Genomic DNA, 55,587 nt, shown 5'->3' on the forward strand with positions numbered 1-55,587 from the left:
ACGAGCGAGGCGCTCCTTGCCCACCAGCGCCATCACGGCGTCGGCGATGCCAAGGGACTGACCCGTACCGGCGCTCTGAATTACTCGGCGGCCATCCGCGCGTCGGTATACGTCAAAGCGCGGTCGATACGGGCGAGGACCCGCTCCTTGCCCACCAGCGCCATCACGGCATCGATGGCGGGGGAGAGATTACCCCAGACCGGTGACGGCAATGTGCGACGGCAAGCTTACTCGGCGGCCATGCGCGCTTCGATATACGCCAGGGCGCGATCGATACGGGCGAGGACACGCTCCTTGCCCACCAGCGCCATCACGGCATCGATGGCAGGAGACTGGCCCAGACCGGTGACGGCCACACGCAGCGGCATGCCGACTTTGCCCATGCCCTGACCCAGCTCGGCAGCGGTCGCTTCAATCAGCTCGTGCAGCGCTTCGGTAGTCCAGCTATCCAGGGCAGCCAGCTTGGTTTTGGCCAGAGCCAGCGGCTCGGCAGCCACGCCGCGCAGGTGCTTCTTGGCTGCGGCTTCGTCGATGGCTTCGTACTCTTCGAACAGATAGCGGCTCTGGGCAGCCATCTCGACCAGGGTGTTGCAGCGCTCGGCCAGCAGGGTGACCACGTCGGCCAGCGCCGGGCCATTGCTGGTGTCGATCTGCTGGTGTTCCATGTGCCATGCCAGATGCTTGGCAACATAAGTCGGATCCAGGCTGCGCATGTAGTGGTTGTTCAGCCACAGCAGCTTGTCGGTGTTGAAGGCGGAGGCAGACTTGGAGATGGCATCCAGGCTGAACAGCTTGATCATCTCGTCGAGGCTGAAGATCTCCTGATCCCCGTGGGACCAGCCCAGACGCACCAGATAGTTCAGCAGCGCTTCCGGCAGATAGCCGTCATCGCGGTACTGCATCACGGAGACTGCACCGTGGCGCTTGGAGAGCTTGGCGCCGTCGTCACCCAGGATCATGGAGACGTGGGCAAACTCCGGTACCGGCGCGTTCAGGGCCTTGTAGATGTTGATCTGGCGCGGGGTGTTGTTGATGTGGTCTTCCCCACGCACCACGTGGGTGATCTCCATGTCCCAGTCATCGACTACAACACAGAAGTTGTAGGTCGGCGCACCGTCGGTACGGCGAATGATCAGATCGTCCAGCTCGGTGTTGGCGAACTCGATGCGGCCACGGACGTGGTCATCGAACACCACGGACCCTTCGGTCGGGTTGCGGAAGCGGATCACGTGGGGCGCATCGGCCGGGTGATCGTGGGCGTGGTCGCGGCACTTGCCGTCATAGCGGGGCTTCTCGCCGTTGGCCATCTGGCCTTCGCGCAGCGCTTCCAGCCGCTCCTTGGAGCAGTAGCACTTGTAGGCGCGGCCGTCAGCCAGCATCTCGTCGATGAGGCCGTTGTAGCGATCAAAGCGCTTGGTCTGGTAGTAGGGGCCCTCATCCCAGTTCAGCTCCAGCCATTCCATGCCCTCAATGATGGCGTCGATGGCCTCCTGAGTGGAACGTTCCAGATCGGTATCCTCGATACGCAGCACAAACTCACCGCCCTGGTTCTTTGCAAACAACCAGGAATAGAGTGCGGTACGGGCACCGCCGACATGCAAAAAGCCGGTCGGGCTGGGAGCAAAACGGGTTTTGACTTTCATCTTTAAGCCTTGTGTAGAGGGCCTTGGGCCAATTCGTTAAAAAAACCGTCGCATTTTAGCACCGACAATGACGGATGGGAAAACCATGGCGAGGCAGAGGGGAAAATAGGGTCTATTCCCGCAAAAACCGCTGTTTTAGAGTGATGTCTCAGAATTTTCCCTTTTTTCCCGCTTAGCTAGGCAAGGTCGCTGGAGAGATCTCCCGCACAGCCGATACTTCAGTCACCCCGTCAACGAACCCTCAACGATACAAGGAACGCGCGATGCAGTTTCGTTCTATCCAGAATCGTATCCTGGTACTGGCCGGTGTCGCCATGACCACGGCCCTGGTCATCCTGATCCTGCTCAACCAGTATTCAGGCCGGCAGACCCAGCAGCTCACCATCGACTCCAGCCGCGCCGCCCTGCAACAGGAGGCGTGGCAGAAGGTGAGCGCCAACGCCCGTGCCGAGGCCGCCACCATCACCCAGCTGCTGCAAAAGGGGCTCTCCTACACCCAGCAGATGGCCAGCGTCTTCGCCCGCCAGCAGGAGGGCAAGCTGCCGCTGGATCGCCAGCAAGCCACCGACCTGCTCAAGGCCCAGCTTGCTTTGGAGCCTCAGCTCTATGGCGCCTTCGCGGGATTCGAGCCCAACGGCTTCGACGGCCAGGACGAAAGCTTCGCCGGCCAGAGCGCGCTCGGCAGTGACGACAAGGGGCGCTTCGTTCCCTATTTCTATCGCGACAAGGAGAGCATAGGCACCGACCTGCTGCTCTCCATCGAGAAGAGCGATCCGGACGAGTTCGGCAACCCGGCCAACGACTACTACGCCTGCCCGAAACGGGAGGGGCGCCCCTGCCTCATCGACCCCTTCAAGGTGGACATCAACGGCCAGCAGGTGCTGGTGAGCACCATCACCACCCCCATCCTGGTGGATGGCCAGTTCAAGGGCATCGCCGCGCTGGATCTGGCGGTGGATTCCATCAGCCGCCAGGCCCAGTCCCTCAACAGCAACATCTATGACGGCAAGGGGGAAACCTTGATCGTCAGCGCCGCCGGCGTCATCACCGGTACCAGCGGCGACGCCAGCCTGCTCGGCAGCCGCGCCGACAAGGTGCTCGGCAACGGCTGGCAGCAGTACCTCAAACCGGACGTGCAGCGCCAGGAGCTCACCGACGCGTTTCGCATCTCGGTGCCCATCGCAGTGCCCGGCATGGCCCGCAACTGGGCCATCATCGTCACCCTGCCCTACAAGGTGGTGCTGGCAGGAGCGGACGAGCTGGCACGCCAGCTCACCGACATGAACCGCGCCGCCATGACCCAGCAGCTCATCGGTGCCCTGCTGGTGCTGGTGCTGGCCCTTGGCACCATGCTGGTCATTGCCCGCAGCATCACGGGCCCCATCCGCCAGATGGTGAGCCTGGTGGATGACATCGCCGACGGCGACGGGGATCTCACCAAGCGCCTGGAGAGCCGCTCCCGGGACGAGCTGGGGGCCCTGGCCCGGGGCATCAATCGCTTCATCGACAAGCTGCAGGCCCTGCTCGGGGATGTGCAGAAGACCGCGAGCGAGGTCCATCGCCACGCCGGGGATACCGATCGCATCGCAGGCCAGACCGACAGCAACCTGCAGCATCATCAGGCGGAGATGGAGCAGATGCTGACCGCAGTGCAGGAGATGTCCTATGTCAGCCAGGAAGTGGCCACCCACGCCAACAACACCGCCGACTCCGCCAAGCAGGCCCAGGGCGCGGCGGACGAGGGCAAGGTACGCTTCCAGCGGGTGATCCACTCCATGCACAAGGTGGCCGCCGAGGCGGGCAAGGGAGCCGAGGTGGTGGAAGGGCTGGCTCACGACAGCGAGCAGATCACCAGCATCCTCACCGTCATCCAGGGGATCGCCGATCAGACCAACCTGCTGGCACTCAACGCCGCCATCGAGGCGGCCCGGGCCGGGGAGCAGGGGCGCGGTTTTGCGGTGGTGGCCGACGAGGTGCGCAAGCTGGCGGGCAACACCCAGCAGGCGGTGCAGAATACCCAGGAGCTGATCGACAAGATCCGCCACAGCTCCACCAACGCGGTCAACGCCATCCAGCAAAGCCAGCAGCTGACCCATCAGGCGGTGGGGGAAGCGGATCAGGCGGAGGCGGCCCTCGGCAGCATCTTCCAGGCCATCGCCACCATCAACGACATGACCTACCAGATCGCCTCCGCCGCCGAGGAGCAGAGCTCGGTTTCCGAGACCGTCTCCGGCAATCTGTCAAAAACCAGCGCACTGGCCAACGACATCGCCAGGGACGCCACCAGCACGGCCAACGCCAGTCAGGCCTTGCGTCAGGCGGCGGAACGTTTGCAGCAATTGTTGGGTCAGTTTCGTCTCAGCTGATAATTTTCATGCTCCGGACTCTCCCCCTCGGGGGCGAGTCCGTTTACCATAGGCGGCATATTTGCCTGATGGCAGGCAATGTAGTGAGAGGTAAATGCCGTGCCCACCCCGGACCGTCGCCCACGTGGCCATAACAGACGAGCCCAGCAGCGTCGCCAAGACGAATCACAAGGAACCCTGCTCCAACGTATCAACGCGGCTACCCTGCCCCTGCGCCAGCGTCTCGGCCAGGGTATGAGTGGCCTGGGTCAGCGCAACAAGGAGCCGAAGGCGGCCTCGTTCAAGCTGGCAAGCCCCCTGCCCCGCAAACACACCATAGGGTTGCTGGTGCTGATCCCGCTCTGGCTGCTGGTGCTGGCCTGGGAGCCCGCTCCCGCCGCCCCGACCACAGCGCCGTCAGGCTCTCTGGCGGTCCCCCTGGCCGTGCCGGCCCAGGCCCTGACCGTCGGCAACGCCGGTGAGCCCCAGGCCGCCAAGCCCGTCGAGGAAAAAGTGGATGGCACCTGGTTGCAGCACGACGTGCAGGCCGGTGAAACCCTCTACTCCATCTTCCGCAAGTTCGAGCTGCCGGGGGCCGAGCTCAGCCGGCTCATCGCCATCGAAGGGCCTGACAGGCCGCTGACCCGGCTGCAGTCGGGCAAGTCGGTGTTCATCCTGGTGGACACCAGCCGCCGCATCCAGCGAGTCGAGGTCCGCTCTCTCGGTCAGGTCAGCTACCGCTACGACCGCCAGGGGGAAGGGTTCGCCCTCAAGGAATAAGGGGCTTGACCACCCCCCTTATGTAGACGGGAGGCCATGGCCTCCCGTTTTTTTTGATGTGAAGCATGAAACAAGCTGCTGACTTCACAATACTTTTAGCTCGCTCAAAAAATGAAAAGTGCCAAATTGACAAGGGATCGGGCTCCAGTACAATCGGTCAGGCTTTAGACAGGGATTGTGCTACATGCTACTGGGACAAAGAGACGTGGTCAGTCATGCTTCAACCCCTGACTTCCAGGCAAATGCTGCCCAACCAGGCTTAGTTTCATTTTGTTATAGATAGGACTTACCACATGTCTGACATTCGCACCGGCCAAGTAAAATGGTTCAACGAAACCAAGGGTTTTGGTTTCATCGAGCAATCCCAGGGACCGGACGTTTTCGTTCACTTCTCCTCCATCCAGAGCGCAGGTTTCAAGACCCTGGCTGAAGGTCAAAAAGTCCAGTTCACTGTGACCCAGGGCAAAAAAGGCCCTCAGGCCGAGAACGTCACCGTTATCTGAGCCAGCGCCAGTGAACCCGTAGGAGGAGCCATCGCCCCTCCTATTTTTTTGCCCGCGATTTCCCCTCCCCGATCGGCAGAGATCTTGCCGGGCTTGCCATCCCCACCTGCAAGCCGTTTATGGCCGCCACCAGCCGCCATAAATCAAAATTATGAGTTTTGGTTAAATGCCCCGGTTTTAACTTATAGCGAGCCACTGTCTGTCATTCAGGCCCTGCCAAGCCTGTTAGCCGACCGCAAAGGGTTGTGCCCGATCTCCGGGAGGCTATTAGCAAGCAATACATCTTGGTCTTATGACTTGGGATGTGCGGGGAAGAGAGAAAGCAGGCAAACGCCGGATACGACAAATCATCGCGGCGCGATGTGATGGGCAATTCAAAGGGATTATGAGGACGTCGAAGAGAGATTGGAGCGGGAAACGAGACTCGAACTCGCGACCCCAGCCTTGGCAAGCGCGGATCATGCTCTACCAACAGGACGCGGCAGTGATGGTACTGAGAAACTGGATTCGTGTACTTGGGGGAGAGATTGAATTCGAAGGGTTCGAAGAGAGATTGGAGCGGGAAACGAGACTCGAACTCGCGACCCCGACCTTGGCAAGCGCGGATCATGCTCTACCAACAGGACGCGGCAGTGATGGTACTGAGAAACTGGATTCGTGTACTTGGGGGAGAGATTGAGTTCGAAGGGTTCGAAGAGAGATTGGAGCGGGAAACGAGACTCGAACTCGCGACCCCGACCTTGGCAAGGTCGTGCTCTACCAACTGAGCTATTCCCGCAACAGGATGTCATCTGCAAGTGATTGGAGCGGGAAACGAGACTCGAACTCGCGACCCCGACCTTGGCAAGGTCGTGCTCTACCAACTGAGCTATTCCCGCAACGGAATATCACTTACACATATCTACTGGACACTGTTTGGAGCGGGAAACGAGACTCGAACTCGCGACCCCGACCTTGGCAAGGTCGTGCTCTACCAACTGAGCTATTCCCGCAACAGAATGTCATCTGCAAGTGATTGGAGCGGGAAACGAGACTCGAACTCGCGACCCCGACCTTGGCAAGGTCGTGCTCTACCAACTGAGCTATTCCCGCATCGGAATATCACTTACATATTTTGGAGCCAGCAACGATATTCGCGCTCGCTACCCCGACCTTGGCAAGCACTGAACATGCTCTACCAACGCGGTGACTCCGGCACTGCATATTGGAGCGGGAAACGAGACTCGAACTCGCGACCCCGACCTTGGCAAGGTCGTGCTCTACCAACTGAGCTATTCCCGCAACATGGATTGTCTTGAGGCTGTGCTGATGATTGGAGCGGGAAACGAGACTCGAACTCGCGACCCCGACCTTGGCAAGGTCGTGCTCTACCAACTGAGCTATTCCCGCATCGGAACGTCATCAGCAAACATTTTGGAGCGGGAAACGAGACTCGAACTCGCGACCCCGACCTTGGCAAGGTCGTGCTCTACCAACTGAGCTATTCCCGCAAAACCTGAAAACAGACCGTACAGCATTTGGTTGCTTGCGCTACTGTACGGGAGCCGAATTATAAGAGCAGACATTCCAATTGCAAGGGCTTTTTTGTCTGGCTGCAGCCGTTCGCTCAAAAGCTGGCCGAACTGCTGATTTTAGCAACCGAACGACGGCAAACCCTTGCCAGCCACTCAGATTTTGAAGACGTGGGCGCGGTAGAACTGCAGTTCGGCAATGGATTCGCGGATATCGTCCAGCGCCTGGTGGGAGCCGCTCTTCTTGAACTGATCCAGCAGTTCAGGCTGCCAACGACGGACCAGCTCCTTGATGGTGCTGACGTCCACGTTGCGGTAATGAAAGAAGGCTTCCAGATCGCTCATGTGCTTGACCATGAAGCGGCGATCCTGGCCGATGCTGTTGCCGCACAGGGGGCTGGTGCGCTCCGGCACCCACTGGCGAATGAAGGCGAGGGTCTCGGCAACGGCCTTGGCCTCGTCGTATTCACTCGCCTTGACCCGGGCCACCAGCCCGCTCTTGGTGTGGGTGTTGACGTTCCAGTCATCCATCTTGCCCAGCTCTTCCTCGCTCTGGTGGATGGCGATGACCGGCCCTTCGGCCAGCACGTTCAGGTCCTTGTCGGTGACGATGGTGGCGATCTCCAGTACCACGTTCTCTTCGGGGTCCAGACCCGTCATCTCCATGTCGATCCATACCAGGTTCTGCGCACTGACTGTCATGATTGCTCTCTCTATTGGGAGGAATGGCGGAATTTTGCCAATTTGCATGTATCATACTGGCTTTGAATCTGTTCATAAACTGGCAAACCCCGTGGCAAAGAAAGCAAAACTCAATCTGGGTCAACAAAGGCGCGTCCAGGCCAACCGCGAGCGGCGGCTGCAAAAAGAGCACACCACAGTGGTAGATGACACCCTGTTCGGCCCCGCCATCGAAGGGGTGGTGATCAGCCGTTTCGGCCAGCACGCGGATGTCGAGGCGAGCGATGGTGCCATCCACCGCAGCAACCTGCGGCGCAGCAGTATCAGCAGCCTGGTGTGCGGCGACAAGGTGGTGTGGCGCCCCGGCCTCAATGCCGCGACTGCCGGCGTCATCGAGGCGGTTCATCCGCGCCACTCGGTGCTGACCCGGCCGGACTTCTACGACGGGGTCAAACCCATCGCCGCCAACATCGACCAGATCATCATCGTCTCCGCGGTGATGCCCGAGTTCTCCACCAACATCGTCGACCGCTACCTGGTGGCGGCAGAAGATGTGGAGATAGCGCCCCTCATCGTGCTGAACAAGGTCGACATGCTCGATGACGCGGCCCGCGCCCGTATCGAGCACCAGCTCGAGACCTACCGCAAGCTCGGTTACGAGGTGCTGCTGGTGAGCTGCGAGAGCGGTGAGGGCATCGACGCCCTCAAGGCGGCGCTCACCGACAAGATCAGCATCTTCGTGGGCCAGTCCGGGGTGGGCAAGTCGTCCCTCACCAACGCCCTGATGCCGGGGCTGGACGTGCTCACCGGCGAGATCTCCGAGAACTCGGGGCTCGGTCAGCACACCACCACCACGGCGCGGCTCTACCACTTCCCGAGCGGCGGCGATCTCATCGACTCCCCCGGGATCCGCGAGTTCGCCCTCTGGCACCTGGAAGCCGACCGCATCACCTGGTGCTTCGTCGAATTTCGCGACTACCTGGGTGGCTGCAAGTTTCGCGACTGTACCCACAAGGATGATCCCGGCTGCGCCCTGCGCGCCGCGGTCGAAGCGGGCGCCATCAGCGCCGATCGCTTCCACAACTACCACCGCATCCTGGAAACCATGCAGGAAGCCCGCCACGGTCGCCAACAGGCGCGGCTGTGACCCGTTCAACTCATTCCCAGATGAAGATCATGAGCATCACTGACAACCTGAAAATTGCCGGTCAATACTGCCTGCCCAAACACGCCCTCTCCCGCCTGGTGGGCAAACTTGCCGCCGCCGAAGCGGGCAACCTCACCACCAGGGTGATCGAGGCCTTTATCAAGCAGTACCAGGTCGACATGAGCGAGGCGCTGCACGAGAGCCCGGCCCACTACAAGAGCTTCAACGCCTTCTTCACTCGCGAGCTCAAGCCCGGCATCCGCCCCGTGGTGGAAGACGCCATGACCCTGGCCCTGCCGGTGGATGGCACCGTCAGCCAGCTCGGGCCCATCAGCCAAGGTCGCATCATCCAGGCCAAGGGCCACGACTACAGCGCCCGCGAGCTGCTGGGGGGCTATGAGGATCTGGTGGCCCCGTTCAAGGATGGCGACTTCGCTACCATCTATCTGGCACCCAAGGATTACCACCGCATCCACATGCCGCTGGACGGCGTGCTGGAGAGCATGGTGTTCGTGCCGGGGGATCTCTTCTCCGTCAACCCCCTCACGGCCGAGAACGTGCCCAACCTGTTTGCCCGCAACGAGCGGGTGGTGGCCACCTTCCGTACTCCCCACGGCCCCATGGCCCTGGTGCTGGTCGGTGCCACTATCGTGGCCAGCATCGAAACCATCTGGGCCGGCAACATAGCGCCAACCAAAGAGAAGAAGGTGGTGCGCTGGGACTACACCGGCGATGAAGCCATCACCCTGCAAAAGGGGGCCGAGATGGGTCTGTTCAAGCTGGGCAGCACAGTCGTCTGCCTGTTTGGCCCGGGCATGCTGGCCGGTTTCGAGCCGCACCTGGCCAACGGGGTCACCACCCGCATGGGTCAGCCCTTTGCCACCCTGGCGGCGCAAGCATGAGCGATCAACCCGCTTCCCAGAAGAACAACCCGCTGCACGGGCTGACCCTGGAGGCCATGGTCACAGCCCTGGTCGCGCACTATGGCTGGGAAGCGCTGGGGCAGCAGATCAATATCCGCTGCTTCACCGATAATCCCAGCATCAAGTCCAGCCTGAAGTTCTTGCGCAAGACCCCCTGGGCCAGAGAGAAGGTCGAAAGCCTCTATCTGTACGTCCAGCGCAAGCAGGCCAAAGAGAAGGAGTGACGCCATGGCGTTCAAGATTACCTACACCTACAAGAAGCAGGCCAGGGAGATTGGCTACGCCAACGACAAGTTCAACAGCATCTATGATGCCGTTGCCGCCGCCGAGGGGATCGATCTGACCCGCTTCCACGCCATGGAAGAGCAGCTGGCCCAGGTGTGCCGCCGCGACAAGAAGAGCGTGAAGGATTACCGGGAGAACTACTTCAAGGAGCTGGGCTTCTCCAACATCGTCATCGAACGGGACGCCAAGGAGTAAGCATGCGCACCCTGACCCTGATGGCGGCCACCCTGCTGCTGGCCGCCTGCAACACGACACCGAAGGAGCCCCTGGTCGGCGCGGATCGCGACGAACATGGCTGCATCGGCAGCGCGGGCTATCAATGGTCGGCGCTGGCAGGCCAGTGCGTGCGTCTGTTCGAGCAGGGCATTCGCCTCAACCCGACCGATGCCGGTCAGACCGTCAGCGCTTTCGTGCTGTTCAATGCCGATCAGAATCAGGCCGAGCTGACCCTGCCAGAGGGCGAGCCGATCCGGCTGATCCGCCAGGGCGAAGAGGGCAACTGGTCCTGGCAGGGCGGCGGCTATCAGCTCTTCCCCTGGAAGGGGTATGTGCTCAAGTCCGGCGACCATGTGCTCTATCACGGCGATCTGACCCCCTGATCCTCTGGCTTCGTCCCTCCCCCCACGCCCTGATGGGCGCAGAGCAGGCATAAAAAAACCCCGTTGCACGCAACGGGGTTTTTCATGATACCCGGCAGGATCAGTTGCCGAGGGTGGAGAACAGGCTCTGTTCCAGGCTGCCGCGGGAGACGCACACCGGGGTGATGGAGGGAGCCAGTACCCGCTCGCCGGAGGACTCGACGAAGTAGAGCTGGGTATTGCCCTTGACGTTCACGGTGGCGACGCTGTTGTTGCCGCTCTGGGTGATGATCAGGTTGATCTGCAGGTTGGGGTTGCCCAGCGCCACCTTGGACCCCATGGTGCCGCAATCCAGCCACTCCAGACCATCGGCCGAGTTTTCCACGTTGGCGGTCATCAGACCGGCACCACGCTGGCTGTTCTCGATGTTCAGGCCGTGATCGCCGAACCACTTCTCGGCACGGGCCCACACCAGATCCACCGGGATCGCCATCTCCTGGGTGTTGTTGGTTGCCTTGGCAACCGGCGGGGTATAGCGATACTGCTCGCCGCCGTTGTTGTCGCTCGCACAACCCACCATCAACAGGGCCAGGGCGCCCCCCATTATCTTCTTCATGCTGCTTCTCTCATCCATAAGGCCATAGGCCGACCGGCGGCTATTATGGCGATCGCGACACAGGCTGTCAGCAGGGATCCGCACAAATGGCGTACTCTTAACCCAGGCTTTACAAAACCCACCTGTTATCATAGATTTGCTCGAAGTCTCCCCCGTGAGTGCTCTCGTGACTTCTTCGCTCTCCCTGGCGCTGCTGCAGCAGATCATCGACCAGTTACCCATGAATATCTTCTGCCGGGACAAGCACGGACGGTACCTGTTTGCCAACAAGGCATTCGCCAGGGAAGCCGGCCTGCAAGACCCGAGCGAACTCATTGGCAAGAGCGATGCCGAGATGCCCTGGGGGGATGTATTCCGGGAGGAAGATGACCGCCTGCTGGCCGACGGCAAACCCCTGCTGCACCAGCAGCTCCATTGCCACAGCGGCGAAGGCGCCAGCTGGATGGAGATCAACAAGGTTCCCCTGTATGACGAGCACGGCGACCCCATCGCCCTGTTTGCCATGGTCAGCGCCATCGATCAGCGCAAGGAGCTGGAGCAAACCTTCCGCCAGCAGCAGTTGCTGCAACGCCGCCTGCTGGATGCCATTCCCGACCTCATCCGTCTCGAGGATCACCAGGGCGTGCTCATCGACTGCAACCAGGCCTTTCTCGACTTCATGGGGCTGGTGGCAAGCGAGGCTCTGGGTCGGCGCGTCCCGCCCCGGCTGCCCGTCGAACAAACCCTGGGTCAGGGGGAGTATTGCGTGGTGGATGCCCAGGGCAGAGGCCGCCATCTGGAGGTCACCCGGGTCGAGGTGCCGGATGACGAGGGCAACTCCCTCGGCATCCTTACCCTGAGCCGCGACATCACCGGGCTGCGCACCACCCAGGCCCAGTTGCAGCAGGAGCAGCACTACGACAGCCTGACCGGCCTGCTCAAGCTCTCCCACTTCCTGCAGACCAGCCGTCATCTGGGGGCCCGCAAGGCCAGCCTGCTGCTGGTGGATCTGCAACATTTTCGCGAGATCAACGATCGCTTCGGCATACGGGTCGCCGACCGCCTGCTGAGCCAGGTGGCCCGCCGCCTGCAACGACTGGCGCCGCCCCAGTCCCTGCTCTGTCGGGTCGCGGCGGATGACTTCGCCCTGCTGCTGCCCGAGCTCCCCCTCTCTCTGGATGCGTGGAGCCGCAACCTGCAGCAGGAGCTGATGACGCCCTATCAGGTCGAGGAGCACAGGATCCAGATCCCGGTGTTCCTCGGCATCGCCCATGGCAAGGCCAAGGATGCCGAGCGTCTGCTGAGCCACGCCGAGGCCGCCCTGGCCCAGGGCAAGCGCCAGCAGCAGCACTGTACCCTGTTCGACCCCGCACTCGATGCCAAGCTCAAACGCCGCCAGCTCATCGCCGCCCAGTTGCCACTCGCCATCAAGTCCGCCGAACTGACCGCCGTCTACCAGCCCATCATCTGCACCCACAGCAACCGGCTGCACGGTGCTGAGCTGCTCTGCCGCTGGCCCCATCCCGAATTCGGCATGATCTCCCCCGACGAGTTCATTCCGCTGGCGGAGGAGCTGGGGCTCATCGGCCAGCTCGGCCAGCTGATGCTGGAGCTCGGCTGTGCCCAGCTTGCCCGCTGGCAGGTGGCGGCCCCGGATCTGGTGCTCTCCATCAACCTCTCGCCCCTGCAGTTCCGCGATCCCGAGCTCTGCCCGCAGATCTTCGACTGCATCGCGCGCCACGGGCTCGCCCCCTGGCAACTGGAGCTGGAGATCACCGAAGGGGTGCTGATGGAGAATGCCGACGAGATAGAGAGCAACCTGGCCAGCCTCATCGAGGCGGGCTTCCAGCTCGCCATCGACGACTTCGGCACCGGCTACTGCTCCCTCGCCTATCTTCCCAGGCTGCAGGTGGCGACCCTCAAGCTCGACAAAAGCTTCACCCAGGGGCTGGCCACCAACCAGGCCACCACCGCCATCGTGCGTTCCGTCATCGGGTTGGGCCATGAGCTTGGCATCAAGATCACCGCCGAAGGGGTGGAGACACCGGAGCAGCAGGCCTGGCTGGTGCAGGTCGGTTGCGATCGGCTGCAAGGCTATCTGTTCAGTCGCCCCCTCCCACCGGCCGACTTTGCCCGCAGCTACCAGCTGCCGGAGCAGTAAGCCAGCAACAACAAGGCCACCCGAGGGTGGCCTTGTTGTTTTTGCAAAGCGTGCATGATCTGGCGCACTTACTCCTGGAAGTAGGTGCCCCAGCCGTCGTAGTCCACCCCGTATTTCTCGAGGATGGGCAGCATCTTCTCGATGTCGGCGACGATGGTGTCGATGTCCAGCTTGCACTCCACCATGGCGTCGAAACAGAAGATGGTGGCGCCGTCGTCCAGCTCCATCTCCTCGGCGTCGGTCACTTCGAAACCGGCCTTGAACAGATCGACCGCCGCCTTCTCCAGCAGATCGAACTTCTGGCAGGCAAAGTGGTGCTCAATCTCGTAATCCAGATCCGGGTTGCTGCCATCGGCCAGCAGCTCGTTGACGATGGCGGCGGTCTCTTCGCGCCACTCTTGCATATTGGTATTCATATAAACCCCAGGCGGTGTTGGATGGATGTCACCCCTGCCAGCCGCGTCGGCCCGGACCATGGCCAGGGGATGAGTGCGGCAAAGCATACCCGCAGAGCGCGGCAGGCTCAATCGATGGGCCAAGATAACTGGCGCCTCTTCCGTCTTGGCGCCAACGGGCAGCCCTCGGTACGTCAGGCAGCCCGCCATCCTTCATGATGTTCTGCTGGCTGCTGGGCGCCCTTTCCCACAGGCGCCCCTCTTTTCATGGCAAAAACGGGGAAACTGGCCCAATCACAGGAAGATTGCTCGGATATCGAGCGAACGGTACATCAATCTGCGGCCTGTGGTTGACACCTCAGTCCAGAAAGGGTTTAATGCGCGCCGTTGCCCAGATAGCTCAGTCGGTAGAGCAGGGGATTGAAAATCCCCGTGTCGGCGGTTCGATTCCGTCTCTGGGCACCAACTATTCCTCCTTAGTTCAGTCGGTAGAACGGCGGACTGTTAATCCGTATGTCACTGGTTCAAGTCCAGTAGGAGGAGCCAAATTCGAAAGGCCCGCTCAGATGAGCGGGCCTTTTTGCATCTGTCATTTACTCACATGCCGGGGCTAGTAGTGGTTTTCGTCCCCATGCCATACGTGTCCGGCCGAGCAGGCCCGGGCGACTTCGTGGCAGGGGTCGTCCGCATGGCGGCGGAAGAAGTGCTGATCCTGTTGCAGCAGGAGCGAACTCATCGAGTGGCTCATGCCAGCCAGTGCCTCGCCGGCGGTCAATCCTGCAACCCGGTGATCTGTGGCCAAATGAGCCAGGACTTTTTCACGACTGTTCATGATCGCCTCCCTCTGTGGATCCGGTCGTAAATTGACCATAGCAGCCGTACTCTGCATACCGCAAACCCGCGTCAGCAAAGGGCTACAGGCAGGTCCCGACCTTCTGCTCCGGCATGAAAAAACCCGCTCATGACAAGCGGTCTGTTTCACTCAGCTAACCGCCGTTGCAGGCCGCCAGCAACAGAGTGGCACCACAGGTGGCGCTGAACACCAGCAAACCCACCTGCAGCACCCCCTCCGGATCCCTCTGTGTGCGTCTCTTGCGAACACGTATCCATCTCGGCTTCATCGAGCCAACTCCATCCAGTTTCCTGCACCCGGGGTGCTGACCTATCCCTGCCCGTCCCGGCAGGCGGCTCATCTTTGTCCAGTTGCAGCCCGCCGTCAACAGCGGCGAAACCACACCTTGTACGGCACCGACCTCAGACTCCATCTCTGTTAACAATCTGGAAAACTGGCGTGACCCGCTCCTGCGCCAGGGCTATGATGAGGCCGACGATTTTCCTACCCTCAGGGAGACCCCAGATGAGCAGCCCCTTGCACTATGTGCTGGATGGCATCCATTGCGAGCCACACTTTTTTACCGTGCCCCTCGACCACCAGCATCCCGACGAGGAGGCGACCCTCACCCTGTTTGGCCGCACCCTCTGCCGCAAGGACAAGCTGGATGATGACCTGCCCTGGCTGCTCTATCTGCAGGGGGGCCCGGGGTTTGGCGCACCTCGCCCGACCGCCGATGGCGGCTGGATCAAGCGGGCCCTGCAGGAGTTTCGGGTGCTGCTGCTCGATCAGCGCGGCACCGGCCACTCCACCCCCATCAGTGCTGACGCCCTGGCGGGGATGACCCCAAGTGAGCAGGCGGACTACCTCGGCCATTTTCGCGCCGACAGCATAGTGCGCGACGCCGAGTACGTTCGCGAGGTGCTGAGCCCGGGGCGCCCCTGGAGCCTGCTCGGCCAGAGTTTCGGTGGCTTTTGCAGCCTCACCTACCTCTCGTTGTTCCCGCGGAGCCTGCACGAGGTCTACCTCACCGGCGGGGTGGCACCCATCGGGCGCAGTGCGGATGAGGTCTACCGCGCCACCTACCAGCGGGTGGCGGACAAGAACCGCGCCTTCTTCACCCGCTTCCCCCATGCCCAGGCCCTGGCCAACCGGCTGGCCAACCACCTGCACCACCACGACGTGCGCCTGCCCAACGGCCAGCGCCTGACGGTGGAGCAGTTGCAGCAGCAGGGGCTGGATCTGGGGGCCAGCGGCGCCTTCGAGGCACTTTACTACCTGCTGGAAGACGCCTTCATCGGCGAACGCCTCAACCCCGCCTTCCTCTATCAGGTGCAGGCCATGCAGCCGTTCAACACCAACCCGGTGTTCGCCATCCTGCACGAGCTCATCTATTGCGAAGGGAGTGCCAGCAACTGGGCGGCCGAGCGGGTGAGAAGGGAGTTCCCTGCCCTGGCCTGGGCGCCAGGCCAAGATTTCGCCTTTACCGGCGAGATGATCTTCCCCTGGATGTTCGAGCAGTTCCGCGAGCTCATTCCCCTGAAGGAGGCCGCCCACCTGCTTGCCCAGAAAGCGGACTGGGGTCCCCTCTACGACCCGGCGCAGCTGGCCCGCAACACTGTGCCGGTGGCCTGCGCCGTCTATGCCGAGGACATGTACGTGGAGTTTGACTACAGCCGCGACACCCTGAAGGGGCTTGGCAACAGCCGCGCCTGGATCACCAACGAGTACGAACACAACGGCCTGCGGGTCGATGGCGAGCGGATCCTGGATCGGCTCATCCGCATGAACAGGGATCGCTGATCCCGCCGGGCGCACGCCCGCAGCAAGACAACAAGTTCGAGGGCGGCCCATGAGCCGCCCCGCCCATGGAAGCAACACAAAACAACAAGGACACCCATTGGATCATCCGGAAATCTCGGCCGGCTGGCTGAGTCGCCTCTTCTATCGCTGGACCGGCCCGCTGCTGCGCAAGGGGCTGACCCAGCCCCAGGTCAGTCTCGACGATCTCTATCCCCTGCTGCCGGAAGACAGGCGCGACGGCCGCGCCGACGCCTTCCTCGCGCTCACCGCCCGCCAGCCGGTGCACCCCTGGCCCCTGACCGCCTTTATCTGGCGCCATTACAAGGGACGGATTGGCCTGCTCACCCTGCTGCAACTGCTCGGTATGCTCGCCACCCTGACCAGCCCCTGGCTGCTCAATCACAGCATGACCCAGCTCGGCACCGATGCCACCACCGGCCACAAGCTGCTGCTGGCCCTGGCCCTGTTCGCCTCCGTGCTCGCCGCCGGCATGCTGGCGGAGCACTCCTTGCAACTGGCCCTCAAGATGCACGTGCCCATCCGCCGTCTGCTGGCCGAATCCCTGCTCGCCAAGGTGATGAAGCAGGGTGGCAAGAGCTTCGACGACAGGGCCGGCGGCCGGGTTCAGAACCTCATCAACCGGGACGTGTGGGACATTACTTGGATCCTGGCTGACCCCGCCATGCCGATCACCATGGCGCTGCAACTCATCGGCACCATCGCCCTGCTGGTGTGGCAGGTGGGCAGTGCCGGTCTGGTGGGCTTCGCGGTGCTGGCCCTGCTGCTGCTCATCTCCACCCGGGTAGTACGGCGCATGAACCAGCAGGAGCAGCAGCTCAAGCGCCAGCAGGATGAGCGCAACGGCATCCTGGCGGAATACATCAAGAAGCTGAGGCTGGTACGCCAGAACGGGCTTGGCCCCTTCTTTACCCGGGCGGCCAACACCAAGCGCCAGCAGGAATTGGGGGTGCTGGGCCGGGTGCTCAGGCTCGATGCCATCAACGAAGGGCTGATGCTGAGCACTCCCCTGCTGGTGACCCTGGCCACCTTCACCACCTACCTGGCGTCGGGCAACACCCTCACCCTGCCCCAGGTGTTCACCACCATCGCCCTGTTTACCGTGCTGCGCATCCCCATGATGCGACTGCCCTACCTCATCCGCACCCTGATCAACTTCAACACCGGCTTCAACCGGCTGTGCGAGTTCCTGAACAGCCCGGAGCAGCACCGGGAACTCGATGATCCCGCCCTGCCAGCGGGGGCCCTCCACCTGGAAGGCGTCAGTGCCCTGCACCAGCAAAAACCGGTGCTCGAGGGAGCCAACCTCGCCATCGCACCGGGGGAGCTCGTGGGGATCACCGGGGCCACCGGGGCGGGCAAGAGCTGCCTGCTGCATCTGGTTGCTGGCTTTGACAGCGAGTTTGCCGGCAGCATCCGTCGCCACGGCCGGGTTGCCCATCTGGGCCACAAGCCCTGGCTGATGAACGACACCATCCGCAACAACATCCTGTTCGGCCAGCCCTGGCACGCCGAGCGCTATCGCTGGGTGCTCGGCGCCTGCGCCCTCACGGCCGATCTCGCGCTGCTCAGCCACGGGGATCAAACCCTGGTGGGGGAGCTCGGCACCCGCCTCTCCGGCGGCCAGCAGCAGCGGGTCGCCCTGGCTCGCGCCCTCTACGCCCGGGCCGATATCCTGCTGCTGGACAACCCCTTGTCTGCGCTCGACCCCATGGTCGCGGCCCAGGTACTGGAGCAGGGGCTCGCCTTCAAGCCGGGGCCGACCCGGCTGCTGGTGAGCCACGACCCGGATGTGCTGGCCAGGTGCGATCGGGTGATCCGCATCGAGCAGGGGCGCCTGGTGGAGCTCGATGCCCACCAGTTGGCGGATCTTGTCCAGCATCCCCAGCCCGCCCCGCCGGTGCCCCCTCAGGAGGCGGAGCAGTTCAGCGAGGAGAAAGTGGTGGAGGGCAAGGTGGACTGGGGGCTGTTTGGCTTCATGTGGCAGCGCCTCGCCGCCCCCGGAGCCATCCTGCTCGTCCTGCTGCTCACCCTGGGCCAGGAGGGGCTGCGCATCGCCTCGGATCTCTGGCTCGGCGGCAAGGCCGAGGTGAGCGACGTCACGACCCTGCTCGGCATCTATGTGCTGCTGGGGGCGGGCTCCCTCGCCTGCATCATGGCGGTGCGAGTCATCAACTACAAACTCGGCCTCAAGCTGGCCTGGACCCTGTTTGACGGCATGCTGGGGCGCATCAGCCGCGCCCCCATGGCCTTCTTCGACAAGGTGCCCCAGGGGCGCATCCTCAACCGCTTCGACCGGGATCTGGGGGAGGCGCAAGAGATGCTGCTCTCCATGCTGGTGGGACTGTTCGGCATGCTGGTGTCCGTGGCCTTGCAGGTGGTGGTGATCGGCATCAATATTCCCCTGCTGCTGCTCATCGCCCCCCTGGTGGGATGGGCACTCTATGTGTTGCAGCGCCGCTACCGGGCGGTGCAACTCAAGCTGCGGCGCCAGTCCTCGGTGCTGCGCTCCCCGCTCTACATCAGCATCAGCGAGACCATCCGCGGCGCCCCCGCCCTGCGCCTGGCAGGGGTCGAGCGTTTCGCGCTGGACCAGGTGCTGCACCACTATGACAACAACCTGCGCAGCTGGTACACCACCACCTCCATCAACCGCTGGCTCGGCATGCACCAGACCCTGCTCTCCGCCGCCCTGGTGGGGGCCGTGGCACTCATGGTGGCCTTTGGCAACAGCCCGCTGCTGGGGGCTGTTGCCATCACCTATGCCTTTACCGCTTCCGCCATGCTCAACTCCCTCATCCGCACCTTTGCCGAAGTGGAACAGGTGATGAACGCGGTAGAGCGGGTGCGTGAATACAGCGAAATAGAGAGCGAGCGCCAGGAGGGAGAGGCACTCGCCACCCCTCACCCCGCAGTGCGCTTCGACAACCTAGGGCTGCGCTACCCCCAGACCAGCCAGTGGGCACTGCACAGGGTGAACTTCGAGCTGGCCCCAGGTGAAAAGGTGGGTGTGTGCGGGCGTACCGGGGCAGGCAAAAGCTCCCTGCTGGGGGTATTGCAGGCCATGTATCCCGCCTCCCAGGGGGAGATCTTCTACGGCAATCAGCCACTGTCACGACTTGCACCGGAGGCGGTGCGCGATCTCTACGATACCGTCTCCCAGATCCCGCTCACCTTCTTCGGTACTCTGCGGGCCAACCTGGCGCCCCTGACCGAGCATGAGGACGCCATGCTTGAGCAGGCGCTTGCCCGGGTGGGGCTGGCCGAGCGCTGCGCCGGACGGCTGGACGAGGATCTCGACAGGCTGCAACTCTCCGCTGGCGAGACCCAGTTGCTGGTGATCGCCCGCATCCTGCTGTCGCGCCGCCCGCTCATCGTGCTGGACGAGGCCACCTCGGACCTCGATCACGGCGGCATGCGCAAGATGGCGGAGCTGCTCTACCGCTACCGGCCGGAGGCCAGCTATCTGGTGATCGCCCACCATCTGGAACCGCTCTTGTCGGTGGACAAGGTAGTGGTGATGGAGGCCGGCACCGTGGTGGAGCAGGGTTCGCCGGTGAGCCTGCTGGCCAACTCCCACTCCCGCTTCCACCAGCTTTTTGCCGGCCAGGTCAACCGTCAGGTGCCCCAGACGGCATGAGCACCAACAATAACAAGGGCTGCCCGCGGGCAGCCCTTGTTGCTTGCAAAGAGCCTCAACGCTCCATGATCTGGGTGATGTCGTCCTTGTTGATATGCACCTCCCGCCCCTCTTCATCGTAATAGCGATACATGCCAGTGCTCTCGTCCAACCTGGGTTTGCTGTCGGTGGCAATCATCTTGCCATCCTTGGTGCTCATGATGTATTGGGAGCTACACCCCGCCAATCCCAACAGACAAACCAGCATCATCACAGCTTTCATCACTCTCCCCTTCTTCACGCTCACCCTGGCGGTGATAGGTGAAGCCTAGCTCAACCGGATGGCCCGTTTACCTTGATTGCAGCAACAGGATTCACAGAAAGAATCCACCTGCTATAGCCATTGAAAATGATCTATCAAGAAAAGAAAGACCGGACATCTGTCCGGCCTGCTCTGGATTATTAGTTACTTGCCCGGCTTGCGCTCGCCGGTGACGGTGGGATTGGCCGGATCCATGCTCCACTCGAACCATCCGCCATCGTAGACGCTGATCCGCTTCCAGTCCATCAACCAGGCGTAGAAGAACGCCTCGGAGGCGCGCCAGCCGGTGCCGCAGTAGAAAGCGGCCTGCTGGGTCGGCTCGATATTCCACTCATCCCACATGGCAAGGATCTCGCGGGCGGGCTTCATGGTGCCGTCCGGGTTGTGGAAGTCGCTCATGCTGTTGGCATCCACCCCGCCATGACCCCATCTGGCCCCGGGAATGTCCCCCTTGGGCTTGATGTAGCTGTAGCCCGAGGTATTGCCCACGAACTCGTCCCTGGTGCGCACGCTGACCAGGGCGCCGTCCGGCTGCTTGAGCAGGGCCTTGGCCTGGTCAAGGGTGGTGTAGTACTCGGGATGGGCCGGGATGGCCACGCCAAACTCCTTGGCCGGGGTGAACTTGTTGGCCAGCCCGGTCTCGGTGCGCAGATGCTGCACGAACCAGGCCTCCAGCCCGCCATCCAGCAGCCGCACATCCTCGACCCCCGCATACATCATCAGATGGGCCGCACGGGCCGCCGCCATGGTGTTGCGGCCATAGAGGATGACGGTGGTGTCATGACGGATGCCGTTCTCCAGCAGCAGCGCCTTGAGCGCCTCGTCAGAGACCTTGTTCCACAGCGGCTCCCCTTCCAGCCGGTTGGTATCGATGTAGCCGGCTCCCGGAATGTGGCTCAGCAGATAGGCCTTGGGGGATCCCCAGTCCACCTCGAACACCTTCCACTCCCCCTTGGGGGCGGCGATGACCGGCTTGCCTGCCTGCAAGTCTGCCAGCCAGAGCGGATGGACCAGCTGCTGCCAGCGTGCCAGGTGCTCCCGGGGCGCCTCTTTCCATCCCTGCAGCTCGAACAGCTGCTTGATGCCCTGCTGGCGCAGCAGACGGGCCACCTCGGCCACCTCGCGAGGGGTGCCATAGAGGGCGACGGGTTTGTCGGCCTTCAGCCCCTTGCTCGCGAGTGCCGCAGGCCACTCCTCGTCACTGTATTTCCACTCTGCGGAGAGCAGCTCGGCACCGGCCACATGGCCCCCCTGCTTCTCCCCGTCCATGGGCCAGCCCTGGTAGAAATAGCTCGGGCGGGTATCCAGGATCACCGCCTCCTTGCCCTTGGCATCCGCCAGGGAGAGCGGGGGCAGCTCGGCGGCCAGCGCGGGCCAGGCACACCAGAGCAGCAAGGCGGTCAGGCAGCTTCGCCACAGTCCAGTCATTCGTTTCATGATGTCGTCTCGATGCATAGTGAAGAGAGTTAAAAAATGGAGCGGCCCAGGCGCTCGGCCAGCAGCTCCAGCGCCGCCGTCCCGGCCAGGGAGTTGCCCGCCTTGTTGAGCTCGGGTGACCAGACGCAGATGGAAAGCTCTCCCGGGATCAGCGCCATGATGCCGCCCCCCACCCCGGATTTCCCCGGCATGCCGACCCGGTAGGCGAAGTCGCCCGCCTCGTCATAGAGGCCGCAGGTGGCGAGCAGGGCATTGACCTGCTTGGTGGTCCGGGCCGGCAGCAGGGGCGTGCTCTCGCCAAGGGGCACGCCCCGGTTGGCCAGATAGACGAAGGCTCGTGCCAGATCGACGCAGCTCATGCGGATGGCGCAGGCATTGAAGTAGCTCTGCAATACCTTGTCCACCTCGTTCTCGAAGTTGCCATAGGCCTTCATCAGATAGGCGATGGCGGCATTGCGGGCGGAGTGCTGGTACTCGGAGCGCGCCACCACCTGATCCGCCATGATGGCCGGGTTGCCGCACAGGCGGCGCACCAGCTCCAGAGTGCGTTGGCGGGGAGCTGTGAGCCGGGTTTCCAGCAGATCGCTCACCACCAGGGCACCGGCGTTGATAAAGGGGTTGCGGGGAATGCCCTGCTCGAACTCCAGCTGGACGAGGGAGTTGAACGGCTGACCGGAGGGCTCCTTGCCCACCCTGGCCCAGATCTCCTCCTCCTGATAGAGGGTCAAGGCCAGCGTGAGGCTCAGGGCCTTGGAGATACTCTGGATGGAGAAAGGCTCGAAAGCGTCACCTGCGGTGAACAATTCCCCTTCAACGGTACAGACCGCGATCCCCAGCCGGTCGGCAGGCACCTGGGCCAGGGCGGGAATGTAATCGGCCACCTTCCCCTGCCCGAGCAGCGGACGCACCTCTTCCAGGATGCCGGCCAGTAATTCGGATGACAACACCATTGGCTATTCCATGACGTGAAACGAGGCGGGGCCAGCCCACCGACAAAAATCCCGCCGGCGGCGGGATTTTCTATCTGCCCGGGAGGCAGTCAGATATCAGGCCGGCTCGCCGTACCAGAGATCGAACAGCTCGGTGACCACCACGGCCTCCAGCCCTTTGCCTTGCAGCCAGGTCTGAACGGCGGAACGGTCTTCGTCGGTGCACTTGCCGAGCTGCTGGGTGCAGATCATCCCTTCCCAGGCCAGGTGACCCGAGCCGGCGAAGGCCAGCTTGCGAGGCTCAATCACCTCGTCGATCAGCGCATCGACCACGGCATCAATGGTCTCTTCGGCGGTGCCGACCGGGAAGTTGAAACTGATGTCGAACCCCATTTCCTGGAATTCATCGACGCGCAGTTTCTTACGCAGACGGCGGCTACGGTTGGCCATGATAGCTCCTTAGTTGATACGTTGACTCAGTTGACTCGTTTGAAAATCAGATCCCAGACACCGTGGCCCAGACGATGGCCACGCTGCTCGAATTTGGTCAGGGGGCGCCAGTCGGGACGGGGCACCCAGTTGCCGGTGGCGGAGGTGTTCTCGTACCCCTCGGCGGCACTCATCACCTCCAGCATGTGCTCGGCGTAGTTCTCCCAGTCGGTGGCCATGTGGAAGACGCCACCGATGGCAAGCTTCTGGCGGATATCCTGGGCAAAGGCAGGCTGCACGATGCGACGCTTGTGGTGGCGGCTCTTGTGCCAGGGGTCCGGGAAGAAGAGCTGCAGGCAGGAGAGAGAACCGTTCGGGATCATGTGCTCCAGCACTTCCACCGCATCGTGGCAGATGACGCGCAGGTTGGTGACGCCCGCCTCCTGGGCGGTGCCAAGGCAGGCGCCCACACCCGGAGAGTGCACCTCGATGCCGATGAAGTTCTTCTCGGGGGCGTTCTTGGCCATCTCCACCAGGGAGGCGCCCATGCCGAACCCGATCTCCAGCACCACGGGTGCCTCGCGGCCAAACAGGGCCACCATGTCGAGCGGCTCTGGTGCGAAATCGATGCCCATGACCGGCCAGAGCTCTTCCAGGGCCTTCTCCTGCCCTTTGGTCAGGCGGCCTTCGCGACGGACGAAGCTGCGGATCTTGCGCATGAACTTGCCGTCTTCGTTAAACACATCTTGGGTCACAGACATAGTAAATTGCTCGTTATTGCATCGCTCTGGAACAGAGCCGACATAAATGGATCGCTCGTTATTGCATCAGTTCGCAAAAACAGGGGAGCGAATTATCCCAAGATAGGCACAAGGCGCAAGTGTTTCCCACAACAAATCCCCCGGGACTGCCCACATCCACCGGCAAGGTTGACAAATGCCACCCCCTTCACAGAATCTGCCGGACGTCGGGTTCATCCTGACGCGGAAAAATAAAACCATATACAACAAAGGATTGCAGTATGAAGAAAACCCTGTTGGCCCTTGTCCTGCCTGCCCTGCTGGCCGGTTGCAACCCCTCTGACAACGACTCCCAACCCCCTGCCCCCGCGGCTCAAGCCCATGAATTTCTGGTGCAACTGAGCTCTGGCGCAGAAGGGATAGGCGCTCGTCCCACGGGCACCGAGGCCGAAACCCGCGCCGCCGCCTGGATCCAGGATCACCTGGCCGGCTGGGGCTACGAGGTGCAGAATCAGCCGTTCACCTACACCCGGGGCGGCACAGACCGAACTTCCCAGAACATCGTCGCCGAGCTCAAGGGTCAGAGCGACAGGGTGATCCTCATCGGTGCCCACTATGACAGCACCGGCGAGAAGAAAGGATCCGAAGGCGCCACCGACAACGGGGCCGGCGTCGCCGCCCTGCTGGCGGTTGCCGAGGCACTCAAGGGAGAGACCCTGCCCTACACGGTGCGCTTCGCCTTCTTCGGCGCCGAGGAGAACGGCCTCAACGGCTCCAAAGCCTATGCCGCCAGTCTCGACACCGATGCCGTCGCCAAGCTGCTGGCCATGGTGAACTACGACACCATCGCCGGGGGTGACATCGTCTATGTCCACTCGGCCCACTCCGACGTGGCCGAGTACAACTGCGCCGACCCGAGCCGCTACAGCTTCGATCCCAAGGTGCGCGATCGCCTGCTGGCCATCTCCCAGCAGACCGCCACCCCGTTCGCCATCCACCCCAGCTACAGCGGCTATCCGGAAGGGGAGACCGGCAGCTGGTCCGATCATGCCCCCTTCGCCTGCCTGGGGGTGCCCATCGCCTACGTGGAGGCCACCAACTTCACCATCAACGGGGAAGATGGCTATGACGGCTACTCCCAGAGCACCAATCCGGCGCTGTGGGACTGCTACGACGACGCCACCAAAAGCGCCTGCGACCGGGACAGCGAGACCCAGTGGGGCAAGATCTGGCACACGGAGCATGATCGCCTCGACAAGATGGCCGAGCTCTTCCCGGGCCGGATTGAGCAGCAGCTCGGGGCCAACACCGACCTGATGATCCGCTTCCTCAAGGCGCCGGGGCTCTGAGCCCCATCCCGCCCGATGTCCCCCTGACAGGGGTTTTTGCGCCCCCGGCCGGGGTCGGGACGATAAAATTCGGGCAGGTGCCAAACCTGCCCTTTTTTATGGATTTTTGTGACAGCCATTGCCTCATTTCTGAAATCTGATACAAACGGATAACCTGGCGGTTGAATGGAGCGACCGCCACCTAGTCAGAGAGAACCCTATGCAGCCGTTTTTTGCCCAGCGCTTCGAGAAGGTCGAGCCTTCCTTTATCCGCGAAATCCTCAAAGTTGCCGCCAATCCGGAGATCATCTCCTTCGCCGGCGGCCTGCCCAACCCCCATCTGTTCCCGGTCAAGGCCATCGAGCAAGCGTGCCAGGACGTGCTGCGCGAGCAGGGAGCCGCCGCGCTGCAATACGCCACCACCGAGGGCTTTGCCCCGCTGCGCCAGTTCATCGCCGACCGCTACCTGAGCCGCCACGGCATGACCGTCAATCCTGACAACATCCTCATCACCAGCGGCTCCCAGCAGGCGCTGGATCTGCTGGGCAAGGTGCTGGTGAACGAGGGGCAGGATCTCATCATCGAAGAGCCGGGCTACCTTGGCGCCATCCAGGCGTTCTCCGTCTATCAACCGAATTTCAAGCCCATCACCCTGGCGGAAGAGGGGCTGGATCTGGCCGCGCTGGATGCGCTGCTGGAGCAGGGCTCCAGCGCCAGGCTGCTCTACGGAGTGCCCAACTTCCAGAACCCGAGTGGAGTTTCCTACAGCCGCGCCAACCGGGAAGCCCTGGCGGAGCGCCTGGTGCGCCACGATCTGCTGATGGTGGAAGACGACCCCTATGGCGAGCTGCGCTTCGAGGGGGAACACCTCCCTCCCATCGCCAAGCTGGCCCCCCACAACACCGTGCTGCTCGGGTCCTTCTCCAAGACAGTCGTGCCCGCCTTCCGCCTGGGGTGGATGGTGGTGCCGGACTGGCTGCGCAAGAAGGTCACCATCGCCAAGCAGGCCACCGACCTGCACAGCAACGCCTTCAGCCAGCAGGTGCTGCACCGCTTCCTGACCGACAACTCCCTCGACGCTCACCTGGAGAAGATCAAGGAGGTCTATGGTCGCCAGCGTGCCGCCATGGAAGCCGCCCTCGCCCGCCACTGTCCGCCCGGCGTCAGCTACACCCGTCCCGAAGGGGGCATGTTCCTCTGGCTGACCCTGCCGTCCAGCGTCAGTGCCATGGCCCTGTTCGACGAGGCCATCAAGGAGAAGGTTGCCTTTGTGCCCGGCGCCCCCTTCTATGTGCGCCCCGAGATCCAGAATACCCTGCGCCTGAGCTTCTCCTGTGTGGATGAAGCGACCACGGAAGAGGGTGTTCAGCGTCTGTGCCGCGCCCTGGCCCGCATGCTCTGAGCCATCCGGCCATAAAAAAACCAGCGACCCGGTCGCTGGTTTTTTTTTGCCTCGCGCTTGCCCCTCAGCGCCCCTGCCCGGCCAGCTGGCTGACAAACTCCTTCATGGGCATGGGCCTGCCAAACAGATAGCCTTGCAGGAAGGTCACCTCGCGGGCCTTCAGATAGTCGGCCTGCACCTGATTCTCCACCCCTTCCGCCACCAGTTGCAGACCGAGCCGGGTCGCCAGATCGATGACGTTCTCCACGATGTGGCTGGAGAGCGCGTCCGACCCAATCATGCCGACGAAGCTCTGATCGATCTTGAGGAAGTCGACCTGGAAGGTCTGCAGGTAGGTCAGGCTGGAGTGGCCGGTGCCGAAATCGTCGATGGCGATGAAGACCCCGAGGGCATGCAGCTCGGCAAAGAGCCGGTCCGTCGTCTCGTCCGCCACGATGAGCTCGCGCTCGGTCAGCTCCAGCACCAGCTTGATGGGATTCCCCTTGAAGGCGTTGATGAAATCCCGGCAATCCTCCACCAGGCTCAGATCCTTGCAGTGGCTGGCGCTGATGTTGAAGCCAAAGTGGAACCCTCGCGGCAGATGGTGCGCCTTGCCCGCAAACTGTTCGCGCACCTGCGCCATCAGCAGCCGGGTCATGGGCACGATGAGACCACTGTCCTCTGCCAGGGGAATGAAGCGATCCGGCGAGATCATCCCCTGACGGGGGTGTTGCCAGCGCATCAGCACCTCGCAACCGCTCCATTGGCCGTCCTCCCCGTTCACCACGGGTTGCAGATAGGGGATGAACTCCTGCTGGGACAGTGCCCGTTTCAGCTCCTGGGCCGGCGAAGTCGAACGTCCCATCAGCCAGAAGACCGCCACCCCGAGCAGCAGGCTCAGCAGAGGATAAATAATGACGCCCACCTTGGAGTAGTCCCAGATGTGGGCACGGTACTCATCCACCGACACCGTGGTCACTACCTTGAACGGGTACCTGGTCGAGACCTGTTCTAGATAGCCACTGCGGTCCTTGGGGATCAGCTTGTCGGTGAGCTCGCTGTTTCGCAGCAGCATCTCGTTGCCGACCACCAGCCCCAGTGGGGAGTTGCGGCTCAGCATGTCCAGGATGTTGAGCAGGTAGTAGCCGTCGACCCCCACCAGCACGCTGAACTCGCCCACCTCTTCCCGGTAGGCGATGAGGGGGCGATTCGGGGTGACCGGGTTGCCCTTCATCAGGTCGAGCCTGCCCCCGACATAGTCATCCAGTTTGATGCCGCCATCGACCGGGCCATAGAGGGAAGAGCAGTAGATCCGATCCCCCCTGGCCAGGTTGACGCTGCGCACATCCGGCACCGTGGCCACCTGATCCCTGAGCCCCTGCACCACCTCGAGACAGGGCCTGCCCAGGCTGCCGGTGAGGGCCGACGCCGCCAACTGGGCATTGTCCAGAGTGCGGTCGAACATGACCCTGGCATGTTCCAGGCGCGCCACCGCATCCTGTTTCACGCCGGTGGCGGTCTGCCAGATGACGATGACGAGCCCAAGGAGCATGGGCAACAGACCGGCCAGCAAGGCACAGAGCAGCCGGACATAGAATTGACGCACCTTCAAACGTCGAAATGGCATAACGGCCCTCATGAACATGGCGAAAAAGCGCTCGAGTTTACCCGCTGGCGCCCGTTTGGCAAGCCGGAATGAGCCCCTGATACCGCCGCGCCACGGCGCCCCCCGTGGTCGCAAAGCCCGGCAACCCCGTGGACAAAGGGGGCGGCGTCTTGGGAGACAAAAATCATAATGCTCATAAAAACAGGAGCTTGTCCATCGGGCACCCAGGCTCTAGAGTAGACCCTAGAGCGTCAGGGAGGCAGGACATGAAGATACTGATCACGGGGGGCACGGGGTTTATCGGCCGCCGTCTGGTGGCACACCTCAAGGTGGCGCACGAAGTAGTCGTGCTGACCCGCCAGGGCAGCCGGGCCTACGAGCTGCTCGGCCACGATGTCACCCTGCTGGACAGCCTGGACAGGCTGGATCACCTCAATGACGTGGACATCGTCATCAACCTGGCCGGCGAACCCATCGCCGCCGGACGCTGGAGCGAGTCCCGCAAGCAGTTGCTCTGCAACAGCCGCTGGCTGCTGACCGAACAGCTGGTGGATCTCGTCAAACTCTCCAGCACGCCCCCCAGATTGCTGCTCAATGCCTCCGCCATCGGCTGGTATGGCCGCCAGGATGACGCCCCTCTGGATGAAACATGCCAGAGCCCTCACGACGAATTCACCCACCGTCTCTGTCAGCAGTGGGAGCAGCTTGCCCAGCAGGCCCGCTCGGCCCAGACCCGGGTCTGCATCCTGCGCATCGGCCTGGTACTCGGCATGGAGGGGGGCGCCTTGCCCAGGATGCTGCCCCCTTACCGCCTCGGCCTCGGCGGCCCCATGGGCAGCGGCACCCAGATGATGAGCTGGATCCACGTGCAGGATCTGGTGCGGGCCATGCTGTTTCTCATCGAGCACGGCGAGTGTGACGGCATCTTCAACGGCACGGCCCCGCAACCGGTCAGCAATCGCCGGTTCAGCGAGACCCTGGCCGCCACGCTCCATCGCCCGCACCTCTTCTTCGTACCAGCCCCCCTCCTGCGACTCATGATGGGAGAGGCGGCGGATCTGCTGCTCACCGGACAGCAGGTACTGCCCGCCCGCTTGCAGCAGGCCGGTTTTCACTTCAGCTTCCCGGCCCTGCCCGGCGCTCTGGACAATCTGCTGCACTCACCCCGTTGACCCAATGACACATCCCGACCGAGGTCGGGATGTGTCGAGCCATCAGAGCAGCCCCTGCCCCAGTCCCCTGAGCCGGTCGCTCAGGGTACCCGCCAGCAGTTGGCGGCGCATGCCCTGTCCGGCCAGGGTCACCAGCAAGGCCCCAAGCAGGGGGAGTGCAGCCCAGATGGCCCAGTGGAACTGCCACTGCGCCCCCTCCCACCACCACTGCAGGCCGAAGGAGCAGAGCTCCACCACCATGGCGGCGCAAAGCCCCGCCAGGGCACCGCTCGCCACCAGCTCCCAGCGCAACATCTTCTCGAGCAGGGCGCTCCCCGCCCCCAAGGTGCGCATCAGCAGCAGCTCCCGGCGCCGATGGGCCATGCCGGCCTGGGTCTGGGTCAGCAGCACCAGCAGGGCGGCCACCGTCACCAGCCCGAGCATCAACCCCAGGGCACGGCTCACCTGATCGGAGACCAGGGTGAGGCGGCCTATCAGATCCTCCACATCGATGAGGCTCACCGTGGGGTGGCGACGGATGAGTTCCACCTCTGCCCCTCGCCCCTCAGGCGGCAGACGATAGCTGCCGAGCCAGGTCTGGGAGAAGGGGGCCAACACGTCCGGCGAGAAGATCATGTAGAAGTTCGGCCTCATGTTGTCCCACTTGATGGACCTCAGGCTGGTCACCCTGGCCTCGAACGCCCGCCCCTCTATGGTGAAGCCGAGCACGTCTCCGAGTGCGATGCCGAGCCGTCCCGCCAGCGCCTCGTCGACGGAGACCTCCCCCTTGCCGGCCAGCCATTGACCGGCAGTGACCTTGTTGTCGGCGGGCAGGGCCGATGTGGTGGTGAAGTTGAGCTCCCTGTCCACCCCCTCCCGCGCCGCATCCTCCCCCACCGCCTCACCGGCGATACGGGTCAGGCGCCCGCGCACCATGGGGTAGAAGTCCGAGGTGATGGCCCCGGCCTGGTGCAGATCGGCCAGGATCCCTTCCCGCTCGCTGTCCGCCACATTGACCAGAAAGCGGTTCGGGGCATCGGCAGGCAACCGGGTGGAAAAATCCTCCAGCAGATCGACCCGCGCCGCCCACAGCAGCCCGAACAGCATCAGGGCCAGGGCGAAGCCCGCCAACTGGAACAGACCACTGCCCCGCTCCCGGGAGAGGTGATTGATGGCCAGGCGCAGGGCATGGGGCCCCTTGAGCCGACTGCCAAGACGCAGCAGCACGGAGGCGAGCAGGGCCAGCAGCGCCATCAACACCCCCATGCCGCCGATGAGCCCGCAGGCCAGCCTGATGTCGGCGGTAAAGCCCCACACCAGGGCAAACAGCCCGATGAGCCCCACGGGCACCGTCAGCCAGGGGGGGATCCCCGCCTCCAGTTCCCGGCGCAGCACCCGCAGCGGCGGTACCTTGAGCAGCCTCAGGAAGGGAACGAACGCCAGCATCAGGGTGATGAAGAAGGCGACCGCGAGGCCAAGGGCAAAGGGTCGCCAGGAGGGGGGCGGCAGATCCGCAGGCAGCAGATCCCCCAGCAGGTTCAGGGTCAGCCACTGCATGGCGCTGCCCGCCACCAGCCCCATCAGGGCCCCCACCAGGGTCAGGGAGAACAGCAGGGTGCCCATCAGTTGCCACAGGGTGCGCCGCGAGGCCCCCAAGGTCTTGAGCAGGGCCACCATGTTGGTCTGGCGCTCGGCGAAATGACGCACCGCTATCCCCATGGCCAGGGCGCCGAGCAGCACGCCGGCAAGGGATGCCAGACGGAAGAAGCGCTCGGCATTGCCCAGGGATTTCCCCACCTGGGTACCCTGATCGTCGGGTTTGACGAGCTTCTGCCCGGCGCTCAGCCTGGGGTTGAGCCAGGCCTCATAGCGGGCGATGGCGTCGCGGGGTCCCTTGACGAGATAGCGCCACTGCTGGCGACTGCCCGGCAGCAGGGCCCCGGTCGCTTCGATATCGGCGCTGTGGATCAAGGCCCTTGGCGCCATCTGGAAGGGGCTGAACCCCTGATCCGGCTCCTGGCCCAGCTCCCCTGCCACCGTCAGCCGGGTGTTGCCGACCTCGAGTGCCTCCCCCACCTTGGCGCCGAGCAGCTGCATCACCCTGGCGGAGAGCCAGATCTCGCCGGGCGCCGGGGCGCGCTGGGGAGTGAGCTCCAGCTTGCCGTAGAAGGGAAAATCCCCGGGCACGGCGCGGATGGAGGCCAGTTGCAGAGTATCGCCGTGAAACAGCATGCTGTTGAAGCTGACCGTGGTCTGCACGGCCAACCCCTCCTGATGCGCCTGCGCCAGCCACTCTGCCGGTGCCGGCGTCGCGGAGCGCAGCACCCTGTCCCCTCCGATGAAATCCCGCCCGGAGGCCTTGAGCCCCGCGTCCAGCCGATCCGCCACCAGAGCCACGCTGAGCACGCAGGCGACGCTCAGCGCCAGCGCCAGCACAAACCAGCGCAGCTCGCCGCTGAACCCTTCCCGGCGCAGCAGCTTCAATCCCAGTCGCCACTGACTCATGACGCCTCCCTCACCGTCCATGCTGCTGCCAACGATCCCCTGGTGCAGCTCTGTCTCCACTGACTCATGACAGCTCTCCCACCCTGGCCGCCATGACAGCCTGTGCCTCCAGCCGCCCGGCTGACATCACCAGCTGCCGCTGGCAGCGCTGGGCCAGCTCATGGTCATGGGTCACCACCACCAGGGTGGTGTTGTGCTCGCGGTTGAGACGAAACAGCAGTTCGATCACCGTCTCCCCGGTCTTGCTGTCGAGGTTGCCGGTGGGCTCGTCCGCCAGCAGCAGGCTGGGGCGGGTCATGAAGGCACGGGCAATGGCGACCCGCTGCTGCTCGCCGCCAGAGAGGCGCGGCGGCAGGTGGTGCAACCGCTCCCCCAGACCGACCTGTGCCAGCAGCTCCCGGGCACGGGGCTCGCTGTCGGTCTCCCCCCGCAGCTCGGCCGGCAACATGACGTTTTCCAGGGCGCTCAGGGTGGGCAGCAGCAGGAACGACTGGAACACGAACCCCACCTGCTCGGCCCGCAGCCTGGCGCGCCCCTCCTCGTCCAGCCGGGTGAGGGAGTGGCCGAGGATCTCTATCTCGCCGCTGCTCGGCAGATCGAGACCGGCCAGCAAACCGAGCAGGGTGGACTTGCCGGAACCGGACGCACCGACCAGCGCCAGCGTCTCGCCGGTATTGACTTGCATATCGATCCCTTCAAGGATGGTGAGGCTTTCCTGACCGAGGCGAACGGTTTTACCGAGTCCCCTGACGGCGATAATGGGCGTTGAACTCATCTTGGGTATCCTGTTTGCCTGAACCTGTAATGACAATAGAACGTGGGAGTTGACTGCATGATGCGTCTCTTGTTTGCCGTGAGTTGCCTGTGCTGCTGGGCAGCGTCCGTCCAGGCCCAGACCCTGCTGGTACTGGGCGACAGCCTGAGCGCCGGCTACCAGATGCAGGCCGAACAGAGCTGGCCTGCCCTGCTCAATGAAAAGTGGCAGCAGCAGGGGGGAGAACACACCCTCATCAATGCCAGCATCAGCGGTGAAACGACCCAGGGCGGCCTGGCCCGCCTGCCCGCCCTGCTCGAAACCCACAAACCGGACTGGGTGTTGATCGAACTCGGCGCCAACGACGGGCTGCGGGGATTTGCTCCCGCCATCACCCGGGCCAACCTGACCAAGATGATCGAGCTCACCCGGGCGCACCAGGCGAAGACGGTGCTGACCCAGATCCTGCTGCCCCGCAACTATGGGGCGCGCTATCTGCAACAGTTCGAGCAGATCTTCCCGGATCTTGCGAAGGCCAACGACCTGCCGCTGATGCCCTTCTTTCTGGATGATATTGTGCTGCGCCCTGAACTCATGATGAACGATGGACTGCACCCGACGGCCGCCGCCCAGCCTCGGATCCGCGACAAGGTCGCCCGCTTTGTCGAGCCTCTGCTGACTCAGTAGCCCGGTGGCCGGGCCCATGGCCCTTCCCCTTGCCCAGCAAAAAGCCCCCGCATGGCGGGGGCTTTTTCATGGTTCGGCGTGCCGGGTTCAACGACCCAGGATCTGCCGCATCCGCTGCTGGGCCACGTCCACCAGCAAGTCGGGCTGGAATTTGGAGATGAAGCGATCACACCCCACCTTCTTGACCATGGCCTCGTTGAAGTTACCGCTCAGAGAAGTATTCAGGGTGATGAAGAGATCGGACATGCGCGGATCGCTGCGCACCTCGTGAGTCAGGCGATAACCATCCATCTCCGGCATCTCGGCGTCCGTGATCATCAGCATGATCTCGTCGGTCACCTTCTTGCCCGCATCGCACCACCCCTTGAGCAACTTGAGGGCCTGCAAGCCGTCCTGGCACTCGATGACCTCGAGCCCGAGCTGGGCGAGGGTCTCGCGCACCTGGTTGCGGGCCGTGCTGGAGTCATCGACGATGAGCACTCGGCGTCCCTGCATCTGGGGCAGGATCTCCTCGTCCAGCACCTCGGACGAGATGCGCACGTCATAGGTGATGATCTCCGCCAGCACCTTCTCCACGTCGATGATCTCGACGATCTGGTCGACCCCCCCTTCCGGGATGCGGGTGATGGCGGTGAGGTAGTTGGCACGACCCGCCGAACGGGGCGGCGGCAGTATGTCCTTCCAGGTCATGTTGACGATGTGGGCCACCTGCCCCACCAGGAATCCCTGAATGGTGCGGTTGTACTCGGTGATGATGAGGTTGGACTCCTGATCGATGGCCATGGGACGCATCCCGATGGCACCGCGCAGGTTGATGACGGGGATGGAGACGCCGCGAATGTTGGCGACGCCGCTGATGTTGTGGTGGGACCCCGGCATCTTGTTAAGATGAGGCAGCTTGACCACTTCCCGCACCTTGAAGACGTTGATCGCAAACAGTTGCTGGGCACCCAAACGGAACATCAGCAGTTCCAGGCGATTCTCCCCTACAAGCTGGGTACGTTGATCCACTGAATCCAATATGCTCGCCATATAACGCCCTTACGTCCATTTCCCGAAATTGCCCCGCACCGGAGCTGCGACATGCCAACCAGCCCCGCTTTCCCTGTCGGGACAACGCAAGCCTATATAGAAATAATGAAAAGCGTCGAGGAAAGATAGGATCTTGACCACGGGGCGTGATCATCGCCCCATCACTGCCTCATGGCAAGCACAGCCACGCACCGGCCCCGACAACAAGGGTATCGACCACACGGGGCCATTGCTGAACCCCGGCGTGCCGCTCTTGTCATCCAGCGCGGTCCGCCAGCAACAAAAAGACCGGCCACATGGGCCGGTCCTGGGATGTGCAGTGCGTCCGGGACGACTTAGAAGTTGTACTGCAGGGCCACGGCGACGATGTCGTCGGTGGACTTGTTCAGGCTGTTCTTGCCGGTGGAACCCACTTCGTCCAGCAGGTTGATCTTGTAGTCCACGTAGGCATTGAAGTTGTCGGTGAAGTTGTACCAGGCACCCACGGAGACGTATTCGGTCGCGGTGTCATCGATGCCGTGAGCGCTGTCCTTCACGTCGGTACGCAGGTAGGCCAGGGAGGGCTTGAACTTCGGCGTGATGTTGTACTGCACGACCGCTTCGTAGCCATCCATCTTCTCGGCGTAACCGCGCAGGGAGCCGGTGTCCACGAAGAGGTGATCTTCACCGTGGGAGTAGGTGGCGGCCATGTAGAGGTTGCCGACGGCGTACTTGGCGCCCACCCCGAACAGCTTGGCGTCGCTGTCGCCGCCGAAGCTCACGTTCTCGGCCTGCTCGTCGGTCTTGCCTGCCTGGTTGTAGGCAGCACCCAGGCTCAGGCCCATGTTGAAGTCATAGTTGGCAGAGAGGGCATACCCCTCGGAAGAACCTTTCGGGCTCCAGGTGCTGTTCGGGCCGACACGCTCGCTGCGGCTCGCGTTCTGCGGGTCGTTGTTGCCGGTGAACTGGGCACCCAGGGTCAGCCCCTGCCAGTTGTACATGTACTGGGCCAGGCCGTTGGTACGACCGGTGCCGAACACCTCGGTGTCCTTGCCCAGACCATCACCACCCCACTCCGGCAGCACGTCGGTGTAGTTGTTCACCGCCTTGGTGAACAGACCGTCCTGGCGACCGTAGCTGAAGGCACCGAAGCGATCGTGCTTGATGCCCGCATAGGCGTAACGCAGCTCGTCGTTGTCAGAACCGGAGACCGGCAGGTTGTACTCGGCGAAGCCGAACGCGGTCAGATCCTCGTCAACCTTGGTTTCACCTGCAATGTGCAGACGCAGGTAGCTGGCATCGCCTTCGGTGGCGTTGTCATCGGTGCCGTAGTACATGCCGTTGACGCGGCCGCCGATGTCCAGTTTGGTACCATTCTGATCGTAAACGTTGGCGGCCTGTGCACCACCGGCCAGCAGCAGGCTGGAGATGGCCATCGTCAATGCTGTCTTTTTCATTGTTCTTTCCTCAGGTGTAAGCACTCTCTGTCAGACCAGAGTTCGGTCGTGATGATCGGTTGATGTGCCGATGGCCTAAGGTAGATCCGGAAACCTTGATGGGAACTGAAGCGGCGAACGATTAATTATAAAAGCATCAATTCGAGCTGACGCCGCGACATATAGTGTCACATGAAATGACAACGGTAGAATTTATGACCATGAAAATCATTTTTGCAACACAAGCGATCTGAAAAATTTGATGAATGCAGTTTAATCTTTCAGAAAAGCGAGAAGCTGGGAGCCCTGCCGGGCGACACGGACTCCCCGCACACCTTCCCCGCCCCGTCAGACCGGCTGCCAGCCGCGCATGACCCTCAGCAGATCCTTCCAGCTCACTATGCCCACCAGAGCGCCGTTCTCCAGCACAGGCAGACAGGAGATCTGGTGCTCCAGCATGAGGCCGGCGGCCTCTTTCAGGGAGCGTTCGGGGGAGACGGTGATGGGTTCACGGCTCATGATCTGGTGGGCGCGCCGGTTGAGGGTCTCGGTGTCCCGGTTCATCTCGGCATCCGTGTCCAGATAGGGGCTGATGGCACGCAGCAGATCCCGGTCCGAGATGACCCCCACCAGCTTCTCTTCCTCCACCACCAGGAGGTGGCGGAAATGGGCCTGCTCGAAGATCTCCTTGATGACGCTCAGCCTGTCATCCATGGAAACGGTCGCAACCCGGGTCGTCATGATCTCTTTAATCAACATGGTCAGCCTCCTGCCCCCCAGATGTCTCTGTTATGACACGTTTTTCCGGCGGCAGCCATCCCCCCCGCCCTCAAGTGCAAATTTGTGTCATTTCACGTAAGATCCGCGCCAGTTTCTCTCCTTCAATCGAGCCAAGCAGACCCATCCATGATAGTTGCCAGTCAAATCGAACTGATCCGCGGCGGCCGCACGCTGCTGGACAACGCGTCCGCCACCATACACCCCGGCCACAAGGTGGGCCTGGTGGGCAAGAACGGCTGTGGCAAGTCCACCTTCTTTGCGCTGGTGCGGGGCGAGCTGGCCATCGACAACGGCAGCTTCAGCCTGCCCGCCGGCTGGCAGATTGCCGGCGTGGCCCAGGAGACCCCGGCGCTGGACTGCTCCGCCCTGGAATACGTGATCGACGGCGACAAGGAGTTCCGCGCCCTGGAGGCCGAGCTCGCCCGGGCCGAGGCGGATGACAACGGTCTGCTGGTGGCCGAGCTGCACGGCAAGCTCGATACCATAGGTGCCTACAGCATTCGCGCCCGCGCCGCCGAGCTGCTGCACGGTCTGGGTTTTGGCGGCGATCAGCTCGACTCGCCGGTCAGAAGCTTCTCCGGCGGCTGGCGCATGCGCCTGAACCTGGCCCAGGCGCTGCTCTGCCGCTCCGATCTGCTGCTGCTGGATGAACCGACCAACCACCTGGATCTGGACGCCGTCATCTGGCTGGAGAAGTGGCTCAAGGGCTATCAGGGCACGCTGGTACTCATTTCTCACGACCGCGACTTCCTCGACTCCGTGGTGAATCGCATCATCCATATCGAGAACGGCAAGCTCAACGAATACAGCGGCGGCTACTCCGACTTCGAACTGCAACGGGCCGAGCACCTGGCCCAGCAGCAGTCCATGTACGAGAAGCAGCAGCGAGAGATGGCCCACATGCAATCCTATGTGGACCGCTTCCGCTACAAGGCCTCCAAGGCCCGTCAGGCCCAGAGCCGCTTGAAGGCCATGGAGCGGATGGAGAAGATCCTGCCCGCCCACGCCGACTCCGAGTTCAGCTTCGAGTTTCGCGAGCCGTCGGCCCTGCCGACCCCGCTCATCGCCATGGAGAACCTCAGCGCCGGTTACGGCGACAAGGTGATCCTGGAGAAGATCAAGCTCAACCTGGTGCCGGGCTCGCGCATCGGCCTGCTCGGTCGCAACGGCGCCGGCAAGTCCACCTTTATCAAGATGCTGTCGGGCTCCAACCCGCCCCTCTCCGGCAAGCTGGAGGTGAGCGCCGGGGTGAGCATCGGCTACTTCGCCCAGCATCAGCTCGAGACCCTGCGCCTCGATGACAGCCCCCTCGATCACCTGGTGCGCCTGGCCCCGGACAAGACCGAGCAGGAGCTTCGCAACTACCTCGGCAGCTTCGGTTTTCATGGCGACAAGGTACTCGACAAGGTGGCCCCCTTCTCCGGCGGCGAGAAGGCGCGGCTGGTGCTGGCCCTCATCACCTGGCAAAAGCCCAACCTGCTGCTCCTGGATGAACCGACCAACCACCTGGATCTGGAGATGCGCCACGCCCTGACCATGGCCCTGCAAGGGTTCGAAGGGGCCATGGTGGTGGTCTCTCACGACCGTCATCTGCTGCGCACCACCACGGATGACTTCTATCTGGTCCACGGCGGCCGGGTCGAGCCCTTCGATGGGGATCTCGACGACTACCACAAGTGGCTCGGCGAGCAGGAGAAAGAGGCCAATGCCAAGCCGGCAGATGGCACTGTCTCCGCCAACTCGGCGGTGGCGCGCAAGGATCAGAAGCGCCTCGAAGCCCAGTTCCGGCAAGCGACCCGGCCGCTGCGCCAGAAGCTCGAGAAGCTCGAAACCAGCATGGAGAAGCTGCAAGGCAGGCTCGCCGATATCGAGCACCAGCTCGCCGATCCCGCCATCTATGAAGAGAGCGCCAAGGGCAAGCTCTCCGAGCTGCTCAAGTCCCAGGGCCCCCTCAAGGAGGAGCTGGAGCACGTCGAGCTGGAGTGGATGAGCCTCTCCGAGGAGCTGGAAACCATGGAGCAGGCCTTCTTTGCGTGATGAAGCCTTGATGGCCAGCGAGCGGGTCAGCCCCGACGCCCTGCCCACCCCTTCCGAGTTCTGGACATGGAGCACAGGCGCCTATGGCCAGCGCAGCCAGGACTGGCTCCACGTGCAAAGCATGGGGGGCAACGTCAACCTGGCACTCCTGCTGCACCACCTCGACCTGCTCCGGATCCCGGTCGACCTCACGGACTTGCAACCCGCCCTGGTACAGACCGAGGCGGTGCTGCTCCCCTGGCGCACCCTGCGCCAGCAGGCCAAGTCACGGGTGGGAGCTGAGGAGTACCAGACCATGCTGGCCCACGAACTGGAGCTGGAGCGGCTGCAACAGGGGGTGTTGCTGCAGACCCTGCGCACCCTCGCCCTGTTTCGCGGCGACAGCCGCAACCTGTTTCACTATCTATCGTTACTGGGTGCCCAGCAGGGCCCCCTCAGAGATCTCATATGCTGAGCTACCGCCACGCCTTTCACGCCGGCAACCACGCCGACGTGCTCAAACACGCCGTCCAGGCCCTGATCATCGAGTCCCTCAAGAAGAAGGAAAAACCCTTCATCGTGCTGGACACCCATGCCGGTGGCGGTCTCTACGACCTGCGCGGCGACTGGTCCCAGAAGAAGGCGGAATACGCCGACGGGATCAAACGCCTGTGGGATGAACGGGCCCAGTGGTCTGCCATGGCCCCCTATCTGGGTGTCATCGAGGAGATGAACAGCGATGGTCAGCTGCACTACTACCCCGGCTCGCCGGAGCTGTCACGCCGCCTCATCCGCGATCAGGACAAGCTGGCGCTGATGGAGCTGCACAACAACGAGGTGGAAGATCTTCGCGCCAACATGGGGTACGACCCCCGCGTCGCCGTCCACCATCGCGACGGCTTCGAGGGGCTGGTGGCCCTGCTGCCGCCCACCCCACGCCGTGGCCTGGTGCTGATCGACCCACCCTATGAGCTCAAGGAAGATTACTTCGCCGTGGTCGATACCCTGAAAAAGGCACAGAAGCGCTGGGCCACTGGCATCTATGCGCTCTGGTATCCCATCCTCGGGCAAGAGGCGGACAAGTCCCGCGACATGCTCAAAGCGATCAAGCGGGAGAACTTCGGCAACGTCCTGGTGGCCGAGCTGGAAGTGGCCGGCCAGACTGCCGATTGGGGCATGAACGGCTCCGGCATGCTGATCATCAGCCCCCCCTGGATGCTGGACGAGCAGATCGAAGCCTTCTTGAAACCCCTGTGCGCCAGGCTGGCCCAGGGCACCGGCGCCCAGTACAGGGTGGAGTGGCTGAACAAGGCCGAGGCCTGACCCTCGGAACCACAGAAAATGAAAAAGGGCCTGTCACAGCAGGCCCTTTTTCATTGGGGCTCATTACCCGGCACGTTCACGCTGGCCAGCTGCTCGGGCAGCCGGCTCGCCAACCAGTCGATGGCCATTCTGGTCTTGAGCGGCAAGTGCGGGCTGTGGGGCCAGAGGGCGTTGATGGGATAGCGCCGACCCGGCAATCGGGCCAGCAGCTCGCGCAGCTCGCCCCGCTCAAGGTGGGGCCGCGCCAGCCAGGTCGGCAGCCAGGCGAGACCAAAGCCCGCGATGGCTGCCTGGGTGATGGCGTTGAGATCGTCCATCTGCAACCGCCCTCTGGGCTGGACTTCGCGCCATGCCTCGGCCTCCTGCCACCACCACGACAGCACCCGCCCCTGGCGCAGATAGGCAATGCACTCATGATCCGGTAGCTCAGCCAGGGTCACAGGTTCCCCCCGCTCGGCCAGATAGGCGGGCGAGGCGCAGAGCGTCATACCGTGCTCCCCGAGCCTGCGCGCCGCCAGATCCAGGCTGTCCGGCGGCTCTGCGTTGCGGATCACCAGATCCACCCCCTCCTCCACCAGATCCACCTTGCGGTCGCTGAACGACAGCTCCAGGGCCAGCCCGGGATGCGCCTTCGCCAGCGCCAGCAAAATGGGGGCCACGCACTGCTGGCCGAACAGCACCGGCATGGAGACCTTCAATCTGCCGTTGAGGGTGAGCTTGTTGCTGGCCAGCGCCGCTTCCCCAAGACGCACCTCCTCCAGCGCCCGCAGGCAGTGGCGATAGAAGAGCGCCCCTCCTCGGTCAGGCTCTGGCTGCGGGTGGTGCGATGAAACAGTTGCACGCCGAGACGCAGCTCCAGCCGCGCCACCCCCTTGCCCACCGCCGAGCGTGTGAGGTGAAGCCGCTCCGCCGCCTGGGCGAAGCTGCCCGCCTCCACTACTGTGGCGAAGAGATCGATGCCGTTGAGCGTGTTTGCCATCTATTGCATACCTTTTGGAACCAATATGGCGAAATACTATCAGCACTGCGGAAAAAAATGACTGGTAAGCTCCCTTCATTCTTCACACGTTTCAGATGGAGTTCCCCTCATGAGCCAGATCCTGCTGCTGCAATCCAGCCTCAACGGCCCCGCATCCCGCACCAACCAGTTGATGGAGCGCTTCCTGCAAACACGCCGGGAGCAGGGCCACCAGGACCAGGTGGTGGTGCGCGACCTGACCGCCCTCGACTTGCCCGCCCTCGACAGCCCGTTGTTTCACGCCCTGCGGGGGGCGGAACCTGCCAATGAGGCCATCCGGCAGGCGGTGGCGCTGTCGGATCGGCTGATTGCCGAACTCAAGGCCGCCGACCTGCTGCTGATCGGCGCCCCCATGTACAACCTCAACGTGCCGACCCCCCTCAAGAACTGGTTCGATCTGGTGGCGCGGGCCGGGGTGACCTTCCGTTACACCGACACCTACCCCATGGGGCTGGTGGAGGGGGTCAACGCCCTGGTGTTCAGCAGCCGCGGCGGCGTGCATCAGGGACAGGCGACGGATGCGGTCACCCCCTACCTCCAATCCGTGCTCGGCCTGATGGGCATCGCGGAGGTGGAATTCGTCTACGCAGAGGGGATGGATCTGCACCCCCACGGGGCGGAACAGGGAATGCGCGAAGCCCATGCTCGGATCGCTGGCCTAGGCAGGTAGGGCCATCACCCGATCTTGCCCCTTCCAACCGGCCACCTGCTGCGCGGGACATTCCAAGTAAAAAAGCCCCGCAAGGGGCTTTTCTATGACTGCGGCAGTAGCGGCTGAGGGGGACTAGGCTTGCCTGGCATCGGCGCCTGCGGGCATGTCCCGCCAGAGCGCCAGAATGAGCAGCGCCAGCAGGGCAAAGGGCGGCACCAGGCAGAGCAGCACGCACAGGAAGGTGACAAGCCCCGGGTGGCGGCTCTTGCGCCGGGCCAGTCGCCATGCCACCACGCCGACGACGATCATCAGCAGCAGCATGAAGAGAACAAACAGGTTGGAGTTGATGGTCATGAAAGCTCCTTTTTCATGGCAAAAGGCACACTCTAGCGCCGTTGCGGTCCCGGGCAACTCCCTATCTGGTGGTGCCTTCCTGGTCGATAGGCATTTTCTATTTCGCCAATAGATGAGAATGGTTTTCATTTGATGGAGTTCTGGGTGATACTGCCTTCATCGCCAGAGGAGACACCACCATGAAAAAGACCATCAGCTTCGCCATCCTGCACTTTTGTGTCGCCTTCACCGTGGCTTACCTGCTGACCGGCGAACTGCTCACCGCCAGCCTGATCGCCCTCATCGAGCCCGCCGTGAACACGGTCGCCTTCTACTTCCACGACCTTGGCTGGCACAAGCTCAAGCCCCACCACAGCCTGCAGGCCAAGACCAGCAGCTTCGCCCTGGTCCACTTCTCGGTGGCCTTCGGTGTCGCCTACCTGCTGAGTGGCGAGCTGCTCACCGGCGGCGTGATGGCACTGATCGAACCTGCCATCAACACCGTCGTTTTCTTCTTCCACGAGCGGCTGTGGCGCAGCCGCCAGACCTTGGCGCTGGCCGGCGTCTGATTGCCATGCAGGGCCGCCCGCCACCCAAAAACACGAGGTGCTCCTGCCTACTTCGGGTGTAAAGTGTGCTCTGGTCACGGGGCATCATGCCCCCTGTTGGAGCCCTGTCGATGAACAAGATCTTGCTTGGAACCCTGCTGTTTTCCCCTCTGCTTGCCACGGCGGCCACCCCGTCCTTCGAGTGCGCCAAGGCGAAAGGCGCCGCCGAAACCCTCATCTGCAAGGATGCCGGACTGGCTGCGCTGGATAACGAGCTGTCAGCCCTCTATCCCAAGGCGATTGCCGGGTTCTCCCCCGAGCAGCAGAAGAGCGAGCGCGCCATCCAGCGCGGCTGGATCAAGGGGCGCAACGACTGCTGGAAGGCGGGCGACCTGCGCCAGTGCGTGGAAGAGAGCTACCAGTTGCGGATCACCGAGTTGCAGATAAAAGGCGGCCAACTGAGGGTGCCGACGCCGATTGATTACCAGTGCGGCAAGAGCCTCACCCTCTCCACCTACTTCTACAACGAGGCCAAGCGGCCCGCCGCCATGATCAATTTGAGCGAGGGGAACGACCAGCAGCAGGTGCTCGCCTATGAGACCCCCAGCGCCAGCGGCGCCCGGTACGAGGGACAAAACCTCACCTTCTGGACCAAGGGGAGCGACGCCATGCTGGAGCGCTACGGTCAGCCCCCCCTCAACTGCAGCGAGATCCCGGGCAACTGATCCCCCGCCCGGCCAAGGGCCGGGCAACCACTCCCGTACAGGCAGCAAGAGGGTCACCAGTTGGTGGCCACTCGCCCCCCTTTTACCTATGCCCAGCCCTCTCTCGCCAATCCAGCCCGGACGCCAGGCTTTCGGGCTGGCCTCCATTTGTTGATCTTGCCCGGCAATTCGCCATTTCCTCCTTCCCCTTCGCTCGCGGGCCGTTAATATAGCCAATTGGCAACACACGCCTCGTCGGAGTCTCCCATGAGCCATGCCAACCACGCCCCTTTGGTCAATCGCAGCAAGCTGGAAGCTGACATTCAGGGCGGTAGCGTCGCCAAAGGGCACAACCGGCAAGAGGTAAGTGACTGATTCAACCATGTCGAGTGGAGTGAATGTATGGAAACGCACACACTGCATCGGGGTCGGCTGATCGACCATCTCCAGCTGGTGGTGAAAGACCTGACCGCCAGCGAGCGCTTTTACAGGGCCATACTGGCCACCCTCGATGTGCCAATCGGCGGTGCGGGTGAGGGTTACTTCTGGGCTGACGAGCTGTTTGTCACATCCATCGACAGCCCGGCAGCGCTCGGCGCACTGACCGGTCGCCATCACCTCGCCTTCCAGGCGCAGGACCGCGCCACAGTCGATCGCTTCTATCAGGCAGCGCTGGCCCATGGCGGCCAGGATAACGGCGCCCCCGGCGAGCGGGTCTATCACCCCGGCTATTACGCCGCCTTTGTCCTCGATCAGGACGGCAATAACATCGAAGCGGTCTATCACGGCGAGGCAAAGCGGAGTGCGGAGTCGGTGGAAATTCGGTTTTAGCAAATAACAGAACACCGGTGGTATGGACTTAGCCATGGTGCAGCGAGATGACTACGCCTTGCTCAACATAGCGATTCCCTCGTTTTTCATTGCTGTTTTTCACCCTGGAAAAAGTAAAGTCAAAAGAGCATGGGTATATTCAGAGAAAATTTGACAGAGTTATAATCCTGAATTAATACTCCACCACAGTAATAATATTGGCACGAAGTAATTCGGAAAGCTCGATTGTCGGATGAACACCGTTTTCCATCTAGTCACTGTTAAACCCTTCATAGAGAGTAGTTATCATGGCAGCCAAAAAGAATGCTGTAGAAGAAATAGCTCTTGTTAAAGATGAAAACCAACCTAGGCCAAGACTACACAAGCTAATTATTCAAAACTTTCGCTCTATTGGTTCACAAAAAGTGGAAATTGAACTTGATGATATAGTTGTTCTTGTAGGACCAAATAATGTTGGAAAAAGTAGTATTTTAAGAGCATATGAGACAGTGATGTCACATGGTTCAAAAGAAGGAAAGTTAACAATTAATGATTTCCCAAATGGCATTGTTGATATCAAGCACTTACCTACAATTGAGTTACACACGATTGTATTTAATGATGCACCGGGTGAGCGATGGATTAAAACTACAGATAGAGGTGAATTTTTAATTAGAGAGAAGTGGGTGTGGGAGAGTCCAAATAAAGAACCTAAGCGGCAAGGATTCAATGTTTTGATAGACCAGTGGGATGATAAAGTTCCATGGGGAGCTCCAAATGTCGCAAACTCTCGCCGTCCGCTACCACATAGAATTGATGCATTTGCGACCCCAGAAAAACAGGCTACCGAAATCACAAAATTAATAACATCTTTATTGAAAGATAAAATATCCGAGATTAAAACTGATCCTGAACAAGAAAAATCAGATTATGAAATAATTTTAGAAAAAATCAGAGCTCTTCAAAATAAAGCCGTAGAAGCAACTGAAAAGGAAGTTAAAAATATCGAAGATGAAATATCCTCTTACTTAAATAAATTATTTCCTAATCATAAAGTCAGGTTTGATGCAAAACCTGAAGCTGATTTAGAAAATGCATATCAACCATTTAAGGGTAATACTGAGTTACTAATGGGGCCAGAGAATGGTTATTTCTCGACAATTGAAAATCAAGGGAGTGGCGCGAGAAGAACCGTTCTATGGGCTACATTAAAATACCTATCTGAAATTCAAGATAGTAAAACATCAAGGCCTCATGTTTTACTATTAGATGAACCTGAAATCTGCCTCCATCCATCAGCGATTAGAGAAGCTAGAAATGTCTTATACGAATTACCTGAAAATGGAAATTGGCAAGTAATGTTGACTTCTCACTCACCTATTTTTATTGATCTATCTAAAGATAACACGACCATTATTCGTGTATTTCGAAATACCGATAATGATGTGGAAAGCACAACACTATATAGACCTGAAAGAGCCAAGCTAGATGTGAATGATAAGAAAAAATTAAAACTAATGAATATTTGCGACCCATATGTCCATGAGTTTTTCTTTGGTGGTAAACAAGTAATTGTTGAAGGTGATACAGAATACACAGCCTTCTCTATGATGAAAGAATCATATCCAGAAGAATATCATCACGTTCAAATAATCAGAGCCAGAGGTAAAGGCATCATTCCATCAATAGCAAAAGTACTACTGCAATTTTCAAAATCATTCTATATCCTTCACGATGCGGATACAGAATTAACAAAAGATGGTAAAAAAAATCCAGCTTGGGGCATGAATAAAACCATTGCAGCTATCCTTGAGGATCCTGACACGCAAGATAAGGTTCATTTGGTTGCATGTAAAACCTGCTTCGAAACGGCACTATTCGGCTAAGAAACAAAAAGTGACAAACCTTATAATGCCCTTGTCAAAATTAGTACAGATGAAAATATTAAACTCAAGATTAAATCATTACTGGATTATTTGATCGGCGCTCAACATGCAGTGCTGCCCGAGAATTGTATTGATTGGCAAAATATTGAGCAATTAGCTTAACGGACGTTTGGTGTGGGACTGTTCCATAGCCTCAGTAAGCCTATAGGTTCGAATAGAGAAGCATATTCGAACAGTCGTGAATCAAGAAACACATAGGCGCCGGATAATTATCAGGCGCCCTTCCAACGATCATTCTGCCGTGCTCGTCTGATGATGCTTCGCTAATCAGACCTACAAAAGAGATATTCCCCACCTCCTTCAGGATCGGGAAATCTCCTTGGGGAGCCCTTTTCGGCCACCTAGTGGCCCTGTCTGGCTCGCCGGAGTCACTATAAGCTGGATTTATGAGTTTTCCGTTGATGACCCCATATTTGCTTATATTGGCGATCACCAGTCCACCAGCACCTGCTGCGGCCCCATCACGGGTCAGCTCGGTCATATCCCGCCCCTGCGGCACACCTCACTGCGCCGCAGACAGGCACGGTATTGTTTCCCCCTGAAAGCCGCCGAGCCGAGTTTAGCGGTTCAGGAGCGCCATCATGGACGACGGCGCAGCCGCAGGCGGCAGATGGGCCAGATCGGATCAGGGTGAGCACTGCTCGACCCCGATATGGCGCGAGAACAGGGATGTTCGAAGCGGGCTTTGGCCGAAGCCATGGATGGCGAAGGCCAAAGTGCCCTGTACGGCGTTCCGTCCGACCCGATGAAGGGGGCGAGGGAATCCGCGAAGCGGACGGCTTGTCGGGGGAGAAGACCTTTGGTCTTACTTGCAATAAAAAGTGGGTATTTCCAAAGTCACTCGCCCAGGCCCGAAGGGCGGGCGAAACCCCGTCGAGGGCAACGCCCTCGCATTCGATGGGGAAAGCCGCATACGGAGCGCTGCTACGAAAATCGCCGCGCCGACTGCCTCTTCTCCGTGGGGATGCAATCTCCCCCGCCACTGGCCTATAGTGAGCCCCTACTCGAACAACCTTTGCGAGCAGCACCATGTATATCGGCGAATTTGCCCGGCTGGCGGGCACCACCCCAAAGGCGGTCCGTCTCTACGAGCAGCTCGGGCTGCTGCCCGAGCCCAGGCGGCGCGGCAAGTATCGCGTCTACCGGGCCGAGGATCTGGAGTGGGTCGGCTTTATCCGCGAGGCCCAGCGGCTTGGCTGCAGGCTCGGGGAGCTGGTTCCCCTGCTCGCGGGCGTCACCAGCCTCGACCACTTCCCCTGGCAGAAGGTGGAGCAGCTTATCGCGGACAAGCTGGCGCAGATCGAGGCGGAGGTCGCCAGGCTGCAACGCCAGCATCAGGGCTTGAGCCAGTGCGCCACGCTGCTGGCGCAGCACCCCTGCCGCTATGGCGCCCCGGCGCGGCAATCCCCCGACGGGCGGGATCATCCCGCCGCCGCGGATCGGGGGCAAAAGGTGGCTTGACTCTGTCCCATGGGACAAGGGGTGTAATGGGGGCTCACTTCAAGGAGCCATACCATGACCCCCAACCTGCTTGTTCTCAACGGCAACCCCAAACCCGACAGCCTCTGCCACGCCCTCGCCCGAGAGTATGCCCGCAGCGCCGAGCAAGGGGGCGCGCGCGTCACCCTGCATCACGTGGGGGAGCTCGCCTTCGCGCCGGACCTGCACCATGGCTATGACGAGGCGCAACCCCTCGAACCGGATCTGCAGGCGGTGCAGCAGAGCCTGGTGCAGGCCCACCATCTGGTGATCGTCGCCCCCGTCTGGTGGGGCCACCTGCCTGCCCGGCTCAAGGGGCTGCTGGATCGCACCCTGCTGCCGGGTTTCGCCTTTCGCTACCAGCCGGGGAAGGCCCACCCGGAGCAGTTGCTCGCCGGCAAGACGGCGCGCCTGCTGCTCACCATGGACAGCCCCCCCTGGTATTACCGCTGGTGGCAGGGTGCCCCCCTGGAGCGCACCCTGGACAAGCCGGTGCTGGGGCTGTGCGGCATCCGGCTGACCCACCGCCAGCATCTGGGGCCCGTCCACACCTCGGATGAGGGGGCCCGCCAGCGCTGGCTTGCCCAAGCCGGGGCCGCCGCCCGCCAGGATGTGCAACGGCTGGGTAGGCGTCCCGCCTAATCCCTGCCATGGGCATGTTTTGCCCATTAAAAAGCCCCGCAGTTGCGGGGCCTTTGTCGTCGAGGCGGGGGTTATTTTGCCGCGATGGCGTCTGCCATGGGGCTCTGGAACTCCTGCTCGGCTTCTGCGAAGCGATCCTGCATGGCCTTGGAGGGGGCCTTGTCCAGCAGGCTGAACAGCACGATGGCCAGGGTGGCAAACAGGAAGCCCGGGATGATTTCGTACAGACCCAGCCAGCCGAACTGCTTCCAGATGATGACGGTCAGGGCACCGACCAGCATGCCCGCCAGGGCGCCGTTGCGGGTCATGCGGGACCAGAGCACGGAGAGCAGCACCACGGGGCCGAAGGCGGCACCGAAACCGGCCCAGGCGTAGCTCACCAGCCCCAGCACCCGGTTTTCCGGGTTGGTGGCGACGGCGATGGCCACCAGGGCGATCAGCAGCACCATGGCGCGGCCGACCCACACCAGCTCTTTCTGGGAGGCGTTCTTGCGCAGGAAGGGCTTGTAGAGATCCTCGGTGATGGCGCTGGAGCAGACCAGCAACTGGCAACTGAGGGTGCTCATCACCGCCGCCAGGATGGCGGAGAGCAGCACGCCGGCAATCCAGGGGTTGAACAGGATCTTGGAGAGCTCGATGAAGACGCGCTCCGGGTTGGTGGTCACGCCACCCGCCTGCTCGGTGAAGGTGGAGAAGTAGGCCAGGCCGAAGAAACCGATGGCCACGGCGCCGCCCAGGCAGAGCACCATCCAGGTCATGCTGATGCGACGGGCGCTGGCCATGGAGTGGTGGGAGTCCGCCGCCATGAAGCGCGCCAGGATGTGGGGCTGACCGAAGTAGCCCAGGCCCCAGGCCATCAGGGAGATGATGGCGATGAAGTCCAGGTTCTTGAACATGTCGAGGTTGCTGGCGTTCTGCGCCGCCACCTGCACCATGGCGGTGTCGATGCCGCCGACCGCGATGATGACGAACACCGGGGTCAGGATGAGGGCGAAGATCATCAGGGTCGCCTGCACGGTGTCGGTCCAGCTTACCGCGAGGAAGCCGCCGAAGAAGGTGTAGGTGATGGTGGCCGCGGCACCGATCCAGAGGGCGGTGTCATAGCTCATGCCGAAGGTGCTCTCGAACAGGCGGGCACCGGCCACCACGCCGGAGGCGCAGTAGATGGTGAAGAACAGCAGGATCACCAGGGCGGAGAGGATGCGCAGCACCCGGCTCTTGTCTTCGAAGCGGTAGGTGAAGTAGTCCGGCAGGGTCAGGGCGTTGCGGTTCTTCTCGGTGTGAACCCGCAGCCGACCGGCCACCCAGCGCCAGTTGAAGTAGGCGCCGATGATGAGGCCGATGGCGATCCAGCTCTCGGAGATGCCGCCGATGAAGACGGCGCCTGGCAGGCCCATCAGGAGCCAGCCACTCATGTCGGAGGCACCGGCGGAGAGGGCGGTCACCCAGCTCCCCATCCGGCGGCCGCCGAGAATGTAGTCGTCAAAGTTACGGGTGGCGCGATAGGCGATGAAGCCGATCAACACCATCCCGAGGATGTACACCAGAAAGGTGATGAGCATGGGGGTGCTAGCTGTCATTCAAAACTCCGTTATGTGACGTCTGTGCCCGTTCTTGCGACGGACTCTTCCTTAAAAAAACCGGCCTAGAGTAATCAGCAGATCGCCGGACCACAACCACTTTTAACAAATAAAAAACACATGGAAAACGTTTAACACCTAACCAAGCAACCACTCAATTGCAATAAGGCCGGATTTTATCCCGAGCTGCCAAGGGTTTACCCTGATGATCCCCTCCCCCGCGCCATAAAAAAGCCCCGACAGTGGCCGGGGCTCGGAATACCGACGAGCGGGATCAGCGGTTGATGGCGATGGGCATGCCGCTGCGCTGCTCCAGGGCCTGCTTGACCAGCTGGGAGTCGCTGTCCGCGTGGGCGATGAAGCGGGTCACGGCGGTGGACATGGGCAGCGGGGCCGGCAGGCTGGAGTTGAACTCCTCCTGGTTGCGGGAGAGAGGCTGGTGCACTTCCAGGTAGCGGCGGCCATCCGGCTCGACAGAGGCCTTGATGGGCTGGTTCACGAACTGGACGCGGGTACCGACCGGGACCTGCTTGAACAGGTACTCGATGTCGTCGTTGCGCAGACGCACGCAGCCGTGGCTCACCCGCAGGCCGATGCCGAACTGGGCGTTGGTGCCGTGGATGGCGTACATCTTGCCGATGTAGAGCGCGAACAGCCCCATGGGGTTGTCCGGACCGGCCGGCCAGACCGCAGGCAGGGTCTCGCCACGGGCGGCGTACTCGGCGTGCATCTTCGCGGTCGGGGTCCAGGTCGGGCCCGCCTTCTTGCGCTGCACGCTGGTCACCCAGTCTTCCGGGGTGTCGGTGCCGAGCTGGCCGATGCCAATCGGCAGCACTTCCACCACCTTCTTGCCTTTGGGGTAGTAGTAGAGGCGCATCTCGGCCACGTTCAGCACGATGCCTTCACGGGGGGCATCCGGCAGGATCAGCTGATGCGGCACGACCAGCTTCTCGCCCGCCTGCAGCAGCAGGGGGTCTGCCTTGGGGTTGGCTTCCAGCATGTTGGTCAAGCCGAGCTGGAATCTGGCCGCTGCCGCTTCCAGGGGTTGGCCCGCCTCTTCCGGGGACACCACGTAGTCCAGGTTCTCCCCCACCAGGCGGCTGTTGGCTGCGGGCAGGGCATATTCGATGGCGAGGGCGGGCATGGCGGCCAGGATCAGGGAGCAGCACAGTGCGGCCGCCGTGTTGTGGAGGAGCTTCATAACTTTCCTGTGATAAAGGGGGTGGTTCAGCACTCTGGCCAGCGCGGAGGCGACGGGCGCGCCCGGGGCGAAGAGAAGGCCGCCATTTTTCTCCTCTGCCATGCAAATTTCAACCGCCACGTGCTGACGGGTCGGTGATTAAATACGGTGCCGCGCTGCGCCACGGCACCTTGTCATAAGCGGGATCAGCCGTTTTTCCAACTGTGCATATCATAACCGGTTGGCGACTGATGCAAACGCAGATGGAATTGCTCAATTATCGCAAATATGTGGTCGAAAATATCAGCCTGTATCCCTTCATACTCGGCCCAGGCGGTGGTCGCCGTGAAGCAGTAGATCTCCAGCGGCAGGCCGTCCGTGGTCGGTGCCAACTGGCGCACCATCAGGGTCATGTCCTTGCGAATGCCCGCATGGGCCCGCAGGTAGGCGTCCAGATAGGCGCGCAGGGTGCCGAGGTTGGTGAGGTGGCGACCATTGATGGGGCAGCTGATGGCATCGCTGAGCTGCTGGTTGTAGCTGCTGAGCTCCTGCTCTTTGCGGCTGAGGTAGGGCGCCAGCAACCTGGCCTGCTTGAGCTGCAACTGCTCCTGCGAGGTGAGGAAGCGCACGCTGGTCATGTCGATGTTGACGCTGCGCTTGATGCGGCGCCCGCCGGATTCGGTCATCCCCTGCCAGTTCTTGAAGGAGTCGGAGATGAGGGCATAGGTAGGGATGGTAGTGATGGTCTTGTCCCAGTTCGACACCTTGACCGTGGTGAGGCCGATGTCGGTCACCTCGCCGTCCGCCCCGTACTTGTCCATCTGCAACCAGTCACCGACACTCAGCATGCGGTTGGCGGAGAGCTGGATACCCGCCACCAGGCCGAGGATGGGGTCCTTGAACACCAGCATCAGGACCGCGGTCATGGCCCCCAGGCCGCTGAACAGGAAGAGCGGCGACTTGCCGAGCAGCAGGGCGATCATCAGGATGCCCACCAGGATGCTGGCCACCAGTTTCACCCCCTGGAAGATGCCACGCAGGGGCAGATCCCGCCCAAGCCGGGTATGACGGCTCAGGGAGAGCAGGCAGTCGAGCAGGGCGAACAGGGCCAGCAGCAGGAACAGCAGGATCCAGAGCTGGGCCAGCAACTCGATAAGCGCCAGGCTCTCGGACGCTTTGGGCAGCCAGATCTCCGCCTGACCGAGCAGCACGGCCCCCTGGAACACGAAGGCGAGCCGGTAGAAGAGGCGTTGCTGCAACTGGGGCGGCAGCCACATCTGCTTGGTCTTGCCAAGCAGCCCCACCAGGCGCACCAGCAGGATGCGGTGCAGCACCAGGTGCAGCACCATGGCGGTCAGCACGATGAACCCCAGGGCGATCACCAGGGCCATCATGGGTGTCACATCGACCCCCAGGCCTGACAACCAGTTGAAAAACATCTCTTTCATCGTTACCTCCGCAATATCACACAGCGGTCAGGGTACGCATCTGGTCCCCCATGTCAAATGACAGGACGCTCACTATTGCCGAAACGACAACGCCCGGCAGGGGCCGGGCGTTGTCGTCACCAGAGGGTGCCTTAGCCGACCAGGCTCAGGGCATCACGGGCGATCACCAGCTCTTCGTTGGTGGGCATCACCAGGGCCAGACGACTGCCTTCGACGGTGATGGGGCCTTCACCGCCCAGTACGGCGGCGTTGTTCGCCTCCTTGTCGATCTTGAAGCCGAGCAGGGCCAGTCGGGCCAGCACCATCTCGCGCACCATGGCGGCGTTCTCGCCGATGCCGCCGGTGAACACCAGGGCGTCCAGGCGACCATCCATGGCGGCAGCATAGGCACCGACGTACTTGGCAACGCGATAGGTGAAGACATCCAGCGCGCGCTTGGCACCTGCGTCGGTGGCGTAGTTGCCGGTGACGTAGCGGCAGTCGCTGCTCTCCTCGGTCATGCCCAGCAGGCCGGATTCGCGGGTCAGCACCTGGTTGATCTTGTCCACGCTGTAACCCAGGTTGTCGTGCATGAAGAAGACGATGGCAGGGTCGATGTCACCGGAGCGGGTGCCCATCGCCAGCCCTTCCAGCGGGGTCAGCCCCATGGAGGTGTCGACGGACTCGCCGTTCTTGATGGCGCAGACGGAGGCACCGTTGCCCAGGTGGCAGTTGATGATGTTGAGCTCATGGAGCGGTTTGCCCAGCGCCTTGGCGGTCTCTTCGGCGATGAAGCGGTGGGAGGTGCCGTGGGCGCCGTAACGACGGATGCCGTTCTCGCGATAGAGCTTGTAGGGCAGCGCGTAGAGGTAGGCTTCCTCTGGCAGGGTCTGGTGGAAGGCGGTGTCGAACACGGCCACGTTCTTGTCGGCCAGGGCCGGGAACACCTTGAGGGCGGCACGGATGCCGATGAGGTGCGCCGGGTTGTGCAGGGGGGCAAACGGAATGGCGGCCTCGATGCCGGCAATCACGCCGTCATCGATGCGAACGGAACGGGAGAACTGCTCGCCGCCGTGCACGATGCGATGGCCGATGGCGACCAGCTGATCGGCCAGGGCGGGATCCTGGGGCAGGATGTGGCCCACGATGTGGTCGAGGGCTTCCTGGTGCGCGGCACCGGCGCCCAGCATGGCGTCGCCCTTGACCCCGTGGAGTTTCCATTTGATACGTGCGTCATCCAGATTGAAGCATTCGGCCAGGCCGGACAGCATGTCCTCGCCCGTTTCAGCGTCCATTACGGCAAATTTCAGGGAAGAGCTACCGCAGTTAAGGATCAATACCAACTTGCTCATGTTCTACATCTTCCTGTGCTTCGGCTTTACGCCGACAGTGTCGTGTCATCCAGCGATGGATGGGATTCCCCTGCCGGGGGCTTATGGTCGCAGGAGGGTGCGTCCAATTTTTCAAATCGTTGGGCGCAGACCGTTCGTCTGGCGCGCGCGTCGAATCAGCGATTCGCAACGGGCCTCTGTTGGCCCAATCACTCGGGACTCCAGGCCCCGAATGCCACTCAGGCGCCGGTCAGCAGCGACTGGTGAACCTTGACGACCAGCTTCTTGACCGGACCTGGGGTCGTCAGGGTGCAGAGGGGGCGATGCAGTTCTCCCGGCCAGAAGATGGCGAAGTCGCCGGGCTGCAACGCCAGATAACTGGTCTGCTCGTCATCGACGAACCAGAGATCGGGGTGAGGATGATCGGCACCGTCCCGGCTGTAGGCGTGAGGGCCCACGCCGATCCACTCCTCGCCGCGCAGCAGCAGCTGGATGTCCAGATACTGCTCATGAAACTCGCCCCGGCGATCCGCCACCGGCTCTGTCAGATCCTCGCTCACCAGGCAGAACAGCATGAGGCCGTCGACCTCCTGCTTGCCGAGGGGGGCGTGCAGCCAGCGTTCGACGCTTTGCACCACCTCGGCCACGATACGGTTCAGGGGGGCGGGCAAGGGGGTGCGTTGCAAGGTATCCAGACTGCCGGTGATCATGAGGTTCGCATCCTTAGATATATCTGTGGTCTATCTTTGTGCACCAATGAAAAAGGACCATTGAAGGTCCTTTTATCGTCTCGTCTGCCATCCGTGCAGACGGGGGCGCTGTCGCTTCCAAGCCGATGGCGCCGAGTCACTGTTGCATACTCGTCTGCCCCTGCCAAGAGATACTCGCCCATTCACCCGATGATCGTACCAGTTGAAACAATATTATTCACTACCCAATCTCCCCCGACTTTGACCAGACGCAAAAACGGGAGCATCTGCTCCCGTTTTTTTTCCATCACCCGCTCAAAGCGGTGCCATTCAAACCTTGCCGGCGTTTTCCACCGGCTTGGCGTACATGGCGCGCCAGATGGCCTTGTGCTGTTGTGGCACCTCAGACTGGCGAGTCAGGAAGGCACTCTGCTCTATGGTGCTGGCCTTGCCGGGCACATCCGCCGCGAGGTAGTTGCCCGGGAAGAGGCGATAGCTGCTCCAGATCGCCTTGTCGATGAGCGCCGCCAGCTCGTCCGGATCGCTGAAGCCCTCGGTGATGGGGGCGCCGAAGGAGACATGTACCCGCCCCTTCTGGCCGACGATGCCCGCGACGATACTCTCGATGTCTTCGAACTCGCCCTTCTCATAGCTGCCGTTGACCGACTTCTCGTAGAGCTCGCGCGCCTTGGCCTTGTCGGTGGGATCCAGCTCGTAGCTGATGCTCACCGGCACGATGTTGAGGCTGCGCATGTAGTCGACGAACTCGATCTTCTGCTTCTTGCCGTCCACGTAGAACATCTTGAGGATGGCAGGATCCGTCTTGTCGTCCCCGTCCTTGGCGCGCCCCTCCTTCTGGGCGATCCAGATGGAGTGCCCCTCGTGCACCGACTGGCCGATGTAGGCCGACAGCTCGCCGAGGGCCTTCATCATCTCCCGCGGTCCCTTGGCAGAGCGCTTGACGATGAAGCTCTTGTTGAGCTTCATCAGCTCGGTGGCGCAGGGCTTGCGCAGCAGGTTGTCGCCGATGGCGATGCGCACGGTATCGAACCCGTGGGTGTGCAGCCCCCAGTTGACGAACGCCGGATCCATGGCGATGTCCCTGTGGTTGGAGACGAACAGGTAGCCCTGCTCCTTCTTGAGGTGTTCGAGCCCGGAGAAGCTCACTCCCTGGGTGGAGGTGGCGATCATCCGGGTCATGTAGCGGGTCACCCCCATCTGTACCTGATGGATGGTGCTGACCTTGGCCCACTTGTGGCGCAGGAACTGGCGGATCAGCGGGCGAATGGCCCAACCCAGCCAGCTCATCAGGGAACCGAAGCGGTATTTGGCGATGGCGCCGATAAACTCGTCATCCTGGATCAGCCGCTCGATGGCAGCCGGTACTTCTTCATCGCGATAGGGGCGAATGTCCGCGAATCTATCTACTTCTGTCACAATGTCTGCCTTGCATGTATGGAGTCGCGGCCTGCGTCTGCCGGCCGGGAAAATTCAGGGCGCAATTTTACACGCTTTTATCCCCAGGGGTATGAGAGGCGTACAGATAGTGCGATCTTGCAGTGAAAAAGCGATGGCGGTCACCCGCCAGCCCCCC

Annotated in this window: 52 protein-coding genes and 9 tRNA genes; 27 read left to right on the top strand and 34 right to left on the bottom strand. The window is 61.9% G+C overall.

Features of this window, described 5'->3' with window-relative positions:
- Positions 1-227: 227 nt before the first annotated feature.
- Positions 228-1,643: a glutamate--tRNA ligase gene (gltX, locus tag I6L48_RS20380; RefSeq protein ID WP_113068904.1), complete on the bottom strand. Its 1,416-nt coding sequence runs from the start codon at positions 1,641-1,643 to the stop codon at positions 228-230.
- Between the two features lie 263 nt (positions 1,644-1,906).
- Here gltX and I6L48_RS20385 point away from each other — a divergent pair, with 263 nt between their 5' ends.
- From I6L48_RS20385 to I6L48_RS20395, 3 genes are all read left to right on the top strand, one after another.
- Entirely contained in the window at positions 1,907-4,009 is a 2,103-nt protein-coding gene (locus tag I6L48_RS20385) for a methyl-accepting chemotaxis protein (RefSeq protein WP_113068905.1), read from the top strand.
- Between the two features lie 99 nt (positions 4,010-4,108).
- Complete coding sequence (locus I6L48_RS20390; RefSeq protein WP_010675484.1) at positions 4,109-4,768, top strand: LysM-like peptidoglycan-binding domain-containing protein; 660 nt, start codon at positions 4,109-4,111, stop codon at positions 4,766-4,768.
- Between the two features lie 293 nt (positions 4,769-5,061).
- Positions 5,062-5,271: a cold-shock protein gene (locus I6L48_RS20395; protein WP_005297820.1), complete on the top strand. Its 210-nt coding sequence runs from the start codon at positions 5,062-5,064 to the stop codon at positions 5,269-5,271.
- A gap of 702 nt (positions 5,272-5,973) precedes the next feature.
- On the opposite strand, the gene I6L48_RS20400 is transcribed toward I6L48_RS20395, so the two are convergent.
- The 8 genes from I6L48_RS20400 to orn form a co-directional block, all read right to left on the bottom strand.
- Positions 5,974-6,049, bottom strand: a tRNA-Gly gene (locus I6L48_RS20400).
- A 24-nt stretch (positions 6,050-6,073) separates the two neighbouring features.
- Positions 6,074-6,149 (bottom strand) — tRNA-Gly (locus tag I6L48_RS20405).
- A gap of 38 nt (positions 6,150-6,187) precedes the next feature.
- Positions 6,188-6,263, bottom strand: a tRNA-Gly gene (locus I6L48_RS20410).
- 24 nt (positions 6,264-6,287) lie between these two features.
- Positions 6,288-6,363, bottom strand: a tRNA-Gly gene (locus I6L48_RS20415).
- A 113-nt stretch (positions 6,364-6,476) separates the two neighbouring features.
- Positions 6,477-6,552, bottom strand: a tRNA-Gly gene (locus I6L48_RS20420).
- A 32-nt stretch (positions 6,553-6,584) separates the two neighbouring features.
- A tRNA-Gly gene (locus I6L48_RS20425) sits at positions 6,585-6,660 on the bottom strand.
- 25 nt (positions 6,661-6,685) lie between these two features.
- Positions 6,686-6,761: transfer RNA gene (locus I6L48_RS20430), tRNA-Gly, on the bottom strand.
- Positions 6,762-6,938: 177 nt separating this feature from the next.
- Entirely contained in the window at positions 6,939-7,484 is a 546-nt protein-coding gene (orn, locus tag I6L48_RS20435; RefSeq protein ID WP_042014296.1) for an oligoribonuclease, read from the bottom strand.
- A gap of 91 nt (positions 7,485-7,575) precedes the next feature.
- Here orn and rsgA point away from each other — a divergent pair, with 91 nt between their 5' ends.
- The 5 genes from rsgA to I6L48_RS20460 are packed head-to-tail and all read left to right on the top strand — an operon-like array spanning position 7,576 to position 10,417.
- Positions 7,576-8,610, top strand: a complete 1,035-nt coding sequence (gene rsgA, locus I6L48_RS20440) for a small ribosomal subunit biogenesis GTPase RsgA (protein WP_039040203.1) — start codon at positions 7,576-7,578, stop codon at positions 8,608-8,610.
- 29 nt (positions 8,611-8,639) lie between these two features.
- A complete protein-coding gene (asd, locus tag I6L48_RS20445; RefSeq protein ID WP_039040204.1) occupies positions 8,640-9,512 on the top strand; it encodes an archaetidylserine decarboxylase in 873 nt (290 codons plus the stop codon).
- Entirely contained in the window at positions 9,509-9,757 is a 249-nt protein-coding gene (locus I6L48_RS20450; RefSeq protein ID WP_113068906.1) for a VF530 family DNA-binding protein, read from the top strand. The genes asd and I6L48_RS20450 overlap by 4 nt, the downstream gene beginning before the upstream one ends.
- Before the next feature lie 4 nt (positions 9,758-9,761).
- On the top strand, positions 9,762-10,013 hold the full coding sequence (locus tag I6L48_RS20455) for a DUF2960 domain-containing protein (protein ID WP_010675489.1): 252 nt from the start codon (positions 9,762-9,764) through the stop codon (positions 10,011-10,013).
- A gap of 2 nt (positions 10,014-10,015) precedes the next feature.
- Positions 10,016-10,417, top strand: coding sequence for a hypothetical protein (locus tag I6L48_RS20460; protein WP_216987652.1), 402 nt, complete (start codon positions 10,016-10,018; stop codon positions 10,415-10,417).
- 100 nt (positions 10,418-10,517) lie between these two features.
- On the opposite strand, the gene I6L48_RS20465 is transcribed toward I6L48_RS20460, so the two are convergent.
- On the bottom strand, positions 10,518-11,012 hold the full coding sequence (locus I6L48_RS20465) for a hypothetical protein (protein WP_029314787.1): 495 nt from the start codon (positions 11,010-11,012) through the stop codon (positions 10,518-10,520).
- Positions 11,013-11,178: 166 nt separating this feature from the next.
- Here I6L48_RS20465 and I6L48_RS20470 point away from each other — a divergent pair, with 166 nt between their 5' ends.
- Positions 11,179-13,152, top strand: a complete 1,974-nt coding sequence (locus tag I6L48_RS20470; protein WP_039040163.1) for an EAL domain-containing protein — start codon at positions 11,179-11,181, stop codon at positions 13,150-13,152.
- A gap of 68 nt (positions 13,153-13,220) precedes the next feature.
- Here the strand turns inward: I6L48_RS20470 and rraB are convergent, their stop codons facing one another.
- Positions 13,221-13,556, bottom strand: a complete 336-nt coding sequence (gene rraB, locus I6L48_RS20475) for a ribonuclease E inhibitor RraB (RefSeq protein ID WP_010675493.1) — start codon at positions 13,554-13,556, stop codon at positions 13,221-13,223.
- Between the two features lie 380 nt (positions 13,557-13,936).
- On the opposite strand from rraB, the gene I6L48_RS20480 reads away from it, so the two are divergent.
- Together I6L48_RS20480 and I6L48_RS20485 are read left to right on the top strand one after the other, a co-directional pair.
- Positions 13,937-14,012, top strand: a tRNA-Phe gene (locus tag I6L48_RS20480).
- A 5-nt stretch (positions 14,013-14,017) separates the two neighbouring features.
- Positions 14,018-14,093: transfer RNA gene (locus I6L48_RS20485), tRNA-Asn, on the top strand.
- Between the two features lie 64 nt (positions 14,094-14,157).
- Here the strand turns inward: I6L48_RS20485 and I6L48_RS20490 are convergent.
- Both I6L48_RS20490 and I6L48_RS20930 read right to left on the bottom strand, forming a co-directional pair.
- Positions 14,158-14,379, bottom strand: a complete 222-nt coding sequence (locus tag I6L48_RS20490; RefSeq protein ID WP_010675494.1) for a hypothetical protein — start codon at positions 14,377-14,379, stop codon at positions 14,158-14,160.
- Between the two features lie 154 nt (positions 14,380-14,533).
- Entirely contained in the window at positions 14,534-14,668 is a 135-nt protein-coding gene (locus tag I6L48_RS20930) for a hypothetical protein (RefSeq protein ID WP_080560565.1), read from the bottom strand.
- A gap of 236 nt (positions 14,669-14,904) precedes the next feature.
- Between I6L48_RS20930 and I6L48_RS20495 the strand changes: the two genes are divergently transcribed.
- A complete protein-coding gene (locus I6L48_RS20495; RefSeq protein ID WP_124812697.1) occupies positions 14,905-16,182 on the top strand; it encodes an alpha/beta hydrolase in 1,278 nt (425 codons plus the stop codon).
- A 97-nt stretch (positions 16,183-16,279) separates the two neighbouring features.
- Positions 16,280-19,840 (top strand): ATP-binding cassette domain-containing protein, encoded by a 3,561-nt coding sequence (locus tag I6L48_RS20500; RefSeq protein WP_201922242.1) that lies wholly within the window; start codon positions 16,280-16,282, stop codon positions 19,838-19,840.
- A 55-nt stretch (positions 19,841-19,895) separates the two neighbouring features.
- Here the strand turns inward: I6L48_RS20500 and I6L48_RS20505 are convergent, their stop codons facing one another.
- From I6L48_RS20505 to trmB, 5 genes are all read right to left on the bottom strand, one after another.
- Entirely contained in the window at positions 19,896-20,102 is a 207-nt protein-coding gene (locus I6L48_RS20505; RefSeq protein WP_048207004.1) for a YgdI/YgdR family lipoprotein, read from the bottom strand.
- Between the two features lie 183 nt (positions 20,103-20,285).
- Positions 20,286-21,578, bottom strand: coding sequence for a sulfurtransferase (locus I6L48_RS20510; RefSeq protein WP_216987653.1), 1,293 nt, complete (start codon positions 21,576-21,578; stop codon positions 20,286-20,288).
- A gap of 29 nt (positions 21,579-21,607) precedes the next feature.
- Positions 21,608-22,528: a glutaminase B gene (gene glsB / locus I6L48_RS20515; RefSeq protein WP_010675499.1), complete on the bottom strand. Its 921-nt coding sequence runs from the start codon at positions 22,526-22,528 to the stop codon at positions 21,608-21,610.
- 96 nt (positions 22,529-22,624) lie between these two features.
- Complete coding sequence (locus I6L48_RS20520) at positions 22,625-22,957, bottom strand: YggL family protein (RefSeq protein WP_039040181.1); 333 nt, start codon at positions 22,955-22,957, stop codon at positions 22,625-22,627.
- Between the two features lie 26 nt (positions 22,958-22,983).
- Positions 22,984-23,697 carry a tRNA (guanosine(46)-N7)-methyltransferase TrmB gene (trmB, locus tag I6L48_RS20525; RefSeq protein ID WP_010675501.1) on the bottom strand — a complete coding sequence of 238 codons (714 nt, stop codon included), beginning with the start codon at positions 23,695-23,697 and terminating at the stop codon, positions 22,984-22,986.
- A gap of 260 nt (positions 23,698-23,957) precedes the next feature.
- Here trmB and I6L48_RS20530 point away from each other — a divergent pair, with 260 nt between their 5' ends.
- Entirely contained in the window at positions 23,958-25,025 is a 1,068-nt protein-coding gene (locus tag I6L48_RS20530; protein ID WP_042014277.1) for a M28 family metallopeptidase, read from the top strand.
- Positions 25,026-25,224: 199 nt separating this feature from the next.
- Entirely contained in the window at positions 25,225-26,406 is a 1,182-nt protein-coding gene (locus tag I6L48_RS20535) for a PLP-dependent aminotransferase family protein (RefSeq protein ID WP_113068910.1), read from the top strand.
- A gap of 64 nt (positions 26,407-26,470) precedes the next feature.
- Here I6L48_RS20535 and I6L48_RS20540 read toward each other — a convergent pair whose 3' ends face one another.
- Entirely contained in the window at positions 26,471-28,012 is a 1,542-nt protein-coding gene (locus I6L48_RS20540) for a cyclic diguanylate phosphodiesterase (RefSeq protein WP_041212429.1), read from the bottom strand.
- 245 nt (positions 28,013-28,257) lie between these two features.
- On the opposite strand from I6L48_RS20540, the gene I6L48_RS20545 reads away from it, so the two are divergent.
- A complete protein-coding gene (locus I6L48_RS20545; protein ID WP_113068911.1) occupies positions 28,258-29,163 on the top strand; it encodes a TIGR01777 family oxidoreductase in 906 nt (301 codons plus the stop codon).
- A 42-nt stretch (positions 29,164-29,205) separates the two neighbouring features.
- Here I6L48_RS20545 and I6L48_RS20550 read toward each other — a convergent pair whose 3' ends face one another.
- On the bottom strand, positions 29,206-31,647 hold the full coding sequence (locus I6L48_RS20550; RefSeq protein ID WP_216987654.1) for an ABC transporter permease: 2,442 nt from the start codon (positions 31,645-31,647) through the stop codon (positions 29,206-29,208).
- A 64-nt stretch (positions 31,648-31,711) separates the two neighbouring features.
- Positions 31,712-32,422, bottom strand: a complete 711-nt coding sequence (locus tag I6L48_RS20555; protein WP_216987655.1) for an ABC transporter ATP-binding protein — start codon at positions 32,420-32,422, stop codon at positions 31,712-31,714.
- Between the two features lie 57 nt (positions 32,423-32,479).
- Here I6L48_RS20555 and I6L48_RS20560 point away from each other — a divergent pair, with 57 nt between their 5' ends.
- Complete coding sequence (locus tag I6L48_RS20560) at positions 32,480-33,088, top strand: arylesterase (RefSeq protein WP_039040186.1); 609 nt, start codon at positions 32,480-32,482, stop codon at positions 33,086-33,088.
- 87 nt (positions 33,089-33,175) lie between these two features.
- On the opposite strand, the gene I6L48_RS20565 is transcribed toward I6L48_RS20560, so the two are convergent.
- From I6L48_RS20565 to I6L48_RS20575, 3 genes are all read right to left on the bottom strand, one after another.
- Positions 33,176-34,120, bottom strand: coding sequence for a chemotaxis protein CheV (locus tag I6L48_RS20565; protein ID WP_041212426.1), 945 nt, complete (start codon positions 34,118-34,120; stop codon positions 33,176-33,178).
- Positions 34,121-34,455: 335 nt separating this feature from the next.
- Entirely contained in the window at positions 34,456-35,556 is a 1,101-nt protein-coding gene (locus I6L48_RS20570) for a porin (RefSeq protein WP_043156284.1), read from the bottom strand.
- Between the two features lie 327 nt (positions 35,557-35,883).
- The gene (locus tag I6L48_RS20575; RefSeq protein ID WP_041212425.1) at positions 35,884-36,294 is read right to left on the bottom strand and encodes a CBS domain-containing protein; all 411 of its coding nucleotides are present in this window, start codon (positions 36,292-36,294) and stop codon (positions 35,884-35,886) included.
- 147 nt (positions 36,295-36,441) lie between these two features.
- On the opposite strand from I6L48_RS20575, the gene I6L48_RS20580 reads away from it, so the two are divergent.
- Genes I6L48_RS20580 through I6L48_RS20590 form a run of 3 tightly spaced genes read left to right on the top strand, consistent with a single transcriptional unit; the run spans position 36,442 to position 39,654 of the window.
- Positions 36,442-38,352, top strand: a complete 1,911-nt coding sequence (locus I6L48_RS20580; RefSeq protein ID WP_113068913.1) for an ABC transporter ATP-binding protein — start codon at positions 36,442-36,444, stop codon at positions 38,350-38,352.
- Positions 38,345-38,806 carry a DUF2390 domain-containing protein gene (locus tag I6L48_RS20585; RefSeq protein ID WP_039040190.1) on the top strand — a complete coding sequence of 154 codons (462 nt, stop codon included), beginning with the start codon at positions 38,345-38,347 and terminating at the stop codon, positions 38,804-38,806. The genes I6L48_RS20580 and I6L48_RS20585 overlap by 8 nt, the downstream gene beginning before the upstream one ends.
- Complete coding sequence (locus I6L48_RS20590) at positions 38,800-39,654, top strand: 23S rRNA (adenine(2030)-N(6))-methyltransferase RlmJ (RefSeq protein ID WP_102948406.1); 855 nt, start codon at positions 38,800-38,802, stop codon at positions 39,652-39,654. The genes I6L48_RS20585 and I6L48_RS20590 overlap by 7 nt, the downstream gene beginning before the upstream one ends.
- A 50-nt stretch (positions 39,655-39,704) precedes the next feature.
- On the opposite strand, the gene I6L48_RS20595 is transcribed toward I6L48_RS20590, so the two are convergent.
- Both I6L48_RS20595 and I6L48_RS20865 read right to left on the bottom strand, forming a co-directional pair.
- Complete coding sequence (locus I6L48_RS20595) at positions 39,705-40,406, bottom strand: LysR substrate-binding domain-containing protein (RefSeq protein WP_225159518.1); 702 nt, start codon at positions 40,404-40,406, stop codon at positions 39,705-39,707.
- Positions 40,349-40,633: a LysR family transcriptional regulator gene (locus tag I6L48_RS20865; RefSeq protein ID WP_225159520.1), complete on the bottom strand. Its 285-nt coding sequence runs from the start codon at positions 40,631-40,633 to the stop codon at positions 40,349-40,351. Before I6L48_RS20865 ends, I6L48_RS20595 begins: the two co-directional genes overlap by 58 nt.
- Before the next feature lie 109 nt (positions 40,634-40,742).
- Between I6L48_RS20865 and I6L48_RS20600 the strand changes: the two genes are divergently transcribed.
- The gene (locus I6L48_RS20600) at positions 40,743-41,342 is read left to right on the top strand and encodes an FMN-dependent NADH-azoreductase (protein WP_113068914.1); all 600 of its coding nucleotides are present in this window, start codon (positions 40,743-40,745) and stop codon (positions 41,340-41,342) included.
- 114 nt (positions 41,343-41,456) lie between these two features.
- On the opposite strand, the gene I6L48_RS20605 is transcribed toward I6L48_RS20600, so the two are convergent.
- Positions 41,457-41,678 (bottom strand): hypothetical protein, encoded by a 222-nt coding sequence (locus tag I6L48_RS20605; protein ID WP_039040192.1) that lies wholly within the window; start codon positions 41,676-41,678, stop codon positions 41,457-41,459.
- A gap of 179 nt (positions 41,679-41,857) precedes the next feature.
- Here I6L48_RS20605 and I6L48_RS20610 point away from each other — a divergent pair, with 179 nt between their 5' ends.
- The 4 genes from I6L48_RS20610 (at position 41,858) to I6L48_RS20625 (ending at position 45,605) form a co-directional block, all read left to right on the top strand.
- Positions 41,858-42,226, top strand: coding sequence for a DUF2061 domain-containing protein (locus I6L48_RS20610; protein WP_039040193.1), 369 nt, complete (start codon positions 41,858-41,860; stop codon positions 42,224-42,226).
- Between the two features lie 110 nt (positions 42,227-42,336).
- Positions 42,337-42,930: an MliC family protein gene (locus I6L48_RS20615; protein ID WP_113068915.1), complete on the top strand. Its 594-nt coding sequence runs from the start codon at positions 42,337-42,339 to the stop codon at positions 42,928-42,930.
- A gap of 381 nt (positions 42,931-43,311) precedes the next feature.
- Positions 43,312-43,740, top strand: a complete 429-nt coding sequence (locus I6L48_RS20620) for a VOC family protein (RefSeq protein ID WP_216987656.1) — start codon at positions 43,312-43,314, stop codon at positions 43,738-43,740.
- Positions 43,741-44,027: 287 nt separating this feature from the next.
- Positions 44,028-45,605, top strand: coding sequence for an ATP-dependent endonuclease (locus tag I6L48_RS20625; RefSeq protein ID WP_216987657.1), 1,578 nt, complete (start codon positions 44,028-44,030; stop codon positions 45,603-45,605).
- 202 nt (positions 45,606-45,807) lie between these two features.
- On the opposite strand, the gene I6L48_RS20630 is transcribed toward I6L48_RS20625, so the two are convergent.
- A complete protein-coding gene (locus I6L48_RS20630) occupies positions 45,808-46,146 on the bottom strand; it encodes a hypothetical protein (RefSeq protein ID WP_162726108.1) in 339 nt (112 codons plus the stop codon).
- 548 nt (positions 46,147-46,694) lie between these two features.
- Between I6L48_RS20630 and I6L48_RS20635 the strand changes: the two genes are divergently transcribed.
- Together I6L48_RS20635 and I6L48_RS20640 are read left to right on the top strand one after the other, a co-directional pair.
- On the top strand, positions 46,695-47,126 hold the full coding sequence (locus tag I6L48_RS20635) for a MerR family transcriptional regulator (protein ID WP_216987658.1): 432 nt from the start codon (positions 46,695-46,697) through the stop codon (positions 47,124-47,126).
- A 54-nt stretch (positions 47,127-47,180) separates the two neighbouring features.
- Positions 47,181-47,786 (top strand): NAD(P)H-dependent oxidoreductase, encoded by a 606-nt coding sequence (locus I6L48_RS20640; protein ID WP_216987659.1) that lies wholly within the window; start codon positions 47,181-47,183, stop codon positions 47,784-47,786.
- Positions 47,787-47,857: 71 nt separating this feature from the next.
- On the opposite strand, the gene putP is transcribed toward I6L48_RS20640, so the two are convergent.
- From putP to I6L48_RS20670, 6 genes are all read right to left on the bottom strand, one after another.
- Positions 47,858-49,366 carry a sodium/proline symporter PutP gene (putP, locus tag I6L48_RS20645; RefSeq protein WP_171865867.1) on the bottom strand — a complete coding sequence of 503 codons (1,509 nt, stop codon included), beginning with the start codon at positions 49,364-49,366 and terminating at the stop codon, positions 47,858-47,860.
- Positions 49,367-49,640: 274 nt separating this feature from the next.
- Positions 49,641-50,567, bottom strand: coding sequence for a L,D-transpeptidase family protein (locus I6L48_RS20650; RefSeq protein WP_010675523.1), 927 nt, complete (start codon positions 50,565-50,567; stop codon positions 49,641-49,643).
- Positions 50,568-50,752: 185 nt separating this feature from the next.
- Complete coding sequence (locus tag I6L48_RS20655) at positions 50,753-51,994, bottom strand: mechanosensitive ion channel family protein (RefSeq protein WP_010675524.1); 1,242 nt, start codon at positions 51,992-51,994, stop codon at positions 50,753-50,755.
- Between the two features lie 131 nt (positions 51,995-52,125).
- On the bottom strand, positions 52,126-53,325 hold the full coding sequence (locus I6L48_RS20660) for an acetate kinase (protein WP_010675525.1): 1,200 nt from the start codon (positions 53,323-53,325) through the stop codon (positions 52,126-52,128).
- A 218-nt stretch (positions 53,326-53,543) separates the two neighbouring features.
- Positions 53,544-54,014, bottom strand: coding sequence for a YhcH/YjgK/YiaL family protein (locus I6L48_RS20665; RefSeq protein ID WP_043156325.1), 471 nt, complete (start codon positions 54,012-54,014; stop codon positions 53,544-53,546).
- A gap of 309 nt (positions 54,015-54,323) precedes the next feature.
- Positions 54,324-55,430: a 1-acyl-sn-glycerol-3-phosphate acyltransferase gene (locus I6L48_RS20670; RefSeq protein ID WP_216987660.1), complete on the bottom strand. Its 1,107-nt coding sequence runs from the start codon at positions 55,428-55,430 to the stop codon at positions 54,324-54,326.
- Positions 55,431-55,587 lie beyond the last annotated feature (157 nt).

Source organism: Aeromonas sp. FDAARGOS 1418, assembly GCF_019048585.1.
Lineage (GTDB): Bacteria > Pseudomonadota > Gammaproteobacteria > Enterobacterales > Aeromonadaceae > Aeromonas > Aeromonas caviae.

Excerpts from the sequence above, each read along its gene's own strand:
- gltX (WP_113068904.1), bottom strand. The coding sequence starts at position 1,643 with ATGAAAGTCAAAACCCGTTTTGCTCCCAGCCCGACCGGCTTTTTGCAT.
- I6L48_RS20385 (WP_113068905.1), top strand. The coding sequence starts at position 1,907 with ATGCAGTTTCGTTCTATCCAGAATCGTATCCTGGTACTGGCCGGTGTC.
- I6L48_RS20395 (WP_005297820.1), top strand. The coding sequence starts at position 5,062 with ATGTCTGACATTCGCACCGGCCAAGTAAAATGGTTCAACGAAACCAAG.
- orn (WP_042014296.1), bottom strand. The coding sequence starts at position 7,484 with ATGACAGTCAGTGCGCAGAACCTGGTATGGATCGACATGGAGATGACG.
- asd (WP_039040204.1), top strand. The coding sequence starts at position 8,640 with ATGAGCATCACTGACAACCTGAAAATTGCCGGTCAATACTGCCTGCCC.
- I6L48_RS20450 (WP_113068906.1), top strand. The coding sequence starts at position 9,509 with ATGAGCGATCAACCCGCTTCCCAGAAGAACAACCCGCTGCACGGGCTG.
- I6L48_RS20455 (WP_010675489.1), top strand. The coding sequence starts at position 9,762 with ATGGCGTTCAAGATTACCTACACCTACAAGAAGCAGGCCAGGGAGATT.
- I6L48_RS20460 (WP_216987652.1), top strand. The coding sequence starts at position 10,016 with ATGCGCACCCTGACCCTGATGGCGGCCACCCTGCTGCTGGCCGCCTGC.
- I6L48_RS20465 (WP_029314787.1), bottom strand. The coding sequence starts at position 11,012 with ATGAAGAAGATAATGGGGGGCGCCCTGGCCCTGTTGATGGTGGGTTGT.
- rraB (WP_010675493.1), bottom strand. The coding sequence starts at position 13,556 with ATGCAAGAGTGGCGCGAAGAGACCGCCGCCATCGTCAACGAGCTGCTG.
- I6L48_RS20490 (WP_010675494.1), bottom strand. The coding sequence starts at position 14,379 with ATGAACAGTCGTGAAAAAGTCCTGGCTCATTTGGCCACAGATCACCGG.
- I6L48_RS20930 (WP_080560565.1), bottom strand. The coding sequence starts at position 14,668 with ATGAAGCCGAGATGGATACGTGTTCGCAAGAGACGCACACAGAGGGAT.
- I6L48_RS20495 (WP_124812697.1), top strand. The coding sequence starts at position 14,905 with ATGAGCAGCCCCTTGCACTATGTGCTGGATGGCATCCATTGCGAGCCA.
- I6L48_RS20505 (WP_048207004.1), bottom strand. The coding sequence starts at position 20,102 with ATGAAAGCTGTGATGATGCTGGTTTGTCTGTTGGGATTGGCGGGGTGT.
- I6L48_RS20510 (WP_216987653.1), bottom strand. The coding sequence starts at position 21,578 with ATGAAACGAATGACTGGACTGTGGCGAAGCTGCCTGACCGCCTTGCTG.
- glsB (WP_010675499.1), bottom strand. The coding sequence starts at position 22,528 with ATGGTGTTGTCATCCGAATTACTGGCCGGCATCCTGGAAGAGGTGCGT.
- I6L48_RS20520 (WP_039040181.1), bottom strand. The coding sequence starts at position 22,957 with ATGGCCAACCGTAGCCGCCGTCTGCGTAAGAAACTGCGCGTCGATGAA.
- trmB (WP_010675501.1), bottom strand. The coding sequence starts at position 23,697 with ATGTCTGTGACCCAAGATGTGTTTAACGAAGACGGCAAGTTCATGCGC.
- I6L48_RS20530 (WP_042014277.1), top strand. The coding sequence starts at position 23,958 with ATGAAGAAAACCCTGTTGGCCCTTGTCCTGCCTGCCCTGCTGGCCGGT.
- I6L48_RS20535 (WP_113068910.1), top strand. The coding sequence starts at position 25,225 with ATGCAGCCGTTTTTTGCCCAGCGCTTCGAGAAGGTCGAGCCTTCCTTT.
- I6L48_RS20540 (WP_041212429.1), bottom strand. The coding sequence starts at position 28,012 with ATGCCATTTCGACGTTTGAAGGTGCGTCAATTCTATGTCCGGCTGCTC.
- I6L48_RS20545 (WP_113068911.1), top strand. The coding sequence starts at position 28,258 with ATGAAGATACTGATCACGGGGGGCACGGGGTTTATCGGCCGCCGTCTG.
- I6L48_RS20550 (WP_216987654.1), bottom strand. The coding sequence starts at position 31,647 with ATGAGTCAGTGGCGACTGGGATTGAAGCTGCTGCGCCGGGAAGGGTTC.
- I6L48_RS20555 (WP_216987655.1), bottom strand. The coding sequence starts at position 32,422 with ATGAGTTCAACGCCCATTATCGCCGTCAGGGGACTCGGTAAAACCGTT.
- I6L48_RS20560 (WP_039040186.1), top strand. The coding sequence starts at position 32,480 with ATGATGCGTCTCTTGTTTGCCGTGAGTTGCCTGTGCTGCTGGGCAGCG.
- I6L48_RS20565 (WP_041212426.1), bottom strand. The coding sequence starts at position 34,120 with ATGGCGAGCATATTGGATTCAGTGGATCAACGTACCCAGCTTGTAGGG.
- I6L48_RS20570 (WP_043156284.1), bottom strand. The coding sequence starts at position 35,556 with ATGAAAAAGACAGCATTGACGATGGCCATCTCCAGCCTGCTGCTGGCC.
- I6L48_RS20575 (WP_041212425.1), bottom strand. The coding sequence starts at position 36,294 with ATGTTGATTAAAGAGATCATGACGACCCGGGTTGCGACCGTTTCCATG.
- I6L48_RS20580 (WP_113068913.1), top strand. The coding sequence starts at position 36,442 with ATGATAGTTGCCAGTCAAATCGAACTGATCCGCGGCGGCCGCACGCTG.
- I6L48_RS20590 (WP_102948406.1), top strand. The coding sequence starts at position 38,800 with ATGCTGAGCTACCGCCACGCCTTTCACGCCGGCAACCACGCCGACGTG.
- I6L48_RS20865 (WP_225159520.1), bottom strand. The coding sequence starts at position 40,633 with ATGGCAAACACGCTCAACGGCATCGATCTCTTCGCCACAGTAGTGGAG.
- I6L48_RS20600 (WP_113068914.1), top strand. The coding sequence starts at position 40,743 with ATGAGCCAGATCCTGCTGCTGCAATCCAGCCTCAACGGCCCCGCATCC.
- I6L48_RS20605 (WP_039040192.1), bottom strand. The coding sequence starts at position 41,678 with ATGACCATCAACTCCAACCTGTTTGTTCTCTTCATGCTGCTGCTGATG.
- I6L48_RS20610 (WP_039040193.1), top strand. The coding sequence starts at position 41,858 with ATGAAAAAGACCATCAGCTTCGCCATCCTGCACTTTTGTGTCGCCTTC.
- I6L48_RS20615 (WP_113068915.1), top strand. The coding sequence starts at position 42,337 with ATGAACAAGATCTTGCTTGGAACCCTGCTGTTTTCCCCTCTGCTTGCC.
- I6L48_RS20620 (WP_216987656.1), top strand. The coding sequence starts at position 43,312 with ATGGAAACGCACACACTGCATCGGGGTCGGCTGATCGACCATCTCCAG.
- I6L48_RS20625 (WP_216987657.1), top strand. The coding sequence starts at position 44,028 with ATGGCAGCCAAAAAGAATGCTGTAGAAGAAATAGCTCTTGTTAAAGAT.
- I6L48_RS20630 (WP_162726108.1), bottom strand. The coding sequence starts at position 46,146 with ATGACCGAGCTGACCCGTGATGGGGCCGCAGCAGGTGCTGGTGGACTG.
- I6L48_RS20635 (WP_216987658.1), top strand. The coding sequence starts at position 46,695 with ATGTATATCGGCGAATTTGCCCGGCTGGCGGGCACCACCCCAAAGGCG.
- I6L48_RS20640 (WP_216987659.1), top strand. The coding sequence starts at position 47,181 with ATGACCCCCAACCTGCTTGTTCTCAACGGCAACCCCAAACCCGACAGC.
- putP (WP_171865867.1), bottom strand. The coding sequence starts at position 49,366 with ATGACAGCTAGCACCCCCATGCTCATCACCTTTCTGGTGTACATCCTC.
- I6L48_RS20650 (WP_010675523.1), bottom strand. The coding sequence starts at position 50,567 with ATGAAGCTCCTCCACAACACGGCGGCCGCACTGTGCTGCTCCCTGATC.
- I6L48_RS20655 (WP_010675524.1), bottom strand. The coding sequence starts at position 51,994 with ATGAAAGAGATGTTTTTCAACTGGTTGTCAGGCCTGGGGGTCGATGTG.
- I6L48_RS20660 (WP_010675525.1), bottom strand. The coding sequence starts at position 53,325 with ATGAGCAAGTTGGTATTGATCCTTAACTGCGGTAGCTCTTCCCTGAAA.
- I6L48_RS20665 (WP_043156325.1), bottom strand. The coding sequence starts at position 54,014 with ATGATCACCGGCAGTCTGGATACCTTGCAACGCACCCCCTTGCCCGCC.